The sequence below is a fragment of the Pseudomonas sp. AL10 genome (genome assembly GCF_029960685.1).
Classification (GTDB): domain Bacteria; phylum Pseudomonadota; class Gammaproteobacteria; order Pseudomonadales; family Pseudomonadaceae; genus Aquipseudomonas; species Aquipseudomonas lactis.
Window position 1 is genome coordinate 1 of sequence record NZ_JASBQZ010000025.1, and the last position, 57,671, is coordinate 57,671.

At 60.1% G+C, this 57,671-nt stretch carries 53 protein-coding genes (1 of these 53 running past the window's edge); 19 read left to right on the forward strand and 34 right to left on the reverse strand.

Annotated features, from left to right (window positions below; translation table 11 throughout):
• Positions 1-299: 299 nt before the first annotated feature.
• The 9 genes from QK296_RS20010 to pdeM all read left to right on the forward strand — a co-directional run bounded on the left by QK296_RS20010 (position 300) and on the right by pdeM (position 10,712).
• Entirely contained in the window at positions 300-1,304 is a 1,005-nt protein-coding gene (locus QK296_RS20010) for a ligase-associated DNA damage response exonuclease (protein WP_032893158.1), read from the forward strand.
• The gene (locus QK296_RS20015; protein WP_282391221.1) at positions 1,301-2,935 is read left to right on the forward strand and encodes an ATP-dependent DNA ligase; all 1,635 of its coding nucleotides are present in this window, start codon (positions 1,301-1,303) and stop codon (positions 2,933-2,935) included. The genes QK296_RS20010 and QK296_RS20015 overlap by 4 nt, the downstream gene beginning before the upstream one ends.
• A gap of 310 nt (positions 2,936-3,245) precedes the next feature.
• Complete coding sequence (locus QK296_RS20020) at positions 3,246-4,025, forward strand: transporter substrate-binding domain-containing protein (protein WP_003189228.1); 780 nt, start codon at positions 3,246-3,248, stop codon at positions 4,023-4,025.
• Between the two features lie 57 nt (positions 4,026-4,082).
• Positions 4,083-4,811, forward strand: a complete 729-nt coding sequence (locus QK296_RS20025) for an ABC transporter permease (RefSeq protein WP_003189227.1) — start codon at positions 4,083-4,085, stop codon at positions 4,809-4,811.
• A complete protein-coding gene (locus QK296_RS20030) occupies positions 4,808-5,518 on the forward strand; it encodes an ABC transporter permease (RefSeq protein ID WP_003189226.1) in 711 nt (236 codons plus the stop codon). The genes QK296_RS20025 and QK296_RS20030 overlap by 4 nt, the downstream gene beginning before the upstream one ends.
• A gap of 9 nt (positions 5,519-5,527) precedes the next feature.
• Complete coding sequence (locus QK296_RS20035; protein ID WP_282391222.1) at positions 5,528-6,646, forward strand: succinylglutamate desuccinylase/aspartoacylase family protein; 1,119 nt, start codon at positions 5,528-5,530, stop codon at positions 6,644-6,646.
• Positions 6,647-6,659: 13 nt separating this feature from the next.
• The gene (locus QK296_RS20040; protein ID WP_003189223.1) at positions 6,660-7,424 is read left to right on the forward strand and encodes an ATP-binding cassette domain-containing protein; all 765 of its coding nucleotides are present in this window, start codon (positions 6,660-6,662) and stop codon (positions 7,422-7,424) included.
• Positions 7,425-7,581: 157 nt separating this feature from the next.
• A complete protein-coding gene (locus QK296_RS20045; RefSeq protein WP_094775055.1) occupies positions 7,582-10,062 on the forward strand; it encodes a ligase-associated DNA damage response DEXH box helicase in 2,481 nt (826 codons plus the stop codon).
• Positions 10,062-10,712, forward strand: coding sequence for a ligase-associated DNA damage response endonuclease PdeM (gene pdeM / locus QK296_RS20050; protein ID WP_120247603.1), 651 nt, complete (start codon positions 10,062-10,064; stop codon positions 10,710-10,712). The genes QK296_RS20045 and pdeM overlap by 1 nt, the downstream gene beginning before the upstream one ends.
• Before the next feature lie 22 nt (positions 10,713-10,734).
• Here the strand turns inward: pdeM and QK296_RS20055 are convergent, their stop codons facing one another.
• Complete coding sequence (locus tag QK296_RS20055) at positions 10,735-10,932, reverse strand: hypothetical protein (RefSeq protein WP_003189217.1); 198 nt, start codon at positions 10,930-10,932, stop codon at positions 10,735-10,737.
• Positions 10,933-11,040: 108 nt separating this feature from the next.
• A complete protein-coding gene (dcd, locus tag QK296_RS20060; protein WP_003189215.1) occupies positions 11,041-11,607 on the reverse strand; it encodes a dCTP deaminase in 567 nt (188 codons plus the stop codon).
• Between the two features lie 388 nt (positions 11,608-11,995).
• Here dcd and QK296_RS20065 point away from each other — a divergent pair, with 388 nt between their 5' ends.
• A complete protein-coding gene (locus tag QK296_RS20065) occupies positions 11,996-12,205 on the forward strand; it encodes a cold-shock protein (protein WP_002554837.1) in 210 nt (69 codons plus the stop codon).
• 248 nt (positions 12,206-12,453) lie between these two features.
• Here the strand turns inward: QK296_RS20065 and rpoS are convergent, their stop codons facing one another.
• From rpoS to QK296_RS20105, 8 genes are all read right to left on the reverse strand, one after another.
• The gene (gene rpoS, locus QK296_RS20070; protein WP_003189214.1) at positions 12,454-13,461 is read right to left on the reverse strand and encodes an RNA polymerase sigma factor RpoS; all 1,008 of its coding nucleotides are present in this window, start codon (positions 13,459-13,461) and stop codon (positions 12,454-12,456) included.
• 106 nt (positions 13,462-13,567) lie between these two features.
• Positions 13,568-14,404: a peptidoglycan DD-metalloendopeptidase family protein gene (locus QK296_RS20075; protein WP_003189213.1), complete on the reverse strand. Its 837-nt coding sequence runs from the start codon at positions 14,402-14,404 to the stop codon at positions 13,568-13,570.
• Between the two features lie 209 nt (positions 14,405-14,613).
• The gene (locus tag QK296_RS20080; RefSeq protein WP_169850588.1) at positions 14,614-15,249 is read right to left on the reverse strand and encodes a protein-L-isoaspartate(D-aspartate) O-methyltransferase; all 636 of its coding nucleotides are present in this window, start codon (positions 15,247-15,249) and stop codon (positions 14,614-14,616) included.
• A 41-nt stretch (positions 15,250-15,290) separates the two neighbouring features.
• Positions 15,291-16,040, reverse strand: a complete 750-nt coding sequence (surE, locus tag QK296_RS20085; RefSeq protein WP_003189210.1) for a 5'/3'-nucleotidase SurE — start codon at positions 16,038-16,040, stop codon at positions 15,291-15,293.
• Positions 16,028-17,086 carry a tRNA pseudouridine(13) synthase TruD gene (gene truD / locus QK296_RS20090; RefSeq protein ID WP_003189208.1) on the reverse strand — a complete coding sequence of 353 codons (1,059 nt, stop codon included), beginning with the start codon at positions 17,084-17,086 and terminating at the stop codon, positions 16,028-16,030. The genes surE and truD overlap by 13 nt, the downstream gene beginning before the upstream one ends.
• The gene (ispF, locus tag QK296_RS20095) at positions 17,083-17,556 is read right to left on the reverse strand and encodes a 2-C-methyl-D-erythritol 2,4-cyclodiphosphate synthase (protein WP_003189207.1); all 474 of its coding nucleotides are present in this window, start codon (positions 17,554-17,556) and stop codon (positions 17,083-17,085) included. The genes truD and ispF overlap by 4 nt, the downstream gene beginning before the upstream one ends.
• A 54-nt stretch (positions 17,557-17,610) precedes the next feature.
• Positions 17,611-18,456, reverse strand: a complete 846-nt coding sequence (gene fghA, locus QK296_RS20100) for an S-formylglutathione hydrolase (protein ID WP_003189205.1) — start codon at positions 18,454-18,456, stop codon at positions 17,611-17,613.
• A gap of 8 nt (positions 18,457-18,464) precedes the next feature.
• On the reverse strand, positions 18,465-19,577 hold the full coding sequence (locus QK296_RS20105; protein ID WP_003189203.1) for an S-(hydroxymethyl)glutathione dehydrogenase/class III alcohol dehydrogenase: 1,113 nt from the start codon (positions 19,575-19,577) through the stop codon (positions 18,465-18,467).
• Positions 19,578-19,686: 109 nt separating this feature from the next.
• Here QK296_RS20105 and QK296_RS20110 point away from each other — a divergent pair, with 109 nt between their 5' ends.
• Positions 19,687-20,583, forward strand: coding sequence for a LysR substrate-binding domain-containing protein (locus tag QK296_RS20110; protein WP_003189201.1), 897 nt, complete (start codon positions 19,687-19,689; stop codon positions 20,581-20,583).
• A 129-nt stretch (positions 20,584-20,712) separates the two neighbouring features.
• Here the strand turns inward: QK296_RS20110 and ispD are convergent, their stop codons facing one another.
• From ispD to rpsB, 23 genes are all read right to left on the reverse strand, one after another.
• A complete protein-coding gene (gene ispD / locus QK296_RS20115; protein WP_282391223.1) occupies positions 20,713-21,420 on the reverse strand; it encodes a 2-C-methyl-D-erythritol 4-phosphate cytidylyltransferase in 708 nt (235 codons plus the stop codon).
• Complete coding sequence (gene ftsB, locus QK296_RS20120) at positions 21,417-21,695, reverse strand: cell division protein FtsB (RefSeq protein ID WP_003189195.1); 279 nt, start codon at positions 21,693-21,695, stop codon at positions 21,417-21,419. The genes ispD and ftsB overlap by 4 nt, the downstream gene beginning before the upstream one ends.
• Before the next feature lie 171 nt (positions 21,696-21,866).
• Entirely contained in the window at positions 21,867-23,156 is a 1,290-nt protein-coding gene (gene eno, locus QK296_RS20125; RefSeq protein ID WP_003189193.1) for a phosphopyruvate hydratase, read from the reverse strand.
• A gap of 157 nt (positions 23,157-23,313) precedes the next feature.
• Entirely contained in the window at positions 23,314-24,159 is an 846-nt protein-coding gene (gene kdsA / locus QK296_RS20130) for a 3-deoxy-8-phosphooctulonate synthase (protein ID WP_003189190.1), read from the reverse strand.
• Between the two features lie 5 nt (positions 24,160-24,164).
• Complete coding sequence (locus QK296_RS20135) at positions 24,165-25,796, reverse strand: CTP synthase (protein ID WP_003189189.1); 1,632 nt, start codon at positions 25,794-25,796, stop codon at positions 24,165-24,167.
• Positions 25,797-26,069: 273 nt separating this feature from the next.
• Positions 26,070-27,389 (reverse strand): tRNA lysidine(34) synthetase TilS, encoded by a 1,320-nt coding sequence (gene tilS, locus QK296_RS20140; protein ID WP_003189184.1) that lies wholly within the window; start codon positions 27,387-27,389, stop codon positions 26,070-26,072.
• 174 nt (positions 27,390-27,563) lie between these two features.
• Positions 27,564-28,511, reverse strand: a complete 948-nt coding sequence (locus QK296_RS20145) for an acetyl-CoA carboxylase carboxyltransferase subunit alpha (RefSeq protein WP_003189182.1) — start codon at positions 28,509-28,511, stop codon at positions 27,564-27,566.
• A gap of 129 nt (positions 28,512-28,640) precedes the next feature.
• A complete protein-coding gene (gene dnaE / locus QK296_RS20150) occupies positions 28,641-32,162 on the reverse strand; it encodes a DNA polymerase III subunit alpha (RefSeq protein ID WP_032893179.1) in 3,522 nt (1,173 codons plus the stop codon).
• A gap of 76 nt (positions 32,163-32,238) precedes the next feature.
• Entirely contained in the window at positions 32,239-32,871 is a 633-nt protein-coding gene (rnhB, locus tag QK296_RS20155; RefSeq protein ID WP_032900444.1) for a ribonuclease HII, read from the reverse strand.
• Positions 32,868-34,007 (reverse strand): lipid-A-disaccharide synthase, encoded by a 1,140-nt coding sequence (gene lpxB, locus QK296_RS20160; protein ID WP_282391224.1) that lies wholly within the window; start codon positions 34,005-34,007, stop codon positions 32,868-32,870. Before lpxB ends, rnhB begins: the two co-directional genes overlap by 4 nt.
• Positions 34,008-34,009: 2 nt before the next feature.
• Positions 34,010-34,786: an acyl-ACP--UDP-N-acetylglucosamine O-acyltransferase gene (gene lpxA / locus QK296_RS20165; RefSeq protein ID WP_003189175.1), complete on the reverse strand. Its 777-nt coding sequence runs from the start codon at positions 34,784-34,786 to the stop codon at positions 34,010-34,012.
• Positions 34,783-35,223: a 3-hydroxyacyl-ACP dehydratase FabZ gene (gene fabZ, locus QK296_RS20170; protein WP_003172281.1), complete on the reverse strand. Its 441-nt coding sequence runs from the start codon at positions 35,221-35,223 to the stop codon at positions 34,783-34,785. The genes lpxA and fabZ overlap by 4 nt, the downstream gene beginning before the upstream one ends.
• Before the next feature lie 111 nt (positions 35,224-35,334).
• Positions 35,335-36,390: a UDP-3-O-(3-hydroxymyristoyl)glucosamine N-acyltransferase gene (gene lpxD / locus QK296_RS20175; RefSeq protein WP_003189174.1), complete on the reverse strand. Its 1,056-nt coding sequence runs from the start codon at positions 36,388-36,390 to the stop codon at positions 35,335-35,337.
• A gap of 3 nt (positions 36,391-36,393) precedes the next feature.
• Positions 36,394-36,897 (reverse strand): OmpH family outer membrane protein, encoded by a 504-nt coding sequence (locus QK296_RS20180; RefSeq protein WP_003189173.1) that lies wholly within the window; start codon positions 36,895-36,897, stop codon positions 36,394-36,396.
• Between the two features lie 45 nt (positions 36,898-36,942).
• Complete coding sequence (gene bamA / locus QK296_RS20185) at positions 36,943-39,330, reverse strand: outer membrane protein assembly factor BamA (RefSeq protein WP_003189171.1); 2,388 nt, start codon at positions 39,328-39,330, stop codon at positions 36,943-36,945.
• 74 nt (positions 39,331-39,404) lie between these two features.
• Entirely contained in the window at positions 39,405-40,757 is a 1,353-nt protein-coding gene (rseP, locus tag QK296_RS20190) for a sigma E protease regulator RseP (protein ID WP_282391225.1), read from the reverse strand.
• Between the two features lie 43 nt (positions 40,758-40,800).
• The gene (ispC, locus tag QK296_RS20195) at positions 40,801-41,991 is read right to left on the reverse strand and encodes a 1-deoxy-D-xylulose-5-phosphate reductoisomerase (protein ID WP_034134916.1); all 1,191 of its coding nucleotides are present in this window, start codon (positions 41,989-41,991) and stop codon (positions 40,801-40,803) included.
• Positions 41,988-42,794 carry a phosphatidate cytidylyltransferase gene (locus QK296_RS20200; protein ID WP_003189168.1) on the reverse strand — a complete coding sequence of 269 codons (807 nt, stop codon included), beginning with the start codon at positions 42,792-42,794 and terminating at the stop codon, positions 41,988-41,990. Before QK296_RS20200 ends, ispC begins: the two co-directional genes overlap by 4 nt.
• Positions 42,795-43,550, reverse strand: a complete 756-nt coding sequence (gene uppS, locus QK296_RS20205; RefSeq protein WP_003189167.1) for a polyprenyl diphosphate synthase — start codon at positions 43,548-43,550, stop codon at positions 42,795-42,797.
• Positions 43,551-43,567: 17 nt separating this feature from the next.
• Complete coding sequence (gene frr / locus QK296_RS20210) at positions 43,568-44,125, reverse strand: ribosome recycling factor (protein WP_003189163.1); 558 nt, start codon at positions 44,123-44,125, stop codon at positions 43,568-43,570.
• Entirely contained in the window at positions 44,122-44,865 is a 744-nt protein-coding gene (pyrH, locus tag QK296_RS20215; RefSeq protein ID WP_003189161.1) for a UMP kinase, read from the reverse strand. The genes frr and pyrH overlap by 4 nt, the downstream gene beginning before the upstream one ends.
• Before the next feature lie 211 nt (positions 44,866-45,076).
• Entirely contained in the window at positions 45,077-45,940 is an 864-nt protein-coding gene (gene tsf, locus QK296_RS20220) for a translation elongation factor Ts (protein ID WP_003189160.1), read from the reverse strand.
• A gap of 191 nt (positions 45,941-46,131) precedes the next feature.
• Entirely contained in the window at positions 46,132-46,869 is a 738-nt protein-coding gene (rpsB, locus tag QK296_RS20225; RefSeq protein WP_003189158.1) for a 30S ribosomal protein S2, read from the reverse strand.
• A 387-nt stretch (positions 46,870-47,256) separates the two neighbouring features.
• Here rpsB and map point away from each other — a divergent pair, with 387 nt between their 5' ends.
• The 4 genes from map to QK296_RS20245 all read left to right on the forward strand — a co-directional run bounded on the left by map (position 47,257) and on the right by QK296_RS20245 (position 52,973).
• Entirely contained in the window at positions 47,257-48,039 is a 783-nt protein-coding gene (gene map / locus QK296_RS20230) for a type I methionyl aminopeptidase (RefSeq protein ID WP_003189156.1), read from the forward strand.
• Between the two features lie 64 nt (positions 48,040-48,103).
• Entirely contained in the window at positions 48,104-50,806 is a 2,703-nt protein-coding gene (locus tag QK296_RS20235; RefSeq protein WP_282391226.1) for a [protein-PII] uridylyltransferase, read from the forward strand.
• A gap of 143 nt (positions 50,807-50,949) precedes the next feature.
• Positions 50,950-52,149 carry a succinyldiaminopimelate transaminase gene (gene dapC / locus QK296_RS20240; protein WP_003189152.1) on the forward strand — a complete coding sequence of 400 codons (1,200 nt, stop codon included), beginning with the start codon at positions 50,950-50,952 and terminating at the stop codon, positions 52,147-52,149.
• Between the two features lie 104 nt (positions 52,150-52,253).
• Entirely contained in the window at positions 52,254-52,973 is a 720-nt protein-coding gene (locus tag QK296_RS20245; RefSeq protein WP_003189150.1) for a M12 family metallopeptidase, read from the forward strand.
• Positions 52,974-53,010: 37 nt separating this feature from the next.
• On the opposite strand, the gene QK296_RS20250 is transcribed toward QK296_RS20245, so the two are convergent.
• Complete coding sequence (locus QK296_RS20250) at positions 53,011-54,660, reverse strand: Na+/H+ antiporter (RefSeq protein WP_003189149.1); 1,650 nt, start codon at positions 54,658-54,660, stop codon at positions 53,011-53,013.
• A gap of 188 nt (positions 54,661-54,848) precedes the next feature.
• Between QK296_RS20250 and QK296_RS20255 the strand changes: the two genes are divergently transcribed.
• The 4 genes from QK296_RS20255 to QK296_RS20270 form a co-directional block, all read left to right on the forward strand.
• Positions 54,849-55,235 carry an ArsC family reductase gene (locus QK296_RS20255; protein ID WP_282391227.1) on the forward strand — a complete coding sequence of 129 codons (387 nt, stop codon included), beginning with the start codon at positions 54,849-54,851 and terminating at the stop codon, positions 55,233-55,235.
• Between the two features lie 31 nt (positions 55,236-55,266).
• Positions 55,267-56,301: a 2,3,4,5-tetrahydropyridine-2,6-dicarboxylate N-succinyltransferase gene (gene dapD, locus QK296_RS20260; RefSeq protein ID WP_003189146.1), complete on the forward strand. Its 1,035-nt coding sequence runs from the start codon at positions 55,267-55,269 to the stop codon at positions 56,299-56,301.
• A gap of 67 nt (positions 56,302-56,368) precedes the next feature.
• Positions 56,369-57,574, forward strand: a complete 1,206-nt coding sequence (locus QK296_RS20265) for a cysteine desulfurase (RefSeq protein WP_094775064.1) — start codon at positions 56,369-56,371, stop codon at positions 57,572-57,574.
• Positions 57,571-57,671 carry the 5' portion of a SufE family protein gene (locus tag QK296_RS20270; RefSeq protein ID WP_003189144.1) on the forward strand. 307 nt of this gene lie beyond the right edge of the window, so the window shows 101 of its 408 coding nt (coding positions 1-101); it begins with the start codon at positions 57,571-57,573; its stop codon lies off the right edge, out of view. The genes QK296_RS20265 and QK296_RS20270 overlap by 4 nt, the downstream gene beginning before the upstream one ends.

Here is a 57,671-nt window from a genome sequence, read left to right on the forward strand (position 1 = left end):
CCGTTACCGCAGAAATGGATATGTACTCGGTATAACAGTGTCGCCTGTCAGGCCGTCATCGCAGGCAAGCCAGCTCCCACATTTAGATCGTGGGGTGTCAGGTAGATAGGCGTCGGCTGTCAGGCCGCCATCACAGGCAAGCCAGCTCCCACAGTTGGATCGCGGGGTGTCAGGTAGATAGGTGTTGGCTTTCAGGCCGACATCGAAGGCAAACCCACATCTGCACTGCCCGCATTCAAATAGAACTTCTACCCCCAGCCCCGCCTCATAACTGACAAGCCCACCGCCCCGGCAACCCCATGGACCTCGTCATCGCCCGCCCCGAAGGCCTCTACTGCCCTGCCGGTGATTTTTACATCGACCCCTGGCGCCCAGTGGAACGCGCAGTCATCACCCACGCCCACGGCGACCACGCCCGCACCGGCAATCAACACTACCTGGCCGCCGCCCCCGGCGAAGGTATCCTGCGCTGGCGCCTGGGCCAGGACATCAACCTGCAAACCCTGGCCTACGGCGAACGGTTGGTGCATCACGGCGTGACCTTAAGTTTTCATCCGGCCGGGCATGTACTGGGTTCGGCCCAGGTACGCCTGGAATACCAGGGCGAAGTCTGGGTGGCGTCCGGCGACTACAAGGTCGAGCCCGATGGCACCTGCGCGCCCTTCGAACCGGTGCGTTGCCACACCTTTATCACCGAATCCACCTTCGGCCTGCCGATTTACCGCTGGCAGCCCCAGGCGCAGATTTTTGCCGGGATCAATGACTGGTGGCAGGCCAATATCGCCAGCGGCAAAGCCAGCGTGTTGTTCTGCTACTCCTTCGGCAAGGCCCAACGCATCCTCCATGGGCTGGACGCCAGCATCGGCCCGATCCTCAGCCACGGCGCCGTCGAGCCGTTGAACCGGGTGTACCGCGAAGCGGGCATCTACATCCCCGAGACGCTGTATGCCGGCGACTTCAAAAAGACCGACCCACTGCTGCGCCAAGCCCTGATCATCGCCCCGCCCTCTGCCGGTGGCAGTACCTGGATGCGCCGCTTTGGCGACTACAGCGACGCCTTCGCCAGCGGCTGGATGCGCCTGCGCGGTACACGGCGGCGGCGCGGTGTGGACCGTGGTTTCGTGCTTTCGGACCACGCCGACTGGCCTGGCTTGTTGTGGGCCATCGAACAAACCGGCGCACACCGGGTGATGGTCACCCATGGTTCGGTGGGTGTGTTGGTACGTCACCTGCGGGAAAAGGGCTTGGATGCCCAAGGCTTCAGCACCGAATACGGCGATGACGAAGAAGAGGTCACGGCATGAAAGCCTTCGCCGAGCTGTACGCCAACCTCGACGCCACCACTTCCAGCAATGCCAAGCTCGCCGCCCTGCAAGCCTACTTCCTGCAGGCGCCGCCGGCCGATGCGGCCTGGGCTGTGTACTTTCTTAGCGGCGGGCGGCCCCGGCAATTGGTGCCGACACGTCTGCTACGGGACATGGCCACCGAAGCGGCCGGTATCGAACCCTGGCTGTTCGAAGAGAGCTACCAGTCGGTGGGAGATCTGGCCGAGACCATCTCCCTGCTCCTGCCAGAATCCACCTACACCTCCGAAGACGGCTTGGCCGTATGGCTGGAAGAAAAACTCCTGCCCCTGCGCGGTCTGCCGCCCATGGACCTGGCAGACCGGCTGCCAGCGCTGTGGGCGCAACTGGACCAACCGAGCCTGATGGTGTGCATCAAATTGATCACCGGCAGCTTCCGCGTCGGGGTGTCCAAACTGCTGGTGACCCGCGCCCTCGCTGCCATGGCCGACCTCGACAGCAAGCGCGTGGCGCAGCGGCTGGTGGGCTACACCGACCTGTCGAACCGTCCGACAGCCGAAGGCTACCTCAAGCTGATCGCCGCCGAATCATCCGACGAACACGCGCAACGTGGCGGGCAGCCCTATCCGTTTTTTCTGGCTCACGGGCTGGCGCAACCGGTGGAGCAATTCGACACCCTGCTCGGTTCGCCCGCCGACTGGCAGGTGGAATGGAAGTTTGATGGCATTCGCGCACAACTGGTCAAGCGCGAGGGGCGCCTGTGGGTCTGGTCTCGCGGTGAAGAGTTGCTGACTGAACGTTTCCCTGAACTCCACAGCCTGGTCAGTGGCCTGCCCGACGGTACGGTGATTGATGGCGAAATCGTGGTGTGGAAAGACTCGGTGCAACCCTTCGCGCTGCTGCAACAGCGCATTGGCCGCAAAACCTTGAGTAAAAAAGTGCTAGAGGATGCGCCAGTGGCGGTGCTCGCCTACGACCTGCTGGAATATCAGGGCGACGACTGGCGCAACCTTACCCAGGCTGAACGTCGCACCCAATTGGAACAGGTGATCGCGGCGTGCAACCAACCGGTGTTATTGCCTTCGCCATTGCTGGAAGGCCAAACCTGGGCAGCCTTGGCCGAACAGCGTGAAGCCTCTCGCAGCCTGGGGGTGGAAGGCATGATGCTCAAGGATCGCAAGGGCCTCTACGGCGTGGGCCGCACCAAAGACATGGGCCTGTGGTGGAAGTGGAAGGTCGACCCCTTCAGCGTCGACGCCGTGTTGATCTACGCCCAGCGCGGCCATGGCCGGCGCGCCAGCCTCTACAGTGACTACACGTTCGCCGTATGGGACGGCCCACCGGGCAGCGAGCGCACCCTGGTGCCGTTCGCCAAGGCGTATTCCGGGCTGACCGACGAGGAAATGCGCAAGGTCGACGCCATTGTGCGCAAAACCACGGTGGAGAAGTTCGGCCCGGTCAGCAGCGTGACGCCGAGCATGGTGTTTGAGCTGGGTTTTGAAGGGATTGCCCTGTCCAAGCGGCACAAGAGCGGGATTGCGGTGAGATTTCCGCGGATGCTGCGCTGGCGCCAGGATAAGGCGGTGGATGAAGCGGACAACCTGGCCACGCTACAAGACTTGCTGGCCTGATCCAGCCCCTTGTGGGAGCTGGCTTGCCTGCGATGACGGTGAGTCAGCTACCCCATGTAACAACTGACCCACCGCTATCGCAGGCAAGCCAGCTCCCACCTTTTGATCAGCGACAGTTCCACAATGGTGCGCTGGAAATTCCATGCCCACTTTCGGGCACCGCCTACACTTGAAACGGCCTTATCCCACCTTTTAAAAAGCCCATCCGGAACTATGGTGCAGAAATTGCTACTTGTGATGGGTCTGACACCGTTCAGTAACAGTCCTAATCGCGCCACAAGCGCTTATCTTGGTTTCCAGGGATTACCTAATGAAAAAAGCATTGCTGACCCTTTCTGCACTGGCTCTGTGCATGGCTGCTGGTGTTGCTACGGCCAAGGAATACAAGGAATTGCGTTTTGGTGTCGACCCTTCCTACGCACCGTTCGAATCCAAGGCCGCCGACGGCAGCCTGGTGGGCTTCGATATCGACCTGGGCAATGCGATCTGCGCGGAGCTGAAGGTCAAGTGCAAGTGGGTCGAAAGTGACTTCGACGGCATGATCCCGGGCCTGAAAGCCAATAAATTCGATGGCGTGATTTCGTCGATGACCGTGACCCCAGTGCGCGAGAAGGCCATCGACTTCTCCACCGAGCTGTTCTCTGGCCCGACTTCGCTGGTGTTCAAGAAAGGCGCTGGCTATTCGACGCCAGACTCTCTCAAGGGCAAATCCGTGGGTTACGAGCAAGGCACCATCCAGGAAGCCTACGCCAAGGCCGTACTGGATAAAGCCGGGGTGACCACCAAGGCTTACGCCAACCAGGACCAGGTGTACGCCGACCTGACCTCCGGGCGCCTCGACGCTTCCGTGCAGGACATGCTGCAAGCCGAACTGGGCTTTCTCAAGTCGCCAGCCGGTGCCGGCTATGAAGTGAGCGCCGCGATCGACGACCCGCTGCTGCCGTCGAAAACCGCCGTCGGTATCAAAAAAGGTAACACTGAACTCAAGGCGCTTTTGGATAAAGGTATCAAAGCGTTACACGATGATGGCACCTACGCCACTATCCAGAAGAAACACTTTGGCGATCTGAACCTGTACAGCGGCAAATAATGCCTGGGGCGCCCTGCTTCAGGTGGGGCGCTTTTTTATCGCCATAGGTCCTGATTTATGTTCGAAGATCTGTTGCAAACCCTCGGGCTGAGCGCATTCAGCCTGAAGGGTTTCGGCCCGCTGTTGCTGCAAGGCACCTGGATGACCATCAAGTTGTCGGTGCTGTCCCTGGCCGTCAGCGTCTTGCTGGGCCTGCTCGGCGCCAGCGCCAAACTGTCCAGCCTGGCCATTGTGCGTATCCCCGCCCAGCTCTACACCACCCTGATTCGCGGTGTACCCGACCTGGTGCTGATGCTGCTGATTTTCTACAGCCTGCAAACCTGGCTCAGCGGCTTTACCGACTTTATGGAATGGGAATACATCGAGATCGACCCGTTCAGCGCCGGGGTGATCACCCTGGGCTTTATCTACGGGGCGTATTTCACCGAAACCTTTCGCGGCGCGATTCTCGCCGTGCCCCGCGGCCAACTCGAAGCCGCCACCGCTTACGGGCTCAAGCGCGGGCAGCGGTTTCGCTACGTGACCTTCCCGCAGATGATGCGCTTTGCGCTGCCGGGCATCGGCAATAACTGGATGGTGATGCTCAAGGCCACCGCACTGGTGTCGATCATCGGCCTGGCAGACCTGGTAAAAGCCGCCCAGGACGCTGGCAAGAGCACCTATCAACTGTTTTATTTCCTGGTGCTGGCGGCGCTGATCTACCTGTTGATCACCAGCGCCTCAAACTTTGTCTTGCGCCGACTTGAACGTCGCTACTCCGCAGGCGCCCGGGAGGCAGTGCGATGATCGAGCTATTGCAGGAATACTGGCGCCCCTTTCTTTATAGCGACGGCCAGCACATCACCGGCCTGGCCATGACCTTGTGGTTGCTCAGTGCCTCGCTGGTGATCGGCTTTCTGGTGTCGATCCCACTGTCCATCGCCCGCGTTTCGCGCAAGCGCCTGGTGCGTTGGCCCGTGCAGTTCTACACCTACCTGTTTCGCGGTACGCCGCTCTATATCCAGCTGCTGATCTGCTACACCGGCATCTACAGCCTTGCCGCCGTGCGGGCACAACCGGTGCTGGATGCGTTCTTTCGCGACGCAATGAACTGCACCCTCCTGGCCTTCGCCCTCAACACCTGCGCCTACACCACCGAGATTTTCGCCGGGGCGATCCGCAGCATGGCCCACGGCGAAGTCGAGGCGGCCAAGGCTTACGGCCTCAGCGGCTGGAAGCTGTACGCCTATGTGATCATGCCTTCGGCGTTGCGACGCTCGTTGCCCTACTACAGCAACGAAGTGATCCTGATGCTGCACTCAACCACGGTGGCCTTTACCGCAACGATCCCGGACATCCTCAAGGTTGCGCGGGACGCCAACTCCGCCACCTTCATGACCTTCCAGTCATTCGGCATTGCCGCACTGATCTATCTGACGGTGACCTTCGCCCTGGTCGGTCTGTTTCGCCTGGCGGAACGTCGTTGGCTGGCCTTTCTCGGGCCGAGCCACTAAGGAGTTTGCATGCGCCATCAGCTACATGACCTGATCGCGCCGGTGCCCGGCACGGCGCGGCAGATCCACAGTTTTCACTTCAGCCCGCAGCAGCCCGAAGGCAAGGTGTACATCCAGTCCTCCCTGCATGCCGATGAATTGCCGGGCATGCTGGTGGCCTGGCACCTGAAGGCACGCCTGGCAGAACTTGAAACGGCCGGGCGCTTGCGTAGCGAAATCGTGCTGGTGCCCGTCGCCAACCCGGTGGGACTGGAACAGGTGTTAATGGATATCCCCTTGGGCCGCTACGAACTGGAAAGCGGGCAGAACTTCAATCGCCTGTTCGTCGATCTCAGCGAAGACGTCGGCAACCAGGTCGAAGACCTGCTGGGCGATGATCCCCAGCGCAATGCCCAATTGATCCGCAGCGCACTGTCCCACGCCTTGGCCGCGCACACCGCTCAGACCCAGTTGCACTCCCAACGCCTGGTGCTGCAACGCTTGGCCTGTGATGCCGACGTGGTGCTGGACCTGCATTGCGACTTCGAAGCCGTGGCGCACCTGTACACCACGCCCGACGCCTGGCCACAGGTAGAGCCGTTGGCGCGCTACCTGGGCTCGGAGGCCAACCTGTTGGCTACCGATTCCGGCGGGCAGTCTTTTGACGAATGTTTCACCCTGGTGTGGTGGCAATTGCAGCAACGCTTCGGCGAACGCTACCCGATCCCCATGGGCAGCTTGTCGGTGACCGTCGAGCTGCGTGGCCAGGGCGATGTCAACCACGGCCTCGCCGCGCTGGACTGCCAGGCCATCATTGATTATTTGATCCATCTCGGCGCCATTCACGGCAATGCAGCCCCCTTGCCTGCCCTGGCCTACCCGGCTACGCCGCTGGCGGCGGTGGAGCCGGTGACTACCCCGGTGGGTGGCTTGCTGGTATTCAACGCCCTGCCAGGCGAATACCTGGAGGCCGGGCAATGGGTCGCCGACATCATCGACCCCATTACAGACCGCGTAACGCCTGTGCACTGCCAGCACGCCGGGCTGCTTTACGCCCGCTCGCTACGCCGCATGGCCACGGCCGGCATGGTGATCTGCCATGTCGCCGGCACACAGGTCTACCGCAGCGGTTATCTACTTTCGCCTTGAGGATGCACGCCCCATGTACAAACTGACCGTTGAAGGCCTGCACAAAAGCTATGGCGACAATCAAGTGCTCAAAGGTGTGTCGCTCAAGGCCAAGACCGGTGATGTGATCAGCTTGATCGGCGCCAGTGGCTCAGGCAAGAGTACCTTCCTGCGCTGTATCAACTTTTTGGAAACCCCCAACGATGGCGCCATGACCCTGGACGGCCAAGCGATCCGCATGGTCAGCGACCGCCAGGGTATGCGCGTGGCCGACGATGCCGAGCTGCAACGCCTGCGCACGCGGCTGGCGATGGTGTTCCAGCACTTCAACTTGTGGAGCCACATGAGCGTGCTGGAAAACATCACCATGGCCCCTCGGCGTGTGCTGGGTTGCAGCAAAAAGGACGCTGAGGACCGCGCCCGCCGCTACCTGGACAAAGTCGGGCTGCCGGCGCGCGTGGCCGATCAATACCCGGCGTTCCTGTCAGGTGGCCAGCAACAACGCGTCGCCATCGCCCGCGCCCTGGCGATGGAACCGGAGGTGATGCTGTTCGATGAACCCACATCAGCCCTGGACCCGGAGCTGGTGGGCGAAGTGTTGAAGGTGATCCAAGGCCTGGCCGAGGAAGGCCGCACCATGATCATGGTGACCCACGAGATGAGCTTTGCGCGCAAGGTCTCAAGCCAGGTGCTGTTCCTGCATCAGGGCCGGGTGGAGGAGCAAGGCCTGCCAGAGGATGTGCTGGGCAATCCGAAGAGCGAACGCCTGCAACAATTTTTGAGCGGCAACTTGAAGTAGGAGTGAGCTTGCTCGCGAAAATCGTCAACGATAACGCCGGCAACCTGGAGAAACACGGTGCCTGGGCCTTTTTCGCGGGCTAGCCCGCTCCTACAGTTGAACGTCGGCGGTGCCTGAAGGGTCTTTGAACTAACCCCTCCAGAGCGTCCGCTGCCGCATGGCAAAAAACCCCGACTTCGCCAAGCAATGGTTTGCCACCCAAGGGTGGAAGCCATTCGCCTTTCAGAAAGAGGTATGGGCCGCGGTCAAGGCCGGCCAGTCGGGGTTACTGCATGCCAGCACTGGGGCGGGTAAAACCTATGCCCTCTGGTTTGCCGCCCTCAATCGTTTCGCCATCACCCGCCCGCCCGTCACAGGCAAACGCAAACCGCCTGCCGAGCCGCTGACCGTGCTGTGGATCACGCCGATGCGCGCCTTGGCCGCCGACTCCGCACGCGCCCTGCAAGCCCCACTGGAGGCGTTGCAGATTCCCTGGAGCGTGGGCCTGCGCACCGGTGATACCAGCAGCAGTGAACGCGCGCGCCAGACCCGTCGCCAACCCACCGCCCTGGTCACCACCCCGGAAAGCCTGACGTTGATGCTGGCCCGCGCCGACAGTGAGACCAGCCTGGCGCACCTGCGCATGGTCATCGTGGATGAATGGCATGAACTGATCGGCAATAAGCGTGGCGTGCAGTTGCAACTGGCGCTGGCACGCTTGCGGCGCTGGCATCCTGAGTTGATGGTGTGGGGTATTTCCGCGACGCTGGGTAATCAGGCCCACGCTTTGGAAGTACTGGTCCCACAGGGCGACGGCATTAATGTACAGGGGCAAACGGCCAAGGCACTGAAGGTCGACACCTTGCTGCCGCCCGTCACCGAGCGCTTTCCTTGGGCCGGGCATATCGGTTTGAAGATGTTGCCGCAGGTGGTCGCCGAGGTAGAGGCCAGCAGCAGTTGCCTGGTATTTACCAATACTCGGGCGCAATCGGAGATCTGGTACCAGGCGATTCTGGACGCGCGTCCGGACTGGGCCGGCTTGATTGCCCTGCACCACGGTTCGTTATCGCGCGAGACCCGCGACTGGGTGGAGCGGGCGTTGAAAGACGGGCAACTCAAGGCGGTGGTGTGCACCTCCAGCCTCGACCTGGGCGTGGACTTCCTGCCGGTGGAACGGGTGCTGCAAATTGGTTCCGCCAAGGGCGTAGCGCGGTTGATGCAACGCGCCGGGCGTTCCGGCCACGCGCCAGGGCGGCCCTCACGGGTAACGCTGGTGCCCACCCACAGCCTGGAGTTGGTGGAAGCCGCGGCCGCCCAGGATGCGATCGCCCAACGGCACATCGAAGCGCGGGAATCACCTTACAAGCCGCTGGATGTGCTGGTCCAACACTTGGTCAGCATGGCCTTGGGCGGCGGGTTTACTCCGGCAGCACTGTTGGACGAAGTGCGCGGCGCCTGGGCCTATCGCGACCTCACCGAAGCGGATTGGGCCTGGACCCTGGGGTTTGTGCGCCATGGTGGCCTGTCACTCACCGCTTATCCGGATTACCGCCGCGTGGAGCCCGATGAGCACGGCATCTGGCGTGTCCCGGATGCACGCCTCGCACGCCGCCATCGCATGAGCGTCGGCACCATCGTCAGTGATGCCAGTATCCAGCTCAAGTTCTGGAGCAAGGGCGGAGGCGGCAAGAACCTGGGCAGTGTCGAGGAAGGGTTTATTGCAAGGCTCAAGCCGGGGGATGGGTTTCTGTTCGCCGGACGCTTGCTGGAACTGGTGCGCGTGGAAACCATGACCGCCTATGTACGTCGCAGCACCGCGAAAAAAGCCGCCGTGCCACGCTGGAATGGCGGGCGCATGCCCCTTTCCAACGAACTGGCCCAGGCGGTAGTCGAGCGTTTTGATGCCGCCGCCCATGGGCAGTTCGACGGCCCGGAGATGCAGGCGGTGCAACCGTTGCTGCACACCCAATTGCGCTGGTCCGGCCTGCCGACCCGTGAGCATTTGCTGGCTGAAACCCTGCGTTCGCGGGAAGGCTGGCACCTGTTTCTGTACCCCTTCGCTGGCCGCCAGGTACACCTGGGCTTGGCCAGTTTGCTGGCCTGGCGGGTCAGCCAACAGCAGCCGCTGACCTTCTCGATTGCGGTGAATGATTATGGCCTGGAGCTGTTGAGCGCCACCGAGGTGCAGTGGCCCCAGCTGTTGAACGCTACGTTGCTGAGCCCCCAAGACCTGCTGGCTGACGTGATCGCCAGCCTCAATGCCGGCGAACTGGCCCTGCGCCGCTTTCGCGAGATTGCGCGAATCGCCGGGCTGGTATTTGCCGGGTATCCCGGCGCGCCGAAAAGCACGCGACAAGTGCAGGCTTCCAGCGGCTTGTTCTTTGAGGTGTTCAAGCAATATGACCCGCAGAACCTGCTGCTGGCCCAGGCCGGTGAAGAAGTTCTGCGTGATGAATTGGATATTCGCCGGCTGGAACACACGCTGAATCATCTGTCGACGCTGAGGCTGGACCTGCACACGATCCAGCGGCCCACACCCCTGGCCTTCCCGCTGCTGGTAGAACGGATGCGCGAAAGCATGAGTTCGGAAAAGCTTTCGGAGCGCATCGCGCGGATGGTCAAGGACCTGGAAAAAGTCGCCGACAAAGGGCAAGGCTGATGCATTACCCACTGATGCTGGAAGGCGAAGAGCTATGGCTATTGCCGGACAAGGCCGTGTATTGGCCCGCACGTCGATGCCTATTGATTGCCGACGCGCATTTTGGCAAGGCGTCGGCCTATCGCAGCCTGGGGCAGCCGGTGCCACAGGGCACGACTACGGCCAACCTAGAACGCTTGAACAGGCTGTTAACGGCCCTGCCCTGCGCGCAGTTGATCTTTCTCGGCGATTTCCTGCACGGTCCCGGCTCTCACGCCAGCGGCACCCTGAACGCACTTCGAGCCTGGCGTGAGCGCAATCGCACACTGGCCTTGACCCTGATTCGCGGCAATCACGACAAACGTGCCGGCGACCCACCGCTGGATTTGGCCATTGAGGTGGTCCCCGAGCCCCTGCTAATGGGCCCTTTCGCCTTGCAGCATGAGCCAGAGGCACACGTCAGCCACCATGTACTGGCGGGGCATGTGCATCCGGTGTACCACCTGCGAGGCAAAGGGCGCCAACGGCTGCGCTTGCCGTGCTTCCAGATTGGCGCTCAGGTTAGCCTGCTGCCAGCCTTTGGCGCGTTTACAGGGGGTTATGCCGTGGAGCAGGCCCAGGACCAGCGAATCTTTGTGATCGGCGATCACCAAGTCTGGCCGATTCAATGAATCGATAAGGCCCGCTCAGGTATCAGGCAACAGGCGCGGGTGGTGGCTCGTCCGGTAAGGTCGGCTCACCCGGCTCGGTAGGCTGCGGGTAATCAGGTTCAGGTTGACCGGGGATGCCGCCCCCGTGCGCGGGGTTGGCCATCAGGGACCAGGCCAGAACACCAATCTGGTTGGGTTCAAGCCGGGCGAGTTCTGCGCTGATTCGCGGGTCGATCTTCATAGGGTACTCCTCAAGTATGGCCCGGCGCGTTTCACACGCGCCGAAGCAGTACACCTAGATAGAGTCACTTTCTGCAGACAAATTCCCTTTGCCCGTAGGAGCTTTAGATCAAGCGCGTGGGAGAGTGACGCCGCGTTGGCCCTGATACTTGCCCGCACGGTCTTTGTAGGACACTTCACAGGCCTCGTCGGACTGCAAGAACAGCATTTGTGCCACGCCTTCGTTGGCGTAGATTTTCGCCGGCAAAGTGGTGGTGTTGGAGAATTCCAGGGTCACGTGGCCTTCCCACTCAGGCTCAAGCGGCGTGACGTTGACGATAATGCCGCAGCGGGCGTAGGTGCTTTTACCCAGGCAGATGGTCAGCACGTCGCGAGGAATACGGAAGAACTCCACGGTGCGCGCCAGGGCGAAAGAGTTGGGCGGGATGATGCACACGTCGCTCTTGACGTCGACGAAGCTCTTTTCGTCGAAGTTTTTCGGATCGACGATCGCCGAATTGATGTTGGTGAACACCTTGAATTCATCGGCGCAACGCACGTCGTAGCCATAGCTGGAAACGCCGTACGAAATCACGCGCTCGTCGCCTTCGCCACGAATCTGGCGTTCGACGAACGGCTCGATCATGCCGTGTTCCTGCGCCATGCGGCGAATCCACTTGTCCGATTTGATGCTCATGGCGGTGTCCTGAATAGCGAGGCGAAAAAAATCTGTGGGCCATCTTACCGGGGCCGGCGTTGGGGTTCAAAGGCCGCACGGGTTTTCTTGATGAATGCCCCGCCAGCTATAAGCCGCAGCCAGCGTAGCCGGGGCCCGGATGGCCGGCATCAATGACTGTAAATACCACCGCCAGTCACGAAAATAGAGAAACCTTCGGAAATACCATTGGCACGTTCCGGAAAAAGGGTTAAGGTGGCGCCACTGTGCTGCTTGTGTCACTGAGAATCTCTACACGATATGTTGAATTTCGATCCAACCATCTCCAAGAATTTTTCCTGCTCTTTGCACTCAGTCTCGGCCAGGGCTTTTCCTGAGTCGCAGTTAACTTTGTCCAAGGAGATACACCATGTCTAATCGCCAAACTGGTACCGTTAAGTGGTTCAACGATGAAAAAGGCTTCGGCTTCATCACTCCACAATCCGGTGACGACCTGTTCGTTCACTTCAAAGCTATCCAATCCGACGGCTTCAAAAGCCTGAAAGAAGGCCAACAGGTTTCTTTCATCGCTACACGCGGTCAGAAAGGCATGCAAGCTGAAGAAGTTCAAGTTATCTAACTTGTACTGACTTAGTCGAAAAAACCCCGCCCTTAAAAGCGGGGTTTTTTTATGCCTGGATTTCGGGATGCCTGATCGTTCCCGCGCTCTGCGTGGGAACGCCTCTTGTGACGCTCGGCGTCGCGCTTTGGGACGCCGAGCGTCCAGGGCTGCATTCCCACGCAGAGCATGGGAACGATCAGGGCACAGCAAAACGCCCGGTGCATTCACATGCATCGGGCGTTTTGTCATCGCTGCCCTACCAATCGTTATTGGAACAACGACTCACTCGACAAGCCATTCTTCTCCAGGATCTCGCGCAAGCGCTTGAGGCCCTCTACCTGGATCTGCCGCACCCGCTCACGGGTCAGGCCAATCTCCAGGCCCACATCCTCCAGGGTGCTGCTCTCATGGCCGCGCAGACCGAAGCGGCGAATCACCACTTCACGCTGCTTGTCCGTGAGCTCTGACAGCCACTGGTCAATACTTTGGGAAAGATCATCGTCCTGCAACAGCTCGCAAGGATCCGTCGGACGGTCATCGGTCAGGGTGTCCAGCAGGGTTTTATCCGAATCCGGCCCCAACGAGACATCCACCGAAGACACACGCTCGTTAAGGCCTAGCATGCGCTTGACCTCCCCTACCGGTTTTTCCAGCAGGTTGGCGATCTCTTCAGGCGAAGGTTCATGATCGAGTTTTTGCGTCAGCTCACGCGCCGCCCGCAGGTAGACGTTGAGCTCCTTGACCACATGGATCGGCAACCGGATCGTGCGGGTCTGATTCATGATCGCCCGTTCGATGGTCTGGCGAATCCACCAGGTGGCATAGGTAGAGAAACGGAAGCCCCGCTCAGGGTCGAACTTCTCCACAGCCCGGATCAAGCCCAGGTTGCCCTCCTCGATCAGGTCCAGCAGGGACAGCCCACGATTGACATAGCGTCGGGCGATTTTCACCACCAGGCGCAGGTTGCTTTCAATCATGCGCTTACGCCCAGCCGGATCGCCCTTCTGCGACAGACGCGCAAAATGGACTTCTTCTTCGGGGGTCAATAGAGGGGAAAAGCCGATTTCATTGAGGTACAGCTGGGTCGCGTCGAGCGCCCGCGTGTAGTCAACGTACTTGTGCTGCTTCAATGCGGCAGCATTCTTGGATTTGGTGCGAACTGAAGGTGGTGATACCCCTTCATTATCTGACATCGTTTCCAAATCGATACCGGCCTCCATAAGGAGAACCTCATCGTCGATGTCAAACTCCGGCACTTCTTTACTGAGAGCCATTGTTATAGTCCTTTGGTGAGTTCGACCTCAAGCTCAAGCGACGCCTCTATCCTTGGCAACGCTGGAGCCTGTTCCTTCTACGTGAGGGAACAGGCTGTGCAACACATCAACGACGGGGCAGGAATTGCAGCGGATCTACAGGCTTCCCTTGGCGGCGAATCTCAAAGTGCAGTTTCACCCGGTCTGTGCCCGTTGACCCCATTTCGGCAATCGTCTGTCCGACCTTGACCTGCTGCCCCTCCCGAACCAACAACCTGCGGTTATGACCGTAGGCACTGACGTAGGTATCGCTGTGTTTGATGATGACCAGCTCGCCGTAGCCCCGCAAACCACTCCCGGCGTACACCACTGTCCCATCAGACGCAGCTAAAACAGGCTGTCCCAAATCCCCGGCGATATCAATGCCTTTATTCAAACTACCGTTTGAAGAGAATTTTCCAATCAACACTCCGTTTGAGGGCCATCCCCAACCGGTCGGCGCAGGCCCGGCAGGTGGCAACGGCGCGGGTGCCGGCTTGCTCGCAACCGTAGGCGTGGCGCTGCCTGCAGGCCGAGTGATGATGGTGGTCTTGCTCGAGGACGATGGCGAAGAACCCGACTTTGTCACAACTGCCGTAGGTGCAGAACCTGAGCGACCATCGAAACGAATGGTCTGCCCTGGATGGATCGTATACGGCACAGGAATGTTGTTACGGGCGGCCAGCGCCTTGTAGTCCCAGCCATAACGAAAGGCAATCGAAAACAGGGTGTCGCCTTTGCGCACCACGTATTGACCGGTGGTCACCGTGGGCCTTTGGGGGGTTGCGTTGGTACGGTCAACGACCCGCGCACCGCCGGATGGCGTGCTCGAGCAGGCTGCCAATAAGGAACTCAAGACAAGGCCAAGCACCAGTCGCTGAAAGCTTGTTTTACTCATTCGCTGCGCAGGACCTGTGAGACTCACCCGCCGCTCCCTTTGTGGTGGCTGAACGTTAACGCCTGGATCAGGCTTGAAATATGACGCAAGTATAACTGGGCATTGGCTTTTTACTGGCACATGACTGAAAGGAAAAATTCATCATGTTTAATCGTGGCTGCCAGGCATGTTGATTCAATAGACCCCGCCGTAAGACACATCCCCGCTTACAGAATTCACTGCGCGCGAATAAATGATCAGGCCAGCGGGCCGTTGAGCAAGGGAACGAAACGCACGGCACCGAGTACATGCCGGGAAAAGCCTTCGTCCTCACGGATAATAAGCATCAACTGTTGCACTTCGCCGGAGCCCACCGGGATGACCAGCCGCCCGCCAGGTGCCAATTGATCCAGCAAGGCTTGCGGCACATCGGTGGCCACGGCGGTGACGATGATACCGTTGTAGGGCGCCAGCGCCGGCCAGCCCTCCCAGCCATCGCCCCAGCGAAATACCACGTTGCGCAGGTTCAGCTCCACCAGACGCTCTTTGGCCCGGTCCTGCAGCACCTTTATGCGCTCGACCGAAAACACCCGCTCTACCAATTGCGACAGCACGGCCGTCTGATAGCCAGAGCCGGTACCAATCTCCAGCACCTTGTCCAACGGCCCCGCCGCCAGCAATAGCTCGCTCATACGCGCAACCATATAGGGCTGAGAGATGGTCTGGTTGTGGCCGATGGGCAACGCCGTGTCTTCATAGGCACGATGCGCCAGGGCTTCATCGACAAACAGGTGCCGCGGCGTGCGCCGGATCACTTCCAGCACCTGCGCGTTGGACAAGCCTTCTTCATACAGGCGCTGGATCAACCGCTCCCGGGTGCGCTGGGAGGTCATCCCGATGCCGCGGCGCAACAAGTCGTCTTGTTCACGAGCCATCAACGCAGTCCCTCCAGCCAGCCATCAAGGCCACTGAAGGCATCACTGAAGGTGCGATCAAACAGCAACGGGGTAACGGAGACATAGCCTTGCATCACCGCATGAAAGTCCGTGCCCTCGCCGCCATCTTCGGCGTCGCCGGCCGCGGCGATCCAATAGCCTTCCTTGCCGCGTGGGTCGACCACCTTCAAGGGCGCCGCCGCACGGGCGCGATGGCCCAGGCGCGTGAGTTGGATGCCGCGAATATGGTCGAGGGGCAGGTTGGGGATATTGACGTTGAGTACCGTACGCGGCGGCAGGTCCAGGGAAGCATGGGCCTCCACCAACTTGCGCGCGTAGTAGGCCGCCGTCGCCAGGTTATCCAGTTGCCGCGAAGCAAAGGAAAAGGCAAAGCCGGTTCGGCCCAGGAAGCGCCCTTCGAGGGCCGCCGCCACGGTGCCGGAATACAGCACGTCATCGCCCAGGTTGGCGCCCAGGTTGATCCCCGAGACCACCAGGTCTGGCTGGTGCTCCAGCAAACTGTTGATTGCCAGGTGCACGCAGTCGGTGGGGGTTCCGTTGACGCTGATAAAGCCATTGGCCAGGACCCGCGGGTGCAGCGGACGGTCGAGCGTCAGCGAACTGCTGGCGCCGCTCTTGTCCTGGTCGGGGGCAACCACCACGCACTCGGCGTAATCCTGCAGCGCAGCATGGAGCGCGGCAAGACCGGGTGCGGTGGCACCGTCATCGTTTGATATCAGAATACGCATGGGCTGTCCGTCTGCCCCACCGGCACCAGATCAACAAGCTCGCGCACCAAGACAGTGGCGAAGCATCCGGCCGGCAGGACGAATTCCAATTGCAGAATGTCAGGCCCGGGATAATGCCACGTCAACCCGCCAATGGGCAGTCGCAGAATGCGACGTTCCTGGCTCATTCCCGCCTTCACCAGCCAATCACGTAGGTCTGCTTCGCCAGCGACGACAGATTGTTCCAGCTCGTACGTAAGACCTTTCGCCGGCGAATCACCTTCGCCCCACTGCGGGCCGGTGGGATGCAGGTCCAGGATCGCCAGGCGCGGGTCACTGCACTCAGCTTCCCCGGCCGGAAAAAAACTGCGACTGTCGGTAAACGCCAGCAGATCGCCGACTTGGGCTCGCTGCCATGAACCGTCGGCGACGCGGGCCGCCAACACTTTGTTGAACAGGTAACTGCGAGCCGTGGACAGCAAGCGCGAGCGCACGTTGCGCTGCTCGGGCAGGGCCTTGCGGGCAGCCCACTCGCGAGCATCCACCACGTTGCCGCCGTTGTGGCCAAAACGCTGGGTGCCGAAGTAATTGGGGATGCCGTGCCGCGCAATCAACTGCAGACGTGCGTCGATGGCAGCGGTGTCGCCGGCCAGTTGGGTCAGGCGCAAGGTGAAGCCGTTGGCCGAATGGGCACCGCGCTGCAACTTGCGTTTGTGACGCGCAGTTTTCAGGATCTTGAGGGTGTCGTTTTCTGCGCCGCTCATGTCCGGGTCGGCCTTGCCGGGCAATTGCACGCTGAACCACTGACGGGTCAGGGCTTGACGGTCCTTGAGCCCGGCATAGCTGACGGTGCGCAACGGTACGCCAGCAGCCTTGGCGATACGCCGTGCGGCCTCCTCGGTGTTCAAGCCGCGCTTTTCCACCCACAGCCACAGGTGCTCGCCGTCGCCGGTCAGCGGGATGTCCAGCACCTCATCAACCTGGAAGTCTTCGGCCGTGGCCTTCAGTACCGCGCTGCCCAGGGCCTCGCCATAGGCCCGCGGGCCCAGCAGTTGCAGGTCGTTCATGCGCGCAGCAACAAGGCGACGGAGTGCACTGCGATGCCCTCTTCACGACCGGTAAACCCGAGCTTTTCGGTGGTGGTGGCTTTCACGTTGACTTGATCCAATTCAATTTGCAGGTCTGCGGCGATCGCTGTGCGCATCGCTTCGATATGGGGGGCCATTTTTGGCGCCTGGGCGACGATGGTGTTATCGACGTTGCCGACCTTCCAGCCCTTGGCGTGGATCAGGCCGACCACATGGCGCAGCAACACACGACTGTCCGCGCCCTTGAAGGTGGGATCGGTGTCCGGAAAGTGCTTGCCGATATCGCCCAATGCCGCCGCGCCGAGCAAAGCATCGCTCAAGGCGTGCAAGACCACGTCGCCGTCGGAATGAGCCAGCAACCCATGGTGGTGTGCAATGCGCACACCGCCCAGGGTGATGAAATCGCCTTCAGCGAAACGGTGCACATCGTAGCCGTGGCCAATACGCATAAAAAAACGCCCCGATTTAATTCAGGGCGTGATTCTACCTACTTTTGCCTCGGATTAACCGAGCAAAGCACGACCATGATGGCGCAAATGGTCTTCGATGAAGCTGGCGATGAAGAAGTAGCTGTGGTCGTAGCCAGGCTGCAGGCGCAGTTCCAGCGGATGGTTGGCTGCTTTGGCCGCTTGCTGCAAGGCTTCGGGCTTGAGCTGAACCGCGAGGAAATCGTCGCGATCGCCTTGGTCCACCAAGAGCGGCAACTTTTCCGAGGCTTCGCTGATGAGCACGCAGGCATCCCATTCGCGCCATTTCGAACGCTCTTCCCCCAAATAACGGGAAAAGGCTTTCTGGCCCCACGGGCAGTCCATCGGGTTGTTGATCGGCGAAAACGCCGACACCGACAGGTAACGTCCAGGGTTGCGCAATGCGCAGACCAGCGCACCGTGACCGCCCATGGAGTGGCCGCTGATACCGCGCTTATCGGAGGCAGGGAAATGCGCCTCTACCAATGCCGGCAATTCCTGCACCACGTAGTCATGCATCCGATAGTGCTTGGCCCAGGGTTCCTGGGTGGCATTGAGGTAGAAGCCCGCGCCGAGGCCGAAGTCCCAGGCATTGTCCGGGTCGCCCGGCACGCCGAGGCCGCGGGGGCTGGTGTCCGGCGCGACGATGATCAAGCCCAGTTCCGCGGCCATGCGCTGGGCGCCGGCCTTCTGCATGAAGTTTTCGTCAGTACAGGTCAACCCGGACAGCCAATACAGCACCGGCAGCTTGCCGCCCTGCTCTGCTTGCGGCGGCAGGTAGACGGCAAAGGTCATGTCGCAACCCAGCACATCGGAATGATGCTTGTAACGTTTATGCCAGCCGCCGAAGCTCTTCTGGCATGACAGGTTTTCCAGACTCATGGCCGACCTCAGAAGTGAATGACGGTACGAATGCTCTTGCCTTCATGCATCAGGTCAAACGCTTTGTTGATATCTTCCAGGCCCATGGTGTGGGTGATGAAGGTATCCAGCGGAATTTCGCCGGTCTGGGCCATTTCCACGTAGCTTGGCAATTCGGTACGACCGCGCACGCCACCAAACGCTGAACCACGCCAGACGCGCCCGGTGACAAGTTGGAACGGACGTGTAGCGATCTCCTGGCCAGCACCGGCCACACCGATGATCACCGATTCGCCCCAGCCTTTGTGACAGCACTCAAGAGCCGCACGCATCAGTTGCACATTGCCAATGCACTCGAAGGAAAAGTCCACGCCGCCATCAGTCAGGTCGACAATCACGTCCTGGATCGGGCGATCGTAGTCTTTCGGGTTGATGCAATCAGTGGCGCCCAGTTGCTTGGCGATTTCGAACTTGGCCGGGTTGATATCAATGGCGATGATGCGACCGGCCTTGGCCTTGACCGCGCCGATAATCGCCGACAGCCCAATGCCGCCCAGGCCGAAGACGGCCACGGTATCGCCCGGCTTGACCTTGGCGGTGTTGATCACCGCACCGATGCCGGTGGTGACACCGCAACCGAGCAGGCAGACTTTTTCCAGCGGCGCTTCTTTAGGAATCTTGGCCACGGAGATTTCCGGCAGCACGGTGTACTCGGAGAACGTCGAGGTGCCCATGTAGTGGAAAATCGGCTGGCCCTTGTAGGAGAAACGCGTGGTGCCATCCGGCATCAAGCCCTTGCCCTGAGTCGCGCGAATGGCCTGGCACAGGTTGGTCTTGCCACTCAGGCAGAACTTGCACTTGCCGCATTCCGGGGTGTACAGCGGGATCACGTGATCGCCCACAGCGACCGAGGTCACGCCCTCGCCGATGGCTTCCACCACTGCGCCGCCTTCATGGCCCAGGATCGACGGGAAAATGCCTTCCGGGTCTGCACCCGACAAGGTGTAGGCGTCGGTGTGGCACACGCCGGACGCGACCACCCGCAGCAGCACCTCGCCAGCCTTGGGCATGGCGACATCCACTTCAACAATCTCAAGGGGCTTCTTGGCTTCGAAGGCTACGGCGGCGCGGGACTTGATCATCCGGGTTTCTCCATCGGGTTAAAAACTGAGGCCGTGAGTGTAAAACATCGCCCATTGATGAATAATCCAGGCAAAAGCAAAACATTATTGCCATATAGGGACAATCAGCATGCTGGAGAACCGCTGGGAAGGCATTGACGAGTTTGTCGCGGTGGCCGAATGCAGCCAGTTCACGGCGGCGGCCGAGCGACTGGGGGTATCGTCCTCCCACGTCAGCCGGCAAGTGGCGCGTCTGGAAGAACGCCTGCAAACCCGATTGCTGTACCGCAGCACACGCAAGGTGACGCTGACCGAAGCCGGCCAGACCTTCCTGCAACACTGCCAACGTCTGCAGGACGGTCGCGAGGAAGCGCTGCGGGCGGTGGGCGACCTGACCAGCGAACCCAAGGGCATGTTGCGCATGACCTGCGCCGTGGCTTATGGCGAGCGTTTTATCGTGCCGCTGGTGACACGCTTTATGGCGCACTATCCGCAACTGCGCGTGGACATCGAGTTGACCAATCGCTCGCTGGACCTGGTCCACGAAGGCCTCGACCTGGCCATCCGCCTGGGACGTTTGCAAGACTCACGCATGGTTGCCAGCCGCCTGGCACCTCGACGCATGTACCTGTGTGCGTCGCCCTCCTACCTCAAACGGTACGGTCGGCCACACAGCTTGTCGGAGTTGAGCCGGCATAACTGCCTGATTGGCAGTTCGGATATCTGGCAAATGGCCCAGGACGGGCGGGAATTTTCCCAGCGCGTGCAAGGCAATTGGCGCTGCAACAGTGGGCAAGCAGTGCTGGATGCGGCGTTGCAAGGCATGGGCTTGTGCCAGTTGCCGGATTACTACGTCCTGGAGCATCTGCACAGTGGGGCGTTGGTGTCGTTGCTGGAGGCTCATCAACCGCCGAATACTGCGGTGTGGGCGCTGTATCCGCAGCAGCGGCATTTGTCGCCGAAGGTGAGGAAGCTGGTGGATTTCTTGAAGGTGGGGCTGGCTGAGAGGCCGGAGTACAAGCATTGAATTGAGGTGGTCTGCACCGGCCTCATCGCGGGCAAGCCCGGCTCCCACAGTTGGACGTGTTGTTTGATGTGGCAGCGATCAAATGTGGGAGCTGGCTTGCCTGCGATGAAGCAGACCCGGTCTGACAGGTTACCGCCGGTTAGCCCAGCGCAACTTCAACCACTCCAGGTCTTCCGGCCGAGTCACCTTGATATTGTCCGAACGCCCTTCGATCAGGCGCGGCGCCTGCCCGGACCATTCCATGGCCGACGCTTCATCGGTGATCACCGCATCGGCCACTAGGCTGTCGGCCAAGGCGCGATGCAAGGCGCCCAGGCGGAACATCTGCGGCGTGTAAGCCTGCCAGATCAGGCTGCGATCAACGGTATCCACCACACGGCCATGCTTGTCGACACGCTTGAGGGTGTCGCGCGCCGGCACCGCCAGCAGGCCACCTACCGGATCGTCAGCCAGTTCCGCCAACAATTTGTCGAGGTCATCACGGCTCAGGTTAGGCCGCGCAGCGTCGTGCACCAACACCCAGTCGTCATCACTGGCGCCCAGAGCGTTGAGTTGCAGCAGCGCATTGAGCACCGAGCCGGAACGTTCCGAGCCGCCGTCGGCACGCTGGATACGCGGGTCATTGGCGCATGCCAAGCTGGGCCAATAAGGATCGTCAATTGCAAGACTGACCACCAGGCCCTTGAGGCATGGATGGTCGAGAAAACAGCCGAGGCTGTGTTCAAGAATAGTGCGCCCGCCCAGTTGCAGGTATTGCTTGGGACGGTCCGCAGCCATACGGGCACCGACGCCCGCGGCAGGAATCACGGCCCAGAAGGCCGGTAAATCGTGGCTCATTGGGCCAACTGGTAGAGGGTCTCGCCCTCCTTGACCATGCCCAGTTCATGGCGAGCCCGCTCTTCAACGGTCTCCGTGCCTTTTTTCAGCTCAAGCACTTCAGCGTCGAGGACACGGTTGCGCTCCAGCAGGCGTTCGTTTTCGGCACGCTGGTCGGCAATTTGCTGGGTCAACTCTTCCACCTGCGCAAAGCTGCCATTACCGACCCATAGGCGGTACTGCAGGCCAGCCAGCAACAAGAGCAAGACGAGGAACAACCAATTGGGACTGCGCATCGAAATCCGGGTATCCAGTGAAAAAAGACAGTCATGCAAACCTTTTGCAGCAACTGATAGCACAAAGCCTGGTAAAACCAGGCTTGCGCTTGTCAGTCAGCAGATTAGCGCCGAAATTCACACTTTCGTGAGATTTCTGACGTAATCCGCCGACTTTTTACCATTTACTGCTTAGCCGCGAAACTCGCCGCGACCGTTGTACTTGGCTTTACCTGCCAATTGCTCTTCGATGCGCAGCAATTGGTTGTACTTGGACACGCGATCGGAACGGCACAGGGAACCGGTCTTGATCTGGCCCGCCGAAGTACCCACGGCCAGGTCGGCAATGGTGGAATCTTCGGTTTCGCCGGAGCGATGGGAGATCACGGCGGTGTAGCCCGCAGCCTTGGCCATCTGGATGGCTTCCAGGGTTTCGGTCAGGGTGCCGATCTGGTTGAACTTGATCAGGATCGAGTTGGCGATCTTCTTGTCGATGCCTTCTTTCAGGATCTTGGTGTTGGTCACGAACAGGTCGTCGCCCACCAGCTGGATTTTCTCGCCGATCTTGTCGGTGAGAATTTTCCAGCCATCCCAGTCGGACTCGTCCAGGCCGTCTTCGATCGAGATGATCGGATAGCGCTGGGTCAGGCCCTTGAGGTATTCAGCAAAACCTTCGGAGTTGAACACCTGGCCTTCGCCGGACAGGTTGTACTTGCCGTCTTCATAGAATTCGCTGGCAGCGCAGTCCAGGGCCAGGGTCACGTCGGTGCCCAGCTTGTAGCCCGCGTTGGCGACGGCTTCGGAGATGACTTTGAGTGCATCTTCGTTGGAGGCCAGGTTCGGCGCGAAACCACCTTCGTCACCCACGGCAGTGCTCAGGCCACGGGCCTTCAGTACAGCCTTGAGGTGATGGAAAATCTCGGTGCCCATGCGCAGGCCTTCGGAGAAGGACTTGGCGCCAACCGGCTGCACCATGAACTCCTGGATGTCGACGTTGTTATCCGCGTGCTCGCCACCGTTGATGATGTTCATCATCGGTACCGGCATCGAGTAGACGCCCGGGGTGCCGTTCAGGTTGGCGATGTGCGCGTACAACGGCAGGTCCTGGTCCTGCGCAGCCGCCTTGGCAGCTGCCAGGGACACGGCGAGGATGGCGTTGGCGCCGAGGCTGCCTTTGTTTTCAGTGCCGTCGAGCTTGATCATCGCGTGGTCCAGGGCTTTCTGGTCCAGCGGGTCCTTGCCCAGCAACAGGTCACGAATCGGACCGTTGATGTTGGCTACAGCCTTGAGTACACCCTTGCCCAGGTAACGGCTCTTGTCGCCATCACGCAGTTCCAGCGCTTCGCGCGAACCGGTGGAAGCACCGGACGGCGCGCAGGCGCTGCCGATGATGCCGTTATCGAGAAGCACGTCGGCTTCGACGGTGGGGTTGCCACGGGAGTCGAGAACTTCACGACCTTTGATGTCGACGATTTTTGCCATTGTTGTAAACACTCCAAAGTTGACGAAAACGACGCAGCTGAAGGAAATCTTTTGACCGACCGCAAGGGTGGAACAACGGGGCAGGCTTGCAGACGACAAGGCTCAGGCCCGGGGGCCTGAGCGTAAAGCGTGGGAAATTCTACCGGAGAAATGCCAGTTACGCGGTCTCTACCGTCGGAAAACTCTTGACCAGCTCGTCCAACTGCTTGAGCTGGGCCAGGAATGGCTCCAGCTTGTCCAGGCGCAGGGCGCACGGGCCATCACATTTGGCGTTGTCCGGATCTGGGTGAGCTTCAAGGAACAGGCCCGCCAGCGACTGGCTCATGCCCGCCTTGGCCAGGTCCGTCACCTGGGCACGTCGCCCGCCAGCGGAGTCCGAACGACCACCGGGCATTTGCAGCGCGTGGGTGACGTCGAAGAAAACGGGGTATTCGAACTGTTTCATGATGCCGAAACCGAGCATGTCCACCACGAGGTTGTTGTAGCCGAAGCTTGAACCCCGCTCGCAGAGGATCAACTGGTCGTTACCCGCTTCCACGCACTTGCTCAGGATGTGTTTCATCTCCTGGGGCGCAAGGAACTGGGCTTTCTTGATATTGATCACAGCGCCGGTCTTGGCCATGGCGACCACGAGGTCGGTCTGGCGCGACAAAAAGGCCGGCAACTGGATGATGTCGCACACCTCGGCGACCACGGCAGCCTGCTCAGGCTCGTGGACGTCGGTGATGATCGGCACGCCGAAGGCTTGCTTGATGTCCTGGAAGATCCGCATGCCTTCTTCAAGGCCCGGGCCGCGATAGGAGGTGACGGACGAACGGTTGGCCTTGTCGAAGCTGGCCTTGAAGACGTAAGGGATACCCAGTTTCTGGGTGACCCGAACGTACTCCTCACACACCTGCATCGCCATGTCGCGGCTTTCCAGCACGTTCATGCCGCCGAACAGCACCATGGGCTTGTCGTTGGCAATCTCGATGTCGCCTACGCGAATGATCTTCTGGGCCATCTGGTTTACGCCTTCTTCTGGTGTTGCGTCAGTGCTGCTTTGACGAAACCACTGAACAACGGGTGACCGTCGCGCGGCGTCGAGGTGAACTCCGGGTGGAACTGGCAGGCCACGAACCACGGATGATCCGGTGCCTCGACCACCTCAACCAGCTTGCCATCACCGGAGCGACCGGAGATTTTCAGGCCAGCTTCTTTGATCTGCGGCAGCAGGTTGTTGTTCACTTCGTAGCGGTGACGGTGACGCTCGACGATCACGTCCTTGCCATAGCAGTCGTGTACCAGCGAGCCGGCCTCCAGCAGGCAATCCTGAGCACCCAGGCGCATGGTGCCGCCCAGGTCGGACGTTTCGGTACGGGTTTCAACGGCGCCGGTGGCGTCTTCCCACTCGGTGATCAGGCCCACGACCGGGTGGCCGCTGGAGTGATCGAACTCGGTGGAGTTGGCGTCTTTCCAGCCCAGCACGTTACGGGCGAACTCGATAACGGCCACTTGCATGCCCAGGCAGATACCCAGGTACGGCACCTTGTTTTCACGGGCGTACTGCACGGCAGTGATCTTGCCTTCCACGCCACGCAGGCCGAAACCGCCGGGAACGAGGATCGCGTCAACACCTTCGAGCAGCGCAGTGCCCTGGTTCTCGATGTCTTCGGAGTCGATGTAGCGCAGGTTGACCTTGGTACGGTTGCTGATACCGGCGTGGCTCATGGCTTCGATCAGCGACTTGTACGCGTCCAGCAGCTCCATGTACTTACCGACCATGGCGATGGTGACTTCATGCTCAGGGTTGAGCTTGGCGTCGACAACCGCTTCCCACTCGGACAGGTCGGCACCGCCGCACTGCAGGCCGAAACGCTCGACCACAAAATCATCCAGCCCCTGCGAATGCAGGATGCCCGGGATCTTGTAGATGGTATCGGCGTCTTCCAGGGCAATTACCGCACGTTCTTCAACGTTGGTGAACTGCGCGATCTTGCGGCGCGAGGAAATGTCGATCGGGTGATCGGAGCGGCATACCAGCACATCCGGCTGCAGGCCGATGGAACGCAGTTCCTTGACCGAGTGCTGGGTAGGCTTGGTTTTGGTTTCGCCGGCAGTGGCGATGTAGGGCACCAGTGTCAGGTGCATCAGCATCGCGCGCTTGGCGCCAACTTCGAAACGCAACTGGCGGATGGCTTCGAGGAACGGTTGGGACTCGATGTCACCCACGGTGCCACCGATCTCGACCATCGCCACGTCGGCATCGCCTGCACCCTTGATGATGCGGCGCTTGATTTCGTCGGTGATGTGCGGGATCACCTGGATGGTTGCACCCAGGTAATCACCACGGCGCTCTTTGCGCAGCACGTGCTCGTAGACACGGCCGGTGGTGAAGTTGTTGTTCTGGGTCATGGTCGTGCGGATGAACCGCTCGTAGTGGCCCAGGTCCAGGTCGGTCTCGGCGCCGTCGTGGGTGACGAACACTTCACCGTGCTGGAACGGGCTCATGGTGCCCGGGTCAACGTTGATGTACGGGTCCAGCTTGAGCATGGTGACCTTAAGTCCCCGCGCCTCCAGGATGGCCGCCAATGAAGCGGAGGCAATGCCTTTCCCCAATGAAGAAACAACACCGCCCGTGACGAATATGTAGCGCGTCATGAAAAACCCTAGAAGTCTGCGTTAAAGCGGTCCGAGCCGCCGGGGAAAGCGAAGGAAGGCCGAAGCCCCCGATCACCTGCATTAATCACAGTGCACCTTTCAAAAAAACCGCCGCGTTGTGACAGACCAGCAATGAAACACCGGTACGTTGATCGCTACACATTTTTTGGAATCGCCCAGCAAAGACTGCTTGGTAATCGGCAACGACTGCGATTCAGGCGAATCCACAGAAGTTGTATCAAGAAGGGAGCGTAGTCTACCGGAAAGGCGCTATCAGCTCAAACCTTGATCGCAGCTCTGTGGCAACCAATCCAATTGCACCTCACCCACCGACCGGGCCCATGCCCCCGCAACGCTTGGCACAGCCAGCAATTGCTCGCCCCGATAGACCAGCGGCAATCTGCCACGGACGAAGCCCGGCATGCCGCTTTCATTCAGCAGACGCTTGAGATCACGCCGGCCTCGGCCCGGTACGTCGATGATTTCGCCACCCTGGCGATATCGGATCACTAGCGGGCCTTCGGGAGCCTCGCCAATAAACTTCAGTTGGCCATTGCCCGTTAACTCTAGTGGATTTTGCGGATCGGGCCAGCTCACCGATGCGTCGGAAAACTCCGACCAAGTTGAAGGTAACCACCAGATGCGTTCACCGCTACGCTGCATTTGGCCGTCGGCCAGGCGCCACAGAGGCTGTGCGTCCCCCTTGGCATCGCGCAGGGCATGCCAACCAGCCCAGTGGTCGCTGTCCGGTAAACCGGTCAGTGGTATCAGCCAATGCCGCAGGGCGTTACGCTGGCGGGCATCGGATAGTTCACGCAATGGCTCAAGCGCCAGAGACGGCAGCGGCAACCAGGGAAACGTAGAAGGCTGATCGGCGCGCTGCAGGTCCATCAGCGCCAACTCGTCGAGCAGCCCTTGCGCCTCAGCCATGTGTTCAGCCGTGCGAGCCAGGTGGGTGATCGCCTGGGGCCAGCGTTCCGTCAGGGTTGGGAATACGCGGTGACGCAGGTAATTGCGGGAAAACCGTGGATCAGCGTTGGAGGGATCTTCGATCCACTGCAACTGATGCTGATGGGCGTAGGCTTCCAGCTCGCTACGAGAGAATGCCAGCAACGGCCGCACCAAGTGGCCCTGCGCTAAGGGGCGATGCTCAGGCATAGACGCCAACCCTCGCACGCCGGCGCCACGCAGCAGGCGAAACAGCAGGGTTTCGGCTTGATCGTCGCGATGCTGGCCAGTGAAAAGCACCTCCCCTGCCTCCATGACTTGCATGAACGCTTGGTAGCGCGCCTCGCGGGCCGCGCGTTCAAGGCTCGCACCGGGACTGACCTGCACGCGCATGACGCGCAAAGGTACGCCCAGGGCGTCGCAGACCGATTGGCAATGAGCAGGCCATGCATCGGCAGCAGCTTGCAGACCATGGTGGACATGAACGGCGCTGACAGGAGGCAGGTTTTCGATTTTGGCCAGTGAGGCCAAGAGGTGCAGCAGGACGGTGGAGTCGAGACCACCGGAGAACGCGATATGCCAGGCCGGCGCGTTGCGCCAGGGGGCCAGGGTGTGCAGGAGTGTGGCCGGCAGGGTTGGTTTCATCACACGTCACCGCCGCAAAGCTGGAATACGTTCGTCAGCATACACAAAGCAAATGTGGGAGCCGGGCTTGCCCGCGATGCAGGCACCTCGGTGTATCAGTGATACCAAGGTGATGCTATCGCAGGCAAGCCAGCTCCCACACAAGCCGGCTCCCACATTGGGTACAGCGTCGGCTTAGAGGCCGTAGCTCATCAGGCGCTCATAACGACGAGCCAGCAGCGCTTCGTTATCCAGCTTCTTGAGCATCGCCAGTTGCGAACCCAACTCGGCACGGATGGTCGCAGCGGCGGCAGCCGGGTCACGGTGGGCGCCGCCCAGTGGCTCGGCGATAACCTTGTCGACGATACCCAGGCCTTTGAGGCGATCGGCGGTGATGCCCATGGCTTCGGCAGCGTCCGGCGCCTTTTCGGCGGTTTTCCACAGGATCGAGGCACAACCTTCCGGCGAGATCACTGCGTAGGTCGAGTACTGCAACATGTTCAGTTGGTCGCAGACACCAATGGCCAGCGCACCGCCAGAACCACCTTCACCGATCACGGTGGCGATGATCGGGGTTTTCAGGCGGGCCATGACGCGCAGGTTCCAGGCAATCGCTTCGCTCTGGTTGCGCTCTTCGGCGTCGATACCCGGGTAGGCACCTGGCGTGTCGATGAAGGTCAGGATCGGCATCTTGAAGCGCTCGGCCATTTCCATCAGGCGGCACGCCTTGCGGTAGCCTTCCGGGCGCGGCATGCCGAAGTTGCGGCGTACTTTTTCGCGCACTTCACGGCCTTTCTGGTGACCGATCACCATCACCGGCTGGTCGTCCAGGCGAGCGATGCCGCCCACAATAGCCGCGTCGTCGGAGAAGTGACGGTCGCCGTGCAACTCATCGAACTCGGTGAAGATGTGCTCGATGTAGTCCAGGGTGTAAGGACGGCGCGGGTGGCGAGCCAGGCGCGCGATCTGCCAGCTGGTCAGCTTGCCGAAGATGTCTTCGGTGAGCGTGCTGCTCTTGTCTTGCAGGCGAGCGATCTCATCGCCGATATTCAGCGAATTGTCATTGCCGACCAGGCGCAGCTCTTCGATCTTGGCTTGCAGGTCAGCGATCGGCTGTTCGAAATCAAGAAAATTCGGGTTCATAAGCGTCCGTCTTGGGTCGACGGCCAAGGGGTGCCTGGCCAGCCGGTTGTCTATTCGCGCCCTACCTTAAGGGAGAGGCGCGTTTAGGTCGAGATTAAATGTTTAGTCGAGATCAGACTCATCTGACCGTCAACGGTATTGGAGGAAGACGTTGTCTCGCCCGAACTGGTCACGCAAAGCTTGAATCAAGCCATCAGCGGGATCAATTCGCCACGTCTCGCCAAACTGCAACATGGCCTTGGCATCGCTGCCCGTGTATTCCATGGTCACCGGGCATGCGCCACGGTGGCGTTTGAGCAAGTCCCCCAACCAGCGTAGCTGATCGCCTTTAAGCGCTTCGGTCTTGACCTTCAGGCGCAGGCTCTCGGCCAGATTGGTACGGGCATCTTCCATGCTCATCACCCGCTTGATACGCAGGCGCAGGCCACCGGAGAAGTCGTCATTGCTGACCTCCCCTTCCACCACCACCATGGCGTCGGTCTGCAGCAGCGACTGGGCGGAGTGGAACGCGTCGGCAAACAATGACGCTTCGATGCGGCCCGAGCGATCATCAAGGGTGATGAAGCCCATCTTGTCACCCTTCTTATTTTTCATCACCCGCAGGGCGATGATCATGCCGGCGACGGTCTGGGTATCCCGCGCCGGTTTCAGGTCGATGATGCGCTGACGGGCAAAACGGCGGATTTCGCCTTCGTACTCGTCAATCGGGTGACCGGTAAGGTACAGGCCCAAGGTGTCTTTCTCACCTTTCAGGCGTTCCTTGAGCGTCAGCTCCTTGGCCTTGCGATGGTTGGCGTAGACATCGGCATCTTCTTCGACGAACAGCCCGCCAAACAGGTCGGCGTGGCCGCTGTCATGGGTACGGGCAGTCTGTTCGGCAGCCTTGATCGCCTCTTCCATGGCGGTCAGCAGCACCGCACGGTTGCGGTCGATATTGGCCTGGTAAGCCTTCGGCTCATCATGGAAGTACGGGCCAAGACGGTCGAGTGCGCCGCTGCGGATCAGGCCATCGAGGGTACGCTTGTTGATGCGCTTGAGGTCCACCCGCGCACAGAAATCGAACAGGTCTTTGAACGGCCCGTCCTGACGCGCCTCGGTAATGGCCTCCACCGGGCCTTCGCCCACGCCCTTGATCGCGCCGAGGCCATAGATGATGCGGCCTTCGTCGTTCACCGTGAACTTGAACTCCGAAGCGTTCACGTCCGGCGCATCGAGGCGCAGCTTCATGGTGCGCACTTCCTCGATCAAGGTCACGACCTTGTCGGTGTTGTGCATATCCGCCGAGAGTACCGCCGCCATGAACGGCGCCGGGTAATGGGCTTTCAGCCAGGCGGTCTGGTACGACACCAGGCCGTAGGCGGCGGAGTGGGATTTGTTGAAGCCATAACCGGCGAATTTTTCTACCAGGTCGAAGATGTTACCGGCCAGGTCGGCATCGATGTTGTTAGTCGCGCAGCCTTCAATGAAACCGCCACGCTGCTTGGCCATTTCCTCGGGCTTTTTCTTACCCATGGCGCGGCGCAGCATGTCCGCACCGCCGAGGGTGTAGCCGGCCATCACCTGGGCGATCTGCATCACCTGTTCCTGGTACAGGATGATGCCGTAGGTCGGCGCCAGTACGGGCTTGAGGCCCTCGTACTGGTAGTCGGAGTGCGGGTAAGCCAGCTCGGCCCGGCCGTGTTTACGGTTGATGAAGTCATCCACCATGCCCGATTGCAGCGGGCCCGGACGGAACAGGGCCACCAGTGCGATCAAGTCTTCCAGGCAGTCGGGCTTGAGCTTTTTGATCAGCTCTTTCATGCCCCGGGATTCAAGCTGGAACACCGCGGTAGTTTCGGCTTTTTGCAGCAGGCTGTAGGTCGGTTTGTCGTCCAGCGGGATAAACGCGATATCCAGCGGTTCTTCGCCGACCTTGGCACGGTCGCGGTTGATGGTCTTGAGCGCCCAGTCGATGATCGTCAGGGTCCGCAGACCGAGGAAGTCGAACTTCACCAGGCCGGCCGCCTCCACGTCGTCCTTGTCGAACTGGGTGACCAGGCCGTCGCCTTCTTCATCGCAATAGATCGGCGAAAAGTCGGTGAGCTTGGTCGGCGCGATAACCACACCGCCGGCGTGTTTACCGACGTTACGCACCACGCCTTCGAGCTTACGCGCCATGTCCCAAATTTCAGCGGCTTCTTCATCGACCTTGATAAAGTCGCGCAGGATTTCTTCCTGCTCGTAGGCTTTTTCCAGGGTCATGCCGACTTCGAACGGGATCATCTTCGACAGGCGGTCGGCCAAACCGTAGGACTTGCCCTGCACCCGCGCTACGTCGCGGATTACCGCTTTGGCGGCCATGGAACCGAAGGTGATGATCTGGCTTACCGCGTTGCGGCCATATTTTTCGGCCACGTATTCAATCACGCGGTCACGGCCATCCATGCAGAAGTCGACGTCGAAGTCGGGCATGGAAACCCGTTCCGGGTTCAGGAACCGTTCGAACAGCAGGTCATATTCCAGCGGGTCAAGGTCGGTGATCTTCTGTACATAGGCCACCAGCGAGCCAGCACCTGACCCACGGCCCGGACCTACCGGTACGCCGTTGTTTTTGGCCCACTGGATAAAGTCCATCACGATCAGGAAGTAACCAGGAAATCCCATCTGGATGATGATATCCAGCTCGAAATTCAACCGGTCGACATACACCTGGCGCTTGGCTTCGTAGTCTTCGGTGGTGTCCTTGGGCAGCAGGACGCTGAGGCGTTCTTCCAGGCCATCGAACGACACTTTGCGAAAGTATTCGTCGATGGTCATGCCATCGGGAATCGGGAAGTTGGGCAGGAAGTGCTTGCCCAGCTTTACTTCAATGTTGCAGCGCTTGGCGATCTCGACGGAGTTCTCAAGGGCCTCGGGCAAATCGCTGAACAGCTCCGCCATTTCATCGGCGCTTTTGAGGTACTGCTCTTCGCTGTAGTTCTTCGAGCGGCGCGGGTCATCCAGGGCCCGGCCTTCGCCGATGCACACGCGGGTTTCGTGGGCTTCGAAATCTTCTTTCTTGATAAAGCGCACATCGTTGGTCGCCACCAGCGGCGCACCCAGCTTATCGGCCAGGGCTACAGCGGCGTGCAAATGCTCTTCATCGTTGGGGCGATTGGTGCGCTGCACTTCCAGGTAGAAACGGCCCGGGAATACCTGCATCCACTCGCGCGCCAGCACCTCGGCTTCCTGGGGGTTGCCGCCCAGCAGCGCGATACCGATTTCACCCTCTTTGGCCGCCGAGAGCATGATCAGGCCTTCGCTGGCTTCGGCCACCCACTCGCGCTCGATGATGATCGAGCCGTTGCGCTGGCCATCGATAAAGCCACGGGAAATCAGTTCGGTGAGGTTGCGGTAACCCACGCCGTTCATCGCCAGCAGGCTGATGCGGCTCAGGGGGTTATCCGGGTCTTTGTTGGACAGCCACAGATCGGCGCCGCAGATCGGCTTGATGCCGGCGCCCATGGCGTTCTTGTAGAACTTGACCAGGGAACACATGTTGTTCTGGTCGGTAACCGCGACCGCAGGCATGTTCATGCCCACCAGGGTTTTGACCAGCGGTTTGATCCGTACCAGGCCGTCGACCAGGGAGTACTCAGTGTGCAGGCGCAGATGAACGAATGAAGCCGGCATAGTGATCCTGTCTTGATACATGAAAACAACAAGGCCCGGATTGTACCGGGCCTGGGTAAAAACATCAGCCTTGCTGCTAAACCTCGATCAGACTTTCACGGGCCTCATAAGCCTGGCGTACCGGGGCAAACGAGCGGCGATGGATCGGGGTGGGGCCGAGCCGAGCCAGGGCTTCCAGATGAACGGGCGTCGGGTAGCCTTTATGGCCACCAATGCCGTAGCCGGGGTAGATCAATTCGAACGCGGCCATCTCACGGTCACGGCTGACCTTGGCCAGGATCGAGGCAGCGGCAATGGCGGGAACCTTGCTATCGCCCTTGACCACCGCTTCGGACGGCATCGTCAGCTTGGGGCAGCGGTTGCCGTCGATCATCGCCATTTTCGGGGTGATGTGCAGCCCTTCCACAGCGCGCTGCATCGCCAGCATGGTGGCGTGCAGGATATTCAGCTCGTCGATCTCTTCGACTTCAGCCCGGGCGATATGCCAGCTCAGGGCTTTTTCACAGATCTCGTCATAGAGCTTTTCACGACGGGCTTCGGTGAGCTTCTTCGAATCGTTGAGCCCCAGGATCGGGCGGTTCGGATCAAGGATCACCGCCGCCGTGACCACTGCGCCACACAACGGGCCGCGCCCTACTTCGTCAACACCTGCCACCAACTCGTGGGCTTGGGCGACGAGGCTGAAATCCAGGCCCATTTGCGTGGTCATAAGGCTTCCTGTTTATGGCCGATCAAGGTCAGCACGGCATCGGCCGCCTGGTTCGAGGCATCACGGCGCAACGTGCGGTGGATGTCGTCGAAACCACGGGTCTGCTCTTCGCCGCCGTCAATCAAGGGTAGTAGGGTTTTTGCAAGCGCTTCGGGCGTTGCATCGTCCTGCAACAACTCCGGCACCAGCAGGCGCTGGGCCAGCAGGTTGGGCAAGGAAATGTAAGGGCTCTTGACCATGCGCTTGAGGATCCAGAAGGTCAGTGGCGCCAAGCGATAGGCGACGACCATCGGGCGCTTGTACAGCAAGGCCTCAAGCGTGGCGGTGCCCGAGGCGATCAACACCGCATCGCAGGCTGCCAGGGCCAGGTGGGACTGGCCATCGAGCAGGGTCAACGGCAGGTTGCGACCTTCCAGCAGCGTTTCGATCTGCGCACGGCGTTGTGGGCTGGCGCAAGGCAGCACAAAGCGGATTCCCGGCTTTTGCGCCTGGAGACGTTCGGCGGCATCAAAAAACAGCGCTCCCAAACGTCCTACCTCGCCGCCACGGCTCCCTGGCATCAACGCAACCACGGGGCCATCGGGCAAGCCCAGCTCGGCACGTGCAGCCGTACGATCAGCTTGCAAGGGAATGGCGTCAGCCAGGGTGTGGCCGACAAAGCGCACCGGCACGCCCTTCTCTTCGTAGAACCGGGCTTCGAATGGCAGCAAGGTCAACATCAGGTCGCAGCCTTCGCGGATTTTCAACACGCGCTTCTGGCGCCACGCCCACACGGATGGGCTGACGTAGTGCACGGTCTTGATCCCGGCCTGGCGCAACTTGAGTTCGATATTGAGCGTGAAATCCGGCGCATCGATGCCGATAAAGACGTCAGGCTTTTCTTCGATCAGCGTCTTGATCAGCAGCTTGCGGCGAGCCAGCAGCTCACGCAGGCGCCCCAAGACTTCCACCAGCCCCATGACTGACAGGCGCTCCATGGGGAAGTAGGAGGTCAGGCCTTCGGCCTGCATCAACGGGCCACCGACGCCGATAAATTCCACCGCCGGATGCTGGGCCTTGAGCGCCCGCATCAAGCCAGCACCCAGGATATCGCCGGAAGCTTCACCGGCCACGAGCGCAATACGCAAAGTGGCCATGATCAGCGGGTGATGCCGCGAGTCGAGGTCTGGATAGAGTCACGGAACACCGCGACTTCCGGGAACTGCGTAGCCGGCTCGGCCAGTTCGGTCAGGGCCTGTTCGACGGTCAACCCTTGGCGGTAAACCGTCTTGTAGGCACGGCGCAAGGCGTGGATGGCCTCTTCACTGAAACCGCGACGACGCATGCCTTCAAAATTCATGCTACGGGCTTCGGCAGGGTTGCCGAATACCGTCACGAACGCCGGGACATCCTTGCCGATGGCGGTGCCCATGCCGGAAAAGCTGTGGGCGCCGATATGGCAATACTGATGCACCAGGGTAAAACCGGAGAGGATCGCCCAGTCATCAACGTGCACATGGCCTGCCAACGCAGTGTTGTTGACCAGGATGCAATGGTTGCCGATCACACTGTCATGGCCGATGTGCGCATAGGCCATGACCAGGTTGTGATCACCCAAGGTGGTTTCAGCGCGATCCTGCACGGTGCCGCGGTGAATGGTGACGCCTTCACGAATGATGTTGTGGTCACCGATGACCAGGCGTGTTTCTTCACCCTTGTACTTCATGTCCGGGGTGTCTTCGCCTACCGAGGAGAACTGGTAGATACGATTGTGTTTGCCAATACGGGTCGGACCTTTAAGGATCACGTGTGGCCCGATGACAGTCCCCTCGCCGATTTCCACACCTGCGCCGACGATCGACCAAGGGCCGACCTCAACGTCGGCGGCCAGTACGGCCGACGGATCGATGATTGCGCGAGGGTCAATCAAACTCATAGTTTGCGTTCCGCACAGATGATCTCGGCAGAGCACACCGGCTTGCCATCTACCGAGGCCTGGCATTCGAACTTCCAGATCTGGCGTTTGCAACTGATGAACTTGGCTTCCAGGATCAACTGGTCACCCGGGGTGACCGGGTTGCGAAAACGCAGCTTGTCCGAACCCACGAAATAGTAAAGCGTGCCGTCGGCAGGCTTGAGGTCGAGCATTTTGAAACCAAGGATACCGGCAGCCTGGGCCATGGCTTCGATGATCAACACACCCGGCATGATTGGATGCGCAGGGAAGTGACCGTTGAAGAATGGTTCGTTGATGCTGACATTCTTGTAGGCACGAATGCGCTTTTCCTCGACGTTGAGGTCCACTACGCGGTCCACCAGCAGGAACGGGTAACGGTGAGGCAGGTATTCGCGAATCTCGTTGATGTCCATCATTTCGGGGGGAAGCCTGTAATAAAGATTGGGGGCGGGCGCACCAGGCGCACGCCCCGCTAGCAAATCAAGGAGGCCGTCTAGCGGCTGTGCACACTTGATATGGAAATGGTATCAGCCTTCTGATGAAGCATTGTCGCCAGGGGTCACGTCCCCGACACGCTTTTCAAGCTGTTTGATACGTCGTGCCATGTCGTCGATCTTCCTCAAACGCGCGGCACTCTTGCGCCATTCGGCCGCAGGTTGCATCGCGGTACCGGACGAATAGGCCCCTGGCTCTGTGATCGAGTGGGTCACCATGGTCATGCCGGTGATGAAGACGTTGTCGCAAATATCGATATGCCCCACCAGCCCTACGCCACCGGCGAGCATGCAATGCTTGCCGATCTTGGTGCTGCCGGAAATACCCACGCAGGCGGCCATGGCGGTGTGATCGCCAATCTGCACGTTGTGGGCGATCTGGATCTGGTTATCGAGCTTTACACCGTTACCGATCACGGTATCGGCCAGGGCCCCGCGATCCACAGCAGTGTTCACGCCGATCTCCACATCGTCGCCGATCAATACGCCACCGACCTGGGCGATCTTGTGCCAGATGCCCTTGGCATTGGCAAAGCCGAAGCCCTCACCGCCGATCACGGCGCCCGACTGGATGACCACACGCTGACCGATACGCACATCGTGGTACAGGGTGACGCGAGGAGCCAGCCAGCCATCGGCACCAATTTCGCAGCGCGCGCCAATGAAACAGTGGGCACCCACGGTGACGCCTGCACCAATACGCGCCCCGCTCTCGATCACGGCAAACGCGCCGATGCTGGCCGCCGGGTCAACCTGGGCATCATCGGCGATCACGGCAGACGGGTGAATACCGCCGGCCGCTTTCGGCTTGGGATCGAACAGGTGCGACGCCTTGGCGTACGACAGGTACGGGTCGGCCACCACCAGCGCATCCCCGGTAAACCCTTCGGCGTCAGCGGCCTTCAGCAACACGGCTGCGGCCTGGCAGTCGACCAGGTATTTACGGTATTGAGGATTTGCGAGGAAGCTCAACTGAGCTGGGCCAGCCTCCTGCAAGGTGGCTAGCCCAGTGATTTCTTTCTCCTTGGAGCCACGCAAGGTAGCCCCCAGGAACTCGGCCAACTCGCCGAGTTTGATAGTCGCTGTCATGGTTTACTTCAGCTGGTTCATGCGCTCGATCACCTGGCGGGTGATGTCGTATTGAGGCTTGACGTCGATCACGGCGCCACGCTCGAACACCAGGTCAAAGGCACCTTTCTTGATGACTTCTTCCACAGCGCTGTCCAATTTCGGCTTGAGCTGCTTGAGCATTTCGCGGTCGGCCACAGCCTTGGCTTCGTTCAGCTCCTTGGATTGGAACTGGTAGTCACGGGCTTTTTGCTTGAATTCAAGCTCCAGACGCTCGCGCTCGCCTTGCTGCATCTTGTCGCCACCGGCTACCAGGCGGTCCTGGATGCCCTTGGCACTGCTTTCCAGTGTCTTGAGCTTGGTCAGTTGCGGACCGAACTTCTTCTCGGCATCCACGGCGTATCGCTTGGCCGCATCGGATTCCAGCAGGGCCATCTGATAGTTCAGAACGGCGATTTTCATTTCGGCGAAGGCCGGGGTGGTGACCAGCACAGTGGCCAACAAGACCAATTGAGTCAACTTACGCACGATGTACTCCTACAGAATCCGTTGTCGTTATCTTAGGTCAGACGCTTAGAACGTCTGGCCGAGGGAGAATTGGAAAATCTGGGTTTCAGCGTTATCCGGTTTCTTGATCGGCATGGCCAGAGCAAAGCTCAACGGGCCCAGCGCAGTCACCCAGGTCACACCCACGCCCACGGAGCTTGCCAGGTTACTGAGGCTCACGTCGTTGCATTGGGTGTTGGACTTCACGCCACTTGGGTTTTTGATCTGCTCGCACTTGGAGTCGAACACGTTACCCACATCCCAGAAGACCGACGTACGCAGCGACCGCTGGTCTTTCACGAATGGCAGCGGGAATAGAATTTCCGCACCACCCTGGATCAGCACGTTACCACCGAACGGAAGCGGGTCGTTGTCCGAGTCCACTTGCGTACCCTGGTTACCCGTAAATGCCTGGCCGCGGCTCGGCGTACCACGTGGACCCAAGGTGCTGTCCTTGAAGCCACGTACCGAGTTGAAACCACCTGCATAGTAGTTCTCGTAGAACGGCAAGCCATCGGTCGAACCATAACCGTCGCCATAGCCCAGCTCTGTGTGCAGGCGCATGGTGTAGTTATCGCTCAACGGCTGGAACAACTGGCCGCGGTAGTCGAGCTTGAAGAACGACAGGTCGCTGCCCGGCGTGGTGACTTCCGCAGTCAGGCTCTGGGAGTGGCCGCGGGTTGCCAGTACGCCTTTGTTCAGGGTCGACTCGGACCAGCCAGCAGACGCCTTGAAGTTCAGGAACTTGTCGCCTTCACGACGGGTGAAGTCGAAGATTTCGTCCACGGTGTACACACCGGTCTTGATCTCATCCTGCTGGGCGGTGAGGCCGAAGGTCAGGCGCGAGGTCTCGCTGATCGGGTAACCCACGTTGACACCGGCACCCAGGCTGTCGATCGCATAGCTTGCAACGTCAACATCGAGGTCTTTGTAGTCGGTGGTGCGGTAGAAGGCGTTGTAGCCCAGGCTCACACCGTCTGCAGTCCAGTAGGGGTCGGTGTAGCCGAAGTTGTATCGGCTCTGGTATTCGCTGCGGGTCAGGCCGATGGACACACGGTTACCGGTACCCAGGAAGTTGTTCTGCGTGATGGAACCACCCAGGATCAAACCGGCGCTCTGGGCGAAACCGACGCTGGCGGTGATCGAGCCCGAGGCTTGTTCTTCAACGGCGTAGTTCACGTCAACCTGGTCATCCACACCCGGTACGGCCGGGGTTTCGACGTTGACTTCCTTGAAGAAGCCCAGGCGTTCAAGACGGGTCTTGGATTGGTCGATCAGGTAGGTCGAAGCCCAGCCACCTTCCATCTGACGCATTTCACGACGCAGCACTTCGTCCGCAGACTTGGTGTTGCCACGGAAGTTGATGCGGTTGACGTAGGCACGCTTGCCTGGATCGACGACGAAAGTGATGTCCACGGTGTGGTCTTCATCATTCGGGGTCGGCACGCCGTTGACGTTGGCGAAGGTATAGCCTTCGTTACCCAGGCGACGGGTGATCAGTTCGGAGGTGGTGGTCATCAGCTTGCGCGAGAACACCTGGTCCTTCTGCACCAGCAGCAGGGACTTGACCTGGTCTTCAGGCACTTTCAGGTCGCCGCTGAGCTTGACGTCACGAACCTTGTACTTCTCGCCTTCGTTGACGTTGACGGTGATGTAGACGTGCTTCTTGTCCGGGGTGATGGACACCTGGGTCGAAGCGATGTCCATGTTGATATAGCCACGGTCCAGGTAGTAGGAGCGCAGGCGTTCCAGGTCACCGGAGAGTTTTTCACGGGCGTACTTGTCATCGTTCTTGAAGAACGACAACCAGTTGGTGGTCTTGAGTTCGAACAGGTCGACCAGGTCTTCATCAGGGAACTTGGTGTTGCCCACGACGTTGATGTGCTGGATGGCGGCCACGGTGCCTTCGTTGATGTTGACCTTCAGGCCCACACGGTTACGAGGCTGGGGGATCACTTCGGTTTCCACGGTCGCGGAGTAGCGGCCCTGGGCAACGTACTGGCGTTGCAGCTCGTTACGCACACCCTCAAGGGTCGCGCGCTGGAAGATCTCGCCCTCGGCCAGGCCCGATTGCTTCAGGCCCTTCATCAGGTCTTCAGTGGAGATGGCCTTGTTACCTTCGATCGCGATACTCGCGACGGAAGGTCGCTCGACGACCGTGATGACCAGGACGTTGCCTTCGCGACCCAGTTGGATATCTTGAAAGAACCCGGTTTTGAACAGCGCACGAGTGGATTCCACCAGGCGACGATCATCCGCCTGTTCCCCGACGTTCAACGGCAAGGCACCAAAGACGCTACCCGCGGAAACCCGCTGGAGGCCGTTGACGCGAATATCGGAGATGGTGAAGGACTCGGCGTGAACTTCGGCGATCATCAATACGGTGAGAACCGCAGTTAGCAGCAGACGTTTCATGAAGTCCTTTCTTATTCCAACTGGCAATAAACAAACTGCCGCAAAATGCGGCAGATTCGCAATTCAGCGAAGCGTTACAGACGTCCCAGATCGTTGACCAGGGCTAACAACATCACCCCGACCACCAAACTGATACCGATCTGTATCCCCCAACCCTGCACCCGATCCGACAAGGGGCGACCACGCACCCACTCGACCAGATAAAACAGCAGATGCCCCCCATCCAATACTGGAATGGGCAGCAAATTCAGAACCCCAAGGCTAATACTCAGATAAGCCAGGAAATTCAGGAAATCCGCGACACCCGACTGGGCAGAAGCGCCCGCCACTTTAGCAATGGTTATCGGTCCACTCAAGTTTTTTACCGAGAGCTCACCGAACAACATTTTCTTGAGGGATTCGAGGGTCAGCACGCTCATGGTCCAGGTGCGTTTCGCACCCTCGCCAATCGCGGCCAAAGGCCCGTAGCTGACCTCTCGCACCATCGATGGCGGCCACTCGACACCTTTGACCCCGGCACCCAGGTAGCCCCCGGCTGCCTTGGCTTCGCCTCGCACCGACAAGGTCACGGGGACGTCGATTTGAGCACCCTCGCGCTCAACTTTCAGCACAATTTTGGTATCAGGGCGTACACGCACCAGGTCGACCACCTGCTGCCAGTCACCCAGCGCCTGGCCATCGAGGGCCAGCAAGCGATCACCGGTTTTCAGGCCAGCAGCCTGGGCCGGGCCTTTCGGATCGAGCTCGGCCAGCACCGGCGGCAAGGCCGGACGCCAAGGGCGGATCCCCAGGGACTTGATCGGATCGGGCTCATCAGCGCCCTTGAGCCAATGGTCCAGCGCCAATGCCCGCGGGGTTTCGGCGCTGGAATCCTGGTCGCGCACCACCACATTGACGGTGCCGCTCTCGCCCAGGCGACGCACCAACTGCAAGTTGACCGCGCCCCAGCCCGTGGTGGGTTCGCCATCAATGGATACAATTTCCTGCCCAGCCGCCAGGCCAGCCTTGGCCGCGATGCTGTCCGCTTCGACCGCGCCAATGACCGGGCGCACCTGCTGGCTGCCCAGCATGGCCAAGACCCAGAAGAACACCATCGCCAACAAAAAGTTGGCAATCGGCCCCGCCGCAACAATCGCAATACGCTGACGAACGGTCTTGCGATTGAAGGATTGGTCCAACTGGTCTGCAGGCACTTCGCCTTCGCGCTCATCGAGCATCTTGACGTAGCCGCCCAACGGGATAGCAGCAATGACAAACTCAGTGCCGCGGCGGTCATGCCAGCGCAACAACGGCATGCCGAAACCGACGGAAAAGCGCAATACCTTGACGCCGCAACGACGTGCGACCCAGAAGTGGCCGAATTCGTGGAAGGTCACCAACACACCCAGAGCAACCAGGGTGCCGACAATCATGTAGAGCGCACTCATCTAATTTCTCCGCATCTCAATCCAATGCCTGAAGACTCAAACCTTAACGCGCATTGCGTTCCAACCATTGCCCAGCCAGGGCTCGGGCCTTGGTGTCGGCTTCAAACACCGCCTCCAGGTCATTCACCGCCACCACTGGCTCAAGCGCCAGGACGTCCTCGATGATACTCGCGATCTGCGGAAAGCGGATGCGCCGTTCAAGAAACGCGGCTACGGCCACCTCATTGGCCGCGTTAAGCATGGCCGGGGCACTGTTACCCGCCTCGGCCGCTTGCCGCGCCAGGCGCAAACACGGGAAACGCTGCTCGTCCGGGGCTTCGAAGTCCAGGCGCGCGATTGCAAACAAGTCCAACGGCGCCACGCCCGAATCAATGCGCTCCGGCCAGGCCAAGGCATTGGCGATCGGTGTGCGCATGTCCGGATTACCCAACTGCGCCAACACCGAACCATCCACGTAATCGACCAGGGAATGGATCACACTTTGTGGGTGAATCACCACCTCAACCTGGTCAGGCCGTGCATCGAACAGCCAGCATGCCTCGATCAACTCCAGGCCTTTGTTCATCATGCTCGCCGAATCCACAGAGATTTTGCGCCCCATGGACCAGTTCGGATGGGCACATGCCTGATCGGGAGACACATGCTCGAGCTCGGCCGACGGAGTCTGGCGGAATGGCCCGCCAGATGCCGTCAGCAGAATCCGGCGCACGCCGACCTGACTCAAGCCGCGGGCAAAATCACCGGGCATGCACTGGAAGATGGCGTTGTGCTCGCTGTCCAAAGGCAGCAACACCGCGCCGCTCTTGCGCACCGCTTGCATAAAGAGAGCACCGGACATGACCAAGGCTTCTTTATTGGCCAGCAGGATTTTCTTGCCAGCATCGACCGCCGCCAAGGTCGGGCGCAAACCTGCTGCACCGACAATCGCCGCCACCACGGTATCCACGTCAGCATCGGCCGAGACCTGGCACAACCCTGCCTCGCCGACCAATACCTGAGTGGCCAGCCCGGCAGCGCGCAGATCATCCTGCAGACGGCGAGCCGCAGCCGCCTCTGGCACCACGGCAAAGCGCGGCGAGTGACGCACACACAAGGCCAGCAACTCGCGCAAACGCGTGAAGCCGGTCAGGGCGAAAACCTGATAACGATCGGGGTGACGGGCGATCACATCCAGTGTACTGAGCCCGACCGAGCCGGTCGCGCCCAGCACCGTAACCTGCTGCAGGCGGCTCACGAAGCGATCATCCACAACAGCACGGCAAAGATCGGTAGCGCAGCGGTGAGGCTGTCGATACGGTCAAGCACACCGCCATGACCTGGCAGCAGGTTACTGCTGTCCTTGATGCCAGCCTGGCGCTTGAACATGCTCTCGGTAAGGTCGCCCACCACCGAGATGAAGACGACGATAGCCGCCCCCAGCAAGGCCAGGAGTACTTCCTTTACCGACCAGTCACGCACCACACCGACCACCAGGGTGATCAGCAGCGTCAAAGCCAGGCCGCCGTATACGCCTTCCCAGCTCTTGCCTGGGCTGACGGCCGGGGCCAGCTTGCGCTTGCCAAAGGCTCGACCCGAGAAGTAGGCACCAATGTCAGCGCCCCATACCAACACCATCACCGCTAGGATCAACTCGTTGCCAAGAGGGTAACGCTTGATCTCCACCAACCCTTGCCAGGCCGGCAACAGGATCGCTAGGCCAATCACCAGCTTGCAGGCCACGCTGGACCATTGGCCACTGGTGCGCGGATAGGTGAGCACCAGGAAAGTCGCCAGCGCCCACCACAACACGGCAGCCCCCAGCACCCAGGGCGCGATGTCCGGCAGGATGTACATGAAGAACAACAACAGCGCGACCACAGCGGCGTAGACCACACGCGGCAATTGGTTGACGAAGCCTGCCAGGCGCGCCCACTCCCAGGCCCCAAGGGTCACGACCAGGCCGATGAACAGCGCAAAGCCGGAACCGTCGAGCAGGAAAAAACCGCACAAGGCAATCGGCAGCAGGATCAGCGCCGTGATGATTCGTTGTTTAAGCATTTAAACCCGGGCTCCAGCTTCGATCTGCTCGCTCGTTTTACCGAAGCGACGCTGACGGGAAGCGAAATCGGCCAGTGCATTACGCATGGCATCGTGTTTGAAGTCCGGCCAGAACAGGTCGGAGAAGTACAGTTCGGTGTAGGCCAACTGCCACAGCAGGAAATTGCTGATGCGATGCTCGCCACCGGTACGAATACACAAGTCCGGCAACGGCAGGTCGCCGGTCACCAGGCAGGTTTGTAACAGTTCGGGCGTGATGTCGTCCGGGCGCAGATGACCGGCCTGCACTTCGCGGGCAAGCCGCTGCGCAGCCTGGGCGATATCCCACTGGCCGCCGTAGTTGGCTGCGATCTGCAACACAAAACGGTTACTGCCGGCAGTGATGGCCTCGGCTTCGCGCATGGCCGTTTGCAGTTCCGGATGGAACCGCGAGCGATCACCAATGATGCGCAGACTGATGTTGTTGTCATTGAGGCGCTTGGCCTCACGACGCAGGGCCTTGAAGAACAGGTCCATCAAGGCACTGACCTCATCGGCGGGCCGCTGCCAGTTCTCACTGGAGAAGGCGAACAAGGTCAGCACTTCGACCTTGGCCTCGGCGCACACCTCAATCACCGCCCTTACCGCGTCAACACCCGCTTTATGCCCGGCAACACCCGGCATAAAGCGTTTTTTCGCCCAGCGATTATTCCCATCCATGATGATCGCGACATGGCGCGGCACCACGGAGGGCACAGTCTGCTTGGTCTTTTCCATGAAGGCGTCCTGACCCCTTATACGGCCATCAGGTCCTTTTCTTTTTCTTCGGTCGCCTTGGTGATCTGGGCTTCGGCGTCCTTGGTCAGCTTGTCGATATCAGCGACGGCACGGCGCTCTTCGTCTTCGCTGATTTCCTTGTCCTTGACCAGCTTCTTCAGGTCGCCCAACGCATCGCGGCGGATGTTACGCACGGCAACGCGCGCATCTTCAGCGGCACTGCGCGCCTGCTTGGTGAAGCCCTTGCGGGTTTCTTCGGTCAGCGCAGGCATGGAGATCAGCAGCAACTCGCCCAGGTTGGTCGGATTGAGGTTCAGGCCAGCACTCTGGATAGCTTTGTCGACGGCAGCGAGCATGTTGCGCTCGAAGGCAACAACTTGCAGGGTACGCGAATCCTTCACGGTCACGTTGGCCACACCGCTCAGCGGGGTGTCAGAACCGTAGTAAGGCACCATCACGCTGCCCAGGATGCTTGGGTGCGCCTTGCCAGTACGGATCTGGCCAAAGGCGTGGCTCAAGGATTCCAGAGATTTCTGCATACGCGCCTGGGCGTCTTTCTTGATTTCGTTGATCATTGTTGGCCTTCCTCGATCAGAGTCCCTTCTGCGCCGCCGTGTACGATATTCAGCAGGGCGCCGGGCTTGTTCATGTTAAATACGCGCAGCGGCATCTTGTGGTCGCGGCACAGACAGATAGCGGTCAGGTCCATGACACCCAGCTTGCGATCCAGTACTTCATCGTAGGTCAGATGATCGAACTTCTCGGCATGCGGGTCTTTGAATGGGTCTGCAGTGTATACGCCATCCACCTTGGTCGCCTTCAGCACCACGTCAGCATCGATTTCGATAGCACGCAGGCATGCGGCCGAGTCAGTGGTGAAGAACGGGTTACCGGTGCCGGCGGCAAAGATCACCACTTCCTTGGAGTTCAGGTGGCGCATGGCTTTGCGGCGATCATAGTGATCGGTCACGCCAACCATGGAAATAGCCGACATCACGATGGCCGAGATGTTGGCGCGCTCCAGGGCGTCGCGCATGGCCAGGGCGTTCATCACAGTGGCCAGCATGCCCATGTGGTCGCCGGTAACCCGGTCCATACCGGCAGCACTGAGTGCCGCACCGCGGAACAGGTTGCCACCCCCAATCACCAGGCCGACCTGCACGCCGATACCGACCAATTGGCCGACTTCCAGCGCCATGCGGTCAAGCACCTTGGGGTCGATCCCGAACTCTTCCGAGCCCATCAGGGCCTCGCCGCTGAGCTTGAGTAGAATGCGTTTATAGCGAGCCTGATAACCACTGCCCTGCTGAGCCATTGCGAATCTCTCCTGCGGCGTATTTTTTAAAAATTCTTGGCGAGCCGTTTTACGGCTTGCGTTCACTCTAGCTGGACGCTGTCACAGCGCCATCGGAACACGGCTTTGTAAGCCAGTTCCGAGAGGAAACCAAATAAAATTGGCCTTCCCATTTGAAAAGAGGCTGCGCGCGTGAGCGGGCAGCCTCTTTCGGCGACAGTTTGGAACTGTCTTATTGCTTGGCGGCAGCCAGCTGGGCAGCAACTTCTTCAGCGAAGTTGTCGACCGGCTTCTCGATACCTTCGCCTACTTTGAAGTAAGTGAAGGAAACGATTTCAGCACCGGCTTTCTTGGCCAGTTCGCCAACCTTGATTTCAGGGTTCTTGACGAACGCCTGCTCAACCAGGCTTGCTTCAGCCAGGAACTTGCTGATGCGGCCTTTGATCATGTTTTCAACGATGTTCTCTGGCTTGCCGGCGATCTTGTCGGCGTTGAGGCTCAGGAACACAGCTTTTTCACGTTCGATTGCGTCGGCAGACACTTCCGAAGGCAGCAGGAACTCAGGGTTGCTTGCAGCAACGTGCATTGCGATGTCTTTAGCCAGCTCAACGTCGCCGCCTTTGAGAACAACTGCAACACCGATCTTGTTGCCGTGCAGGTAACCACCAACCACATCACCTTCAACGCGAACCAGGCGACGGATGTTGACGTTTTCGCCAACCTTGCCGACCAGTACCAGGCGATCAGCTTCTTGAGCTTCGATCAGCGGAGCGGCGTCAGTCATTTTCTCGGCGAACGCTTTTTCAACGCTGGCAGCAACGAATGCCTTGAAGTCGTCCTGCAAAGCCAGGAAGTCGGTCTGGGAGTTCACTTCCAGCAGAACGGCGGATTTGCCGTCTTCTTTCAGAGCGATAGCGCCTTCAGCAGCCACGTTGCCTGCTTTCTTGGCAGCCTTGATGGCGCCGGAAGCACGCATGTCATCAATGGCTTTTTCGATGTCGCCGCCGGCCTTGGTCAAGGCCTTTTTGCAATCCATCATGCCTTCGCCGGTACGCTCACGCAGTTCTTTAACCAACGCTGCAGTAATCTCTGCCATTTCAAAATCCTCTTGGATAGGTTTTCAACCATTCCACCCGATCAAACGGGCGATCAATTCTTCCCGAATCTCCGTTGTAGGCCGCTGCACGTTACAAATGATGTAGCTGCGCTGCCGACAAATGGTTTTCGAGGTGGCAAAAAGGGGGCCAAGCCCCCTTTTTGCTTACTGAGTCAACGCCAGGGCGTCAATTACTCAGCGGCAGCTACCGGAGCTTCTTCAACGAACTGCTCGGTACCACCAGCAACGTGGTTGCGACCACGGATTACAGCGTCAGCCATCGAACCCATGTACAGCTGGATAGCGCGGATTGCGTCATCGTTGCCTGGGATGATGTAGTCAACGCCTTCCGGGCTGCTGTTGGTATCGACTACGCCGATAACCGGGATGCCCAGCTTGTTGGCTTCGGTGATCGCGATGCGCTCGTGATCAACGTCGATAACGAACAGTGCGTCAGGCAGACCGCCCATGTCCTTGATACCACCCAGGGAACGATCGAGCTTTTCCAGGTCACGGGAGCGCATCAGCGCTTCTTTCTTGGTCAGCTTGGCGAAAGTACCGTCTTCGGCTTGTACTTCAAGGTCACGCAGACGCTTGATGGAAGCACGGATGGTTTTGAAGTTGGTCAGCATGCCGCCCAACCAGCGGTGATCGACGTACGGCGAACCGCAACGTGCTGCTTCTTCAGCAACGATCTTGCCAGCGGAACGCTTGGTGCCGACGAACAGGATCTTGTTTTTGCCCTGGGCCAGACGCTCTACGAAAGTCAGTGCTTCGTTGAACATTGGCAGGGTTTTTTCAAGGTTGATAATATGAATCTTGTTACGCGCGCCGAAAATGTACTTACCCATTTTCGGGTTCCAGTAACGGGTCTGGTGACCGAAGTGCACACCGGCCTTCAGCATATCGCGCATGTTGACTTGGGACATGATAGTTCCTTAATAAGTCGGGTTTGGCCTCCACGTATCCCAATGACCAACCAGCGGCATCAAGGCCTCCGGCACCCAGGTCATCGTGTCGACACGTGTGTGGATTTAAGCTTTGCGGGGTATCCCCGGAAAGCGGCGCATTTTATACCACAGCATCGGCAAAAACGAAACCCGCAATCACACTTGCCGGTCGTCGTCTTTGCGTAAGCCCTTGAATACAGCCAACATGCCTCTACCTCATAGAGAGAAGCGATCACCAGATGCGCATGATTTGCCAGCATCGTCTGTTAGAATCGCGTTTTTTGGGACTTGCGCGAATGCTGTAACCCTTTGTCGCGCCCCCGTGAACCGTATTGATTTCAGCGCGTCGCGCTAGAGAGAGCCTGTATGACCGTTACCTTGAAAACCGCCGAAGACATCGCAGGCATGCGCGTTGCCGGCAAACTGGCTGCCGACGTGCTGGAAATGATCGCCGAACACGTCAAGCCCGGCGTCACCACCGAAGCGCTGGACCGCATCTGCCACGACTATATAGTCGACGTGCAAAAAGCCATCCCTGCCCCACTGAATTACAAAGGCTTCCCCAAGTCGATCTGCACCTCGATCAACCACGTGGTCTGCCACGGCATTCCCGGTGACAAGCCACTGAAGGACGGCGACACCCTGAACATCGACGTCACGGTGATCAAGGACGGCTACCACGGCGACACCAGCCGCATGTTCCACGTCGGCAATGTACCGGTGTGGGCCGAGCGCCTGTCCCAAGTCACCCAGGAATGCATGTACAAGGCCATCGAAATCGTCAAGCCCGGCTGCCGCCTGGGTGACATTGGCGAAGTGATCCAGAAGCACGCGGAAAAGAACGGTTTCTCGGTGGTGCGCGAATTCTGCGGCCACGGTATCGGCAAAGTGTTCCACGAAGAGCCGCAGATCCTGCACTACGGCCGCGCCGGCACCGGCATGGAACTCAAAGCCGGCATGACCTTCACCATCGAGCCGATGATCAACCAGGGCAAGGCCGACACCAAGGTGCTGGGCGACGGCTGGACCGCCATCACCAAGGACCGCAAGCTCTCGGCCCAGTGGGAACACACCCTGCTGGTCACCGACACCGGCTATGAGATTTTCACCCTGCGCGCCGACGACACCATCCCACGCGTTTCGGCCTGAAGGTTGCCCAGGTTTTCCCACAGCGTGTTGTGACTGACTGATAGATAGAAAGGAAAGCCGATCGATGCCCCAGGTGGATCCCGAACTCTTCGACCGTGGCCAGTTCCAGGCCGAGCTGGCATTGAAGGCAAGCCCTATCGCGGCCTTCAAGAAGGCCATCCGCCAAGCCCGCGAGGTGCTGGATGCGCGCTTTCGCAGCGGCCGGGATATCCGCCGCCTGATCGAAGACCGCGCCTGGTTCGTCGATAACATCCTGCAAAAGGCCTGGGAGCAGTTCAACTGGAGTTTCGACGTCGATATCGCCCTGGTGGCGGTCGGCGGCTACGGCCGTGGTGAACTGCACCCCTACTCCGATATCGACCTGCTGATCCTGCTGGACGATGCCGATCACGAGACCTTTCGCGATTCCATCGAGCGCTTTCTGACGTTGCTGTGGGACATCGGCCTGGAAGTCGGCCAGAGCGTACGCTCGGTGGACGAATGCGCCGAAGAGGCCCGTGCCGACCTGACGGTGGTCACCAACCTGATGGAAAGCCGCACCATCTGCGGCCCCGAGCGCCTGCGCCAGCGCATGCTCGAAGTCACCAGCACCGCACACATGTGGCCGAGCAAGGAGTTCTTCCTGGCCAAGCGCGCCGAGCAAAAAGCCCGGCACCACAAGTACAACGACACCGAATACAACCTGGAACCCAACGTCAAAGGCTCACCGGGCGGGCTGCGGGATATCCAGACAATTTTGTGGGTGGCGCGCCGCCAATACGGCACGCTGAACCTGCGCGCCCTGGCCGGCGAAGGCTTCCTGGTGGAGAGCGAAAACACTCTGCTGGCTTCGTCCCAGGAGTTCCTGTGGAAGGTGCGCTACGCCCTGCACATGCTGGCCGGGCGCTCCGAAGACCGCCTGCTGTTCGATCACCAGCGCTCTATCGCCACCCTGCTGGGCTTTGAGGGCGAAGACGCGAAGACCAGCATCGAAAGCTTCATGCAGCAGTACTACAGGGTGGTCATGAGCATTGCCCAGCTCAGCGACTTGATCATCCAGCATTTCGAAGAAGTGATCCTGGCCCCCGAAGACGAAGCACCGCCGCAGCCGATCAATGCGCGCTTCCAACTGCACGACGGTTATATCGAAGCACGCAACGACAACGTGTTCCGCCGCACGCCGTTCGCCATGCTGGAAATCTTCGTGTTGATGGCGCAGCAGCCGGAAATCAAAGGCGTGCGCGCCGATACCATCCGCCTGCTGCGGGAAAACCGTCACCTGATCGACGACGACTTTCGCAACGATATTCGCAATACCAGCCTGTTTATCGAGCTGTTCAAGTGCCGCATCGGCATCCACCGCAACCTGCGGCGCATGAACCGTTACGGCATTCTCGGGCGCTACCTGCCGGAGTTCGGTTTTATCGTCGGGCAGATGCAACACGACCTGTTCCACATCTACACCGTCGATGCCCACACCCTGAACCTGATCAAACATCTGCGTAAGTTGCAGTACACCCAGGTATCAGAGAAATTCCCGCTGGCCAGTAAGCTGATGGCCAAGCTGCCCAAGCCCGAGCTGATTTACCTCGCCGGCTTGTACCACGACATCGGCAAGGGCCGGCATGGCGACCACTCGGAGATCGGCGCGGTGGATGCCGAAGCCTTCTGCCAGCGCCACCAACTGCCGTTGTGGGACAGCCGCCTGATTGTCTGGCTGGTGCAGAACCACCTGGTGATGTCGACCACGGCCCAGCGCAAGGACTTGTCCGACCCACAGGTGATTCACGACTTTGCCGGCATCGTCGGCGATGAGACCCGTCTGGATTACCTGTATGTGCTGACTGTTTCCGACATCAACGCCACCAACCCGACGCTGTGGAACTCCTGGCGCGCCAGCCTGTTGCGCCAACTGTACACCGAGACCAAGCGCGCCCTGCGCCGTGGCCTGGAGAACCCGGTGGACCGCGAAGAGCAGATCCGCCGCACCCAAAGTGCGGCCCTGGATATCCTGGTGCGCGGCGGTAACGACCCGGACGACGTCGAGCAACTCTGGTCGCAACTGGGTGACGATTACTTCCTGCGCCACACCGCCGGCGACGTGGCCTGGCACAGTGACGCAATCCTGCAGCAACCCGCCGATGGTGGCCCGCTGGTCTTGATCAAGGAAACCACCCAGCGCGAATTCGAAGGCGGCACGCAGATCTTCATCTACGCGCCCGACCAGCACGACTTCTTCGCCGTGACCGTGGCGGCCATGGACCAGCTCAACCTGAACATCCATGACGCCCGGGTCATCACCTCCAGCAGCCAGTTCACCCTCGACACCTACATCGTGCTCGACACCGACGGCGACTCGATTGGCGACAACCCGGCGCGCGTGAAAAAGATCCGCGAGGGCCTCACCGAAGCCCTGCGCAACCCCGACGACTACCCCACCATCATCCAGCGCCGGGTGCCGCGCCAGCTCAAGCACTTTGCCTTTGCGCCCCAGGTGACTATTTCCAACGACGCCCAGCGACCAGTGACGGTGCTGGAGCTCAGCGCACCGGATCGCCCAGGGCTGCTGGCGCGTATCGGCGGGATTTTCCTGGAGTTCGATCTGTCGTTGCAGAACGCCAAGATTGCGACCCTGGGGGAGCGCGTGGAAGACGTGTTCTTTATCACCGACGCCGACAACCAGCCACTGTCCGACCCGGAGTTGTGCCTGCGCTTGCAAGCGGCGATCGTGGAGCAATTGAGCGTGAGCCAGGAACCCGGTGTCGAGCTGACCCGACTGACCATTTGAATTCTTAACTTTGTGAACAGGAGCCCTGTGGGAGCTGGCTTGCCTGCGATGCAGACACCTTGGTCCGTCAGGTAGACCGCAGTGATGCCATCGCAGGCAAGCCAGCTCCCACAGGTTCCGTGCTCACCGTGATAGAGGCTTATATGAACAACGCCCTTAACCAGTTGCAGCCCTACCCCTTCGAGAAACTGCGCGCCCTGCTCGGCAGCGTGACGCCGAACCCGGACAAACGCCCCATCGCCCTGTCCATCGGCGAGCCCAAGCACACCTCACCGGCCTTCGTTGCCGAGGCCTTGAGCCATAACCTCGATCAAATGGCGGTGTACCCCACCACCTTGGGCATTCCGGCGCTGCGCGAAGCCATCGGCGCCTGGTGCGAACGCCGCTTCAACGTGCCCAAGGGCTGGCTGGACCCGGCGCGCAACATCTTGCCGGTCAACGGTACGCGCGAGGCGCTGTTTGCCTTCACCCAGACCGTGGTCAACCGTGGCGACGACGCGCTGGTGGTAAGCCCCAACCCGTTCTACCAGATCTACGAAGGCGCCGCGTTCCTGGCCGGGGCCAAGCCGCACTACCTGCCATGCCTGGATAGCAACGGCTTCAACCCGGACTTCGATGCCGTCTCCCCCGACATCTGGAAACGTTGCCAGATCCTGTTCCTGTGCTCCCCCGGCAACCCGACTGGCGCACTGATCCCGGTCGACACCCTGAAAAAACTCATCGCCCTGGCCGACCAATACGATTTCGTCATCGCTGCCGACGAGTGCTACAGCGAGCTGTACTTCGACGAGCAAACCCCGCCACCAGGCCTGCTCAGCGCCTGCGTCGAGCTGGGCCGCGAGGACTTCAAGCGTTGCGTGGTATTCCACAGCCTGTCCAAGCGCTCCAACCTGCCAGGCCTGCGCTCAGGCTTTGTGGCCGGCGACGCCGAGATCCTCAAGGCCTTTTTGCTGTACCGCACCTACCACGGCTGCGCGATGCCAGTGCAAACCCAGCTTGCAAGCATTGCGGCCTGGCAGGACGAGGCCCACGTACTGGCCAACCGTGACCTGTACCGCGAGAAGTTCGATGCGGTGCTGGCGATCCTCAAGCCGGTGCTGGACGTGCAAAGCCCGGATGGGGGCTTTTACCTGTGGCCGAATGTGCAAGGCGACGACGCTGCCTTCTGCCGCGATTTGTTCGTGCAAGAGCATGTGACAGTGGTGCCGGGCTCTTACCTATCGCGGGAAGTGGACGGCTTCAACCCTGGCGCGGGGCGTGTGCGCCTGGCGTTGGTGGCGCCGTTGGCGGAATGTGTGGAAGCGGCTGAGCGGATTCGCAACTTTATCCAGCGCAAGCCATAAACATTTTAAATTCCGCACTGTGCAAGGCAGTGCGGTTTCCTTTGCCTATGGAACCAATCCCCCCTCGCTTTCCACTACTTGACACAATCCCATGAGTAGAGCGTATGAGCATAACTGCCCCCGGGTCGACCACTCACTCTTTCTATCCGCCTCACATTAATAACGATACTTCGGCTTCCGAACGTACAAGCAGAACCAAAAGGGGTATAGCGGACACAAGTAAGCGATGGCCTGACGGCATTGTTACCGTCGCACTGGATCTGAAAGACCAAAAAAGCAAAGCACTGGTAGTCGATGCGCTCAGGGAGTGGGCCCATCACACTCCCGGACTGCAATTCAGAGTCGTGGACGGTAAAGAAGGCGATATTCGAATCAGCGACGACGAAGGTTTCAATGGAAACTGGTCAGCGATTGGTACCGACGCTAAGAAAATACCGCTGCACGAACCAACGATGCACTTGAACAGGAGCGACGACTCAAAAGGATTTCGTCGAACAGCCTTGCATGAAATCGGGCATGCCTTGGGTCTTGAGCATGAACACCAGCATCCGGAACATGATATCAACTGGAAAGAAAGCTCTGTATATAAAGCCTTTGAGCAAGACGACAACTGGGATGAAGAGGATGTTTATAACAACCTGTTCAAACTGCCTACCGGAAACGACCTGCTGATCACGAGCTACGACAGACGATCCATCATGCACTACCCTATACATCCAAGCGCAACTAAGGATAGCAGAGGCGTTCCGGCCAATGATTCACTCTCAGAGGGGGACAAAGAAATCATTCGCAAGCTTTATACCCCCAAAAGATTCGGAGGCTAATGCTCCGGATTCAGCGTGATAAACGCAGAACCACCCATTATCCAGGTTTCATCGTGCCTAAATTCGCCTCGCTCATATCCAACTCCGCCAACACCTCCCTCAACACGTCATCACCAATCTGGTGATGACGGCTCAAGCTATACAACTCCAACCGCTGAGCACGCAGGGCCTTGAGCCGCAACTTGCGCTCCAACTGGTCCATTTGCAGCGCCAGCGCCTGGGCTTCGGCCGAATCATTGAACACGTCCAACTGGTGACGATACTCCGCCATCAGCCGCGCCTTGAGCTCGGTGGCCAGTGCCGCTTGAGCGGCGTCCGGTGTTTCAGCTTCGGCGGGTTCTTGAGCCTCCAGTGCGTGAATCGCCGCCACCGCGGTCTTCTTCCAGGCCTCGCGCACTTCGTTGTGGCGCTTTTCATCCGGGCCTTTTTCGACGCCACGCAGCAGTAACGGCAGGGCGATGCAGGCAGCGACCAGCGACAGCAGGATCACCCCGGCAGCGATAAAGATCAGCAGGTCACGCTCAGGAAAATCCTGGCCCGGCGCCAGCAGCAAGGGCACCGACATCACACCGGCCAACGTCACCGCTCCGCGTACACCGCCGACGGTCAACAGCCAGCAGGAACGGGCCGTCGGCACCAGGGTCAGCGCGCTTTTGCCACGCAGCCGGCGCAGCAACCCCGACAGCCGCCAGATGCTCTGCACCCAGATAAAGCGCAGTACCACCAGCACCAGGAAGATCGCCACCACGTCCAGGCAGCGATACATCAAGGTGGGCCACAGTGTGGTTTCATGGCTGACCACGGCCTTGATGATGTCTGGCAGTTGCAGGCCCAGCAGCAGGAAGATCAAACCGTTGAAGGCAAACTCCAGCAACGACCACACGCTGCGGTTGAGCAGGCGCGTGCTGGTCTGGCGCGGCAGCAGGTCGAGCCAGCTTTGCATCATGCCCGCCGCCACCGCCGAGAGAATGCCGGACGCGCCCAGGCGTTCAGCCAGTACGTACGCAGCAAAGGGCAGCAGCAACATGAACACCACATGAGTGGCCGGGTCATCCCAGCCGCGCGCGATCATCCAGGCGCGCAGGCGGCCGACCAGCCAGCTCAACGCCACCCCGATCGCCAGCCCGCCCACTGCCACCAGCACAAACGTCAGGCTGGCATCTGCCAGGGAAAAGACCCCGGTCAACGCTGCGGCCAGGGCGAATTTGAAGGTCACCAGGCCAGATGCGTCATTCATCAAGGCTTCGCCTTGGAGCATGTGCATCAGCGGCTTGGGCAAACGGTTCTGGGAAATGGCCGACACCGCCACGGCGTCCGTCGGTGACAAAACCGCGGCCAGGGCGAAAGCCACCGGTAACGGGATGGTTGGCAATAACCAATTGATGAAATAGCCGGCGCCCACCACGGTGAACAGCACCAGCCCCACCGCCAATGTCAGGATCGGGCCACGCAGGCGCCACAACTCGCGCTTGGGCATGCGCCAACCATCGGAAAACAGCAGCGGCGGCAGGAATAGAAACAGGAACAGCTCCGGGTCCAGCGCCACGTGCAGCCCTAACGTGGGCCAGGCCAGCAAGGCGCCGGCGGCGATCTGCACCAGGGGCAACGGCAGTGGGATGACGCGCCCGACGAGGCGCGAAAGGCTGACCAGCATCAGCAGGATAAGGACGGTGTAGGCGGTTTGCATAACGCGGGTTTCCCGGACAATCGACTTGCAACGACACATCAGGCAACAACTGGCCGTTGAAGTGCCATATTACCTGGCTATGTTACTCGCCTAGGCTGCGCACCGGCTTTTGCACAAAAGTCGCACGCTGTTGACGAGCGGCGCCGAAACCCGCCGGTCGTGGCATAATCCGCGATCTTTCATTTTTCATGCGTCCAAAGGGGGGCAATTCCTTGACTGCTTCAAGCAAAACCTTGCACCTTTTCGGCATTAAAGCCTGCGACACCATGAAAAAGGCGCGCACCTGGCTCGATGAGCACGGGGTGAGCTATGAGTTCCATGACTACAAAACGGCCGGTATCGACCGCGAACACTTGACCCAATGGTGCAACGAGCACGGTTGGCAGGTGGTTTTGAACCGTGCGGGCACCACCTTTCGCAAACTCGAAGACGAACGCAAAGCCGATCTCGATCAGTCGAAAGCCATTGAACTGATGCTCGCACAACCCTCGATGATCAAGCGCCCGGTGCTCGATCTCGGTCACAGAACCCTGATTGGCTTCAAGCCAGATAGTTATTCGGCGGCCCTCAAGTAGGCCAGCCTTCCATTTTTGTAGAGGTAACAGCATGTCCAATTCCCTGTTCAGCCTGGGCTTCGGCGTCGGCACTCAGAACCGCCAAGGTGCTTGGCTGGAAGTGTTTTACGCACAACCCTTGCTCAACCCATCGGCTGAAATCGTTGCCGCCATCGCACCGATCCTCGGTTACACCGAAGGCAACCAGGCGATCACCTTCACCGTGAGCCAGGCCCTGCAACTGGCCGACGCACTCAAAGGCGTCGATGCCGCCCAGGCCGCCCTGCTCAGCCGCCTGGCAGAAAGCCACACGCCGCTGGTCGCGACCCTGCTGGCCGAAGACGCCGCACTGACGTCCACGCCTGAGGCCTACCTCAAGCTGCACCTGCTGTCCCATCGCCTGGTCAAGCCTCACGGCCTGAGCCTGGCCGGTGTGTTCCCGCAGTTGCCGAACGTGGCCTGGACCAGCCAGGGCGCCATCGACATCAATGAGCTGGCCGAGCGCCAACTGGAAGCGCGCCTGCGTGGCGACCTGCTGGAAGTGTTCTCGGTGGACAAGTTCCCGAAAATGACCGACTACGTCGTACCGGCCGGCGTGCGTATCGCTGACGCGGCACGTATCCGCCTGGGCGCCTACGTAGGCGAAGGCACCACCGTGATGCACGAAGGTTTCGTCAACTTCAACGCCGGCACCGAAGGCCCGGGCATGATCGAAGGCCGCGTATCGGCGGGCGTATTCGTCGGCAAGGGCTCGGACCTGGGCGGCGGTTGCTCCACCATGGGCACCCTGTCGGGCGGCGGCAATATCGTGATCAAGGTCGGCGAAGGCTGCCTGATCGGCGCCAACGCCGGTACCGGTATCCCATTGGGCGACCGCAACACCGTGGAGTCGGGCCTGTACATCACCGCCGGCACCAAGGTTGCCCTGCTGGATGAGCAGAACCAACTGGTCAAGGTGGTCAAGGCACGCGAGTTGGCTGGCCAGCCAGACCTGCTGTTCCGTCGTAACTCCGTAACCGGTGCCGTGGAGTGCAAAACCCACAAATCGGCCATCGAACTGAACGAAGCGCTGCACGCTCACAACTAAGCAGCCACTCGATGCCACTAGCGGGCCGCATCTTCGGGGCGGCTCGCTTATACGAGTCTTGATCACCATGCTTGTGCCCTCCCCCTGGCGCGCCGACTTCCCGGCCATCGCCACCCTGCAACGGCAGGACCAGACCTATCTGGACAGCGCCGCCACCACGCAAAAACCTCAAGCCCTGCTGGATGCCATCAGTCATTACTACGCCAATGGCGCAGCCAATGTGCACCGTGCCCAGCATTTGCCCGGGGCCCATGCGACCCAGGCCTTTGAAGACAGCCGCAGCAAGGTCGCGCAGTGGTTGAACGCAGGTGACAGCGGGCAGGTCGTGTTTACCCACGGCGCCACCTCTGCGCTGAACCTCCTGGCCTATGGCCTGGAGCACTTATTCAATGCGGGCGATGAGATTGCCATCAGCGCCCTGGAACACCACGCCAACCTGTTGCCCTGGCAGCAATTGGCCAAACGCCGCGCACTCACGCTGGTGGTCTTGCCCCTGGGCGATGACGGCGTGATCGACCTGGACGCCGCCGCCAGCTTGATTGGCCCACGCACGCGCCTGCTGGCGGTGAGCCAGTTGTCCAACGTGCTCGGTGCCTGGCAGCCGCTGCAAGCCTTGCTGATGCTGGCCCAGGCATACGGCGCCCTCACGGTGGTGGACGGCGCCCAAGGCATCGTCCATGGCCGCCATGATGTGCAGGCCCTGGGCTGCGACTTCTACGTGTTTTCCAGCCACAAACTCTACGGCCCGGACGGCGTCGGCGTGCTGTATGGCCGTAATGAAGCCCTGCATCACCTGCGCCACTGGCAGTTTGGCGGCGAGATGGTGCAACAGGCGGACTATCACAGCGCCAGCTTTCGCCCCGCGCCGCTGGGTTTCGAGGCCGGCACTCCACCGATTGCCAGCGTGATAGGCCTGGGCGCGAGCCTGGATTACCTGAGTTCGCTGGATGCTTCGGCGGTGCTCGCCCACGAAGCCGCCCTGCATGACTACCTACTGCGTGGGCTCAAGGCACGCAATGGCGTGCGCGTGCTGGGCTCGCCGCAAGTGGCGCTGGTGAGTTTTGTGGTGGAGGGCGTGCACAACGCCGACCTCGCCCACCTGCTGACCGAGCAAGGCATTGCCGTGCGTGCCGGTCATCACTGCGCAATGCCGCTGTTGAAGGCGATGAATCTGTCAGGCGCAATCCGCGTCTCCCTGGCGCTCTACAACGATTCCGACGACCTGGAGCGCTTTTTTGAAGCGCTGGACCAGGCGCTGGACATGCTGCGATGAGCTTGCCGCTGGAGGCACAAGCCGCGCTGGAAGCTTTCCAGGCCGTAGGCAGTTGGGAACAGCGCGCGCGGATGCTGATGCAATGGGGGGAACGCTT

Bases quoted from the DNA above. Each gene is read 5' to 3' on its own strand.
- QK296_RS20025 (WP_003189227.1), top strand. From the start codon at position 4,083: ATGTTCGAAGATCTGTTGCAAACCCTCGGGCTGAGCGCATTCAGCCTG.
- ispF (WP_003189207.1), bottom strand. From the start codon at position 17,556: ATGCGTATTGGCCACGGCTACGATGTGCACCGTTTCGCTGAAGGCGAT.
- kdsA (WP_003189190.1), bottom strand. From the start codon at position 24,159: ATGGCCCAGAAGATCATTCGCGTAGGCGACATCGAGATTGCCAACGAC.
- QK296_RS20245 (WP_003189150.1), top strand. From the start codon at position 52,254: ATGAGCATAACTGCCCCCGGGTCGACCACTCACTCTTTCTATCCGCCT.
- QK296_RS20135 (WP_003189189.1), bottom strand. From the start codon at position 25,796: ATGACGCGCTACATATTCGTCACGGGCGGTGTTGTTTCTTCATTGGGG.
- bamA (WP_003189171.1), bottom strand. From the start codon at position 39,330: ATGAAACGTCTGCTGCTAACTGCGGTTCTCACCGTATTGATGATCGCC.
- QK296_RS20250 (WP_003189149.1), bottom strand. From the start codon at position 54,660: ATGCAAACCGCCTACACCGTCCTTATCCTGCTGATGCTGGTCAGCCTT.
- QK296_RS20235 (WP_282391226.1), top strand. From the start codon at position 48,104: ATGCCCCAGGTGGATCCCGAACTCTTCGACCGTGGCCAGTTCCAGGCC.
- tilS (WP_003189184.1), bottom strand. From the start codon at position 27,389: ATGAAACCAACCCTGCCGGCCACACTCCTGCACACCCTGGCCCCCTGG.
- fghA (WP_003189205.1), bottom strand. From the start codon at position 18,456: ATGAGTCTGGAAAACCTGTCATGCCAGAAGAGCTTCGGCGGCTGGCAT.
- eno (WP_003189193.1), bottom strand. From the start codon at position 23,156: ATGGCAAAAATCGTCGACATCAAAGGTCGTGAAGTTCTCGACTCCCGT.
- rpoS (WP_003189214.1), bottom strand. From the start codon at position 13,461: ATGGCTCTCAGTAAAGAAGTGCCGGAGTTTGACATCGACGATGAGGTT.
- ispD (WP_282391223.1), bottom strand. From the start codon at position 21,420: ATGAGCCACGATTTACCGGCCTTCTGGGCCGTGATTCCTGCCGCGGGC.
- QK296_RS20030 (WP_003189226.1), top strand. From the start codon at position 4,808: ATGATCGAGCTATTGCAGGAATACTGGCGCCCCTTTCTTTATAGCGAC.
- rpsB (WP_003189158.1), bottom strand. From the start codon at position 46,869: ATGTCCCAAGTCAACATGCGCGATATGCTGAAGGCCGGTGTGCACTTC.
- QK296_RS20265 (WP_094775064.1), top strand. From the start codon at position 56,369: ATGCTTGTGCCCTCCCCCTGGCGCGCCGACTTCCCGGCCATCGCCACC.
- map (WP_003189156.1), top strand. From the start codon at position 47,257: ATGACCGTTACCTTGAAAACCGCCGAAGACATCGCAGGCATGCGCGTT.
- QK296_RS20010 (WP_032893158.1), top strand. From the start codon at position 300: ATGGACCTCGTCATCGCCCGCCCCGAAGGCCTCTACTGCCCTGCCGGT.
- pdeM (WP_120247603.1), top strand. From the start codon at position 10,062: ATGCATTACCCACTGATGCTGGAAGGCGAAGAGCTATGGCTATTGCCG.
- frr (WP_003189163.1), bottom strand. From the start codon at position 44,125: ATGATCAACGAAATCAAGAAAGACGCCCAGGCGCGTATGCAGAAATCT.
- truD (WP_003189208.1), bottom strand. From the start codon at position 17,086: ATGAACGACCTGCAACTGCTGGGCCCGCGGGCCTATGGCGAGGCCCTG.
- QK296_RS20040 (WP_003189223.1), top strand. From the start codon at position 6,660: ATGTACAAACTGACCGTTGAAGGCCTGCACAAAAGCTATGGCGACAAT.
- QK296_RS20045 (WP_094775055.1), top strand. From the start codon at position 7,582: ATGGCAAAAAACCCCGACTTCGCCAAGCAATGGTTTGCCACCCAAGGG.
- QK296_RS20015 (WP_282391221.1), top strand. From the start codon at position 1,301: ATGAAAGCCTTCGCCGAGCTGTACGCCAACCTCGACGCCACCACTTCC.
- QK296_RS20200 (WP_003189168.1), bottom strand. From the start codon at position 42,794: ATGCTTAAACAACGAATCATCACGGCGCTGATCCTGCTGCCGATTGCC.
- tsf (WP_003189160.1), bottom strand. From the start codon at position 45,940: ATGGCAGAGATTACTGCAGCGTTGGTTAAAGAACTGCGTGAGCGTACC.
- lpxD (WP_003189174.1), bottom strand. From the start codon at position 36,390: ATGACAGCGACTATCAAACTCGGCGAGTTGGCCGAGTTCCTGGGGGCT.
- fabZ (WP_003172281.1), bottom strand. From the start codon at position 35,223: ATGATGGACATCAACGAGATTCGCGAATACCTGCCTCACCGTTACCCG.
- dcd (WP_003189215.1), bottom strand. From the start codon at position 11,607: ATGAGCATCAAATCGGACAAGTGGATTCGCCGCATGGCGCAGGAACAC.
- lpxA (WP_003189175.1), bottom strand. From the start codon at position 34,786: ATGAGTTTGATTGACCCTCGCGCAATCATCGATCCGTCGGCCGTACTG.
- pyrH (WP_003189161.1), bottom strand. From the start codon at position 44,865: ATGGCTCAGCAGGGCAGTGGTTATCAGGCTCGCTATAAACGCATTCTA.
- QK296_RS20065 (WP_002554837.1), top strand. From the start codon at position 11,996: ATGTCTAATCGCCAAACTGGTACCGTTAAGTGGTTCAACGATGAAAAA.
- QK296_RS20145 (WP_003189182.1), bottom strand. From the start codon at position 28,511: ATGAACCCGAATTTTCTTGATTTCGAACAGCCGATCGCTGACCTGCAA.
- QK296_RS20255 (WP_282391227.1), top strand. From the start codon at position 54,849: ATGCGTCCAAAGGGGGGCAATTCCTTGACTGCTTCAAGCAAAACCTTG.
- QK296_RS20105 (WP_003189203.1), bottom strand. From the start codon at position 19,577: ATGATCAAGTCCCGCGCCGCCGTAGCCTTCGAAGCCAAGAAGCCCCTT.
- lpxB (WP_282391224.1), bottom strand. From the start codon at position 34,007: ATGGCCACTTTGCGTATTGCGCTCGTGGCCGGTGAAGCTTCCGGCGAT.
- dapC (WP_003189152.1), top strand. From the start codon at position 50,950: ATGAACAACGCCCTTAACCAGTTGCAGCCCTACCCCTTCGAGAAACTG.
- uppS (WP_003189167.1), bottom strand. From the start codon at position 43,550: ATGGAAAAGACCAAGCAGACTGTGCCCTCCGTGGTGCCGCGCCATGTC.
- ftsB (WP_003189195.1), bottom strand. From the start codon at position 21,695: ATGCGCAGTCCCAATTGGTTGTTCCTCGTCTTGCTCTTGTTGCTGGCT.
- dapD (WP_003189146.1), top strand. From the start codon at position 55,267: ATGTCCAATTCCCTGTTCAGCCTGGGCTTCGGCGTCGGCACTCAGAAC.
- QK296_RS20035 (WP_282391222.1), top strand. From the start codon at position 5,528: ATGCGCCATCAGCTACATGACCTGATCGCGCCGGTGCCCGGCACGGCG.
- QK296_RS20110 (WP_003189201.1), top strand. From the start codon at position 19,687: ATGCTGGAGAACCGCTGGGAAGGCATTGACGAGTTTGTCGCGGTGGCC.
- QK296_RS20080 (WP_169850588.1), bottom strand. From the start codon at position 15,249: ATGACCTCCCAGCGCACCCGGGAGCGGTTGATCCAGCGCCTGTATGAA.
- QK296_RS20020 (WP_003189228.1), top strand. From the start codon at position 3,246: ATGAAAAAAGCATTGCTGACCCTTTCTGCACTGGCTCTGTGCATGGCT.
- rnhB (WP_032900444.1), bottom strand. From the start codon at position 32,871: ATGACCACGCAAATGGGCCTGGATTTCAGCCTCGTCGCCCAAGCCCAC.
- surE (WP_003189210.1), bottom strand. From the start codon at position 16,040: ATGCGTATTCTGATATCAAACGATGACGGTGCCACCGCACCCGGTCTT.
- dnaE (WP_032893179.1), bottom strand. From the start codon at position 32,162: ATGCCGGCTTCATTCGTTCATCTGCGCCTGCACACTGAGTACTCCCTG.
- QK296_RS20055 (WP_003189217.1), bottom strand. From the start codon at position 10,932: ATGAAGATCGACCCGCGAATCAGCGCAGAACTCGCCCGGCTTGAACCC.
- rseP (WP_282391225.1), bottom strand. From the start codon at position 40,757: ATGAGTGCGCTCTACATGATTGTCGGCACCCTGGTTGCTCTGGGTGTG.